The organism is Glycomyces sp. TRM65418 (genome assembly GCF_019710475.1).
GTDB lineage: Bacteria > Actinomycetota > Actinomycetes > Mycobacteriales > Micromonosporaceae > Glycomyces.
This window is the reverse complement of record NZ_JAJFAX010000005.1, coordinates 1-57671: the sequence shown is the minus strand read 5'-3', so window position 1 is coordinate 57671 and position 57671 is coordinate 1. Positions and strand designations below refer to the sequence as shown.

At 70.5% G+C, this 57671-nt stretch carries 46 protein-coding genes and 3 tRNA genes (1 of these 49 running past the window's edge); 31 read left to right on the top strand and 18 right to left on the bottom strand.

Features of this window, described 5'->3' with window-relative positions; genetic code table 11:
* Both K3N28_RS12550 and K3N28_RS12545 read left to right on the top strand, forming a co-directional pair.
* Positions 1 to 118, top strand: partial view of a hypothetical protein gene (locus K3N28_RS12550; protein WP_228092873.1) — the final stretch only. Its footprint begins 248 nt before the window's first position; the window shows 118 of its 366 coding nt (coding positions 249-366); its start codon lies beyond the left edge, outside the window; it ends in the stop codon at positions 116 to 118.
* On the top strand, positions 111 to 521 hold the full coding sequence (locus K3N28_RS12545) for a hypothetical protein (protein WP_228092872.1): 411 nt from the start codon (positions 111 to 113) through the stop codon (positions 519 to 521). Before K3N28_RS12550 ends, K3N28_RS12545 begins: the two co-directional genes overlap by 8 nt.
* 163 nt (positions 522 to 684) lie before the next feature.
* Here K3N28_RS12545 and K3N28_RS12540 read toward each other — a convergent pair whose 3' ends face one another.
* Positions 685 to 1341, bottom strand: a complete 657-nt coding sequence (locus K3N28_RS12540; RefSeq protein ID WP_228092871.1) for a hypothetical protein — start codon at positions 1339 to 1341, stop codon at positions 685 to 687.
* The gene (locus K3N28_RS12535) at positions 1338 to 3758 is read right to left on the bottom strand and encodes an FtsK/SpoIIIE domain-containing protein (RefSeq protein WP_228092870.1); all 2421 of its coding nucleotides are present in this window, start codon (positions 3756 to 3758) and stop codon (positions 1338 to 1340) included. Before K3N28_RS12535 ends, K3N28_RS12540 begins: the two co-directional genes overlap by 4 nt.
* A 343-nt stretch (positions 3759 to 4101) precedes the next feature.
* Here K3N28_RS12535 and K3N28_RS12530 point away from each other — a divergent pair, with 343 nt between their 5' ends.
* The 8 genes from K3N28_RS12530 to K3N28_RS12495 all read left to right on the top strand — a co-directional run bounded on the left by K3N28_RS12530 (position 4102) and on the right by K3N28_RS12495 (position 18841).
* A complete protein-coding gene (locus K3N28_RS12530; protein WP_228092869.1) occupies positions 4102 to 4761 on the top strand; it encodes a YqiJ family protein in 660 nt (219 codons plus the stop codon).
* A 239-nt stretch (positions 4762 to 5000) separates the two neighbouring features.
* Positions 5001 to 7064, top strand: coding sequence for an SPFH domain-containing protein (locus K3N28_RS12525; RefSeq protein WP_228092868.1), 2064 nt, complete (start codon positions 5001 to 5003; stop codon positions 7062 to 7064).
* A gap of 78 nt (positions 7065 to 7142) precedes the next feature.
* Positions 7143 to 12062 (top strand): DNA repair ATPase, encoded by a 4920-nt coding sequence (locus K3N28_RS12520; RefSeq protein WP_228092867.1) that lies wholly within the window; start codon positions 7143 to 7145, stop codon positions 12060 to 12062.
* A 114-nt stretch (positions 12063 to 12176) separates the two neighbouring features.
* Entirely contained in the window at positions 12177 to 12911 is a 735-nt protein-coding gene (locus K3N28_RS12515; RefSeq protein WP_228092866.1) for a hypothetical protein, read from the top strand.
* Between the two features lie 221 nt (positions 12912 to 13132).
* The gene (clpB, locus tag K3N28_RS12510; RefSeq protein ID WP_228092865.1) at positions 13133 to 15736 is read left to right on the top strand and encodes an ATP-dependent chaperone ClpB; all 2604 of its coding nucleotides are present in this window, start codon (positions 13133 to 13135) and stop codon (positions 15734 to 15736) included.
* Between the two features lie 288 nt (positions 15737 to 16024).
* On the top strand, positions 16025 to 16975 hold the full coding sequence (locus K3N28_RS12505) for a hypothetical protein (RefSeq protein WP_228092864.1): 951 nt from the start codon (positions 16025 to 16027) through the stop codon (positions 16973 to 16975).
* Between the two features lie 8 nt (positions 16976 to 16983).
* Positions 16984 to 17799 (top strand): hypothetical protein, encoded by an 816-nt coding sequence (locus K3N28_RS12500; protein WP_228092863.1) that lies wholly within the window; start codon positions 16984 to 16986, stop codon positions 17797 to 17799.
* A 22-nt stretch (positions 17800 to 17821) separates the two neighbouring features.
* A complete protein-coding gene (locus K3N28_RS12495; RefSeq protein WP_228092862.1) occupies positions 17822 to 18841 on the top strand; it encodes a hypothetical protein in 1020 nt (339 codons plus the stop codon).
* On the opposite strand, the gene K3N28_RS12490 is transcribed toward K3N28_RS12495, so the two are convergent.
* Positions 18823 to 19257 (bottom strand): hypothetical protein, encoded by a 435-nt coding sequence (locus tag K3N28_RS12490; RefSeq protein ID WP_228092861.1) that lies wholly within the window; start codon positions 19255 to 19257, stop codon positions 18823 to 18825. The two genes, K3N28_RS12495 and K3N28_RS12490, sit on opposite strands and share 19 nt — an antisense overlap.
* 119 nt (positions 19258 to 19376) lie before the next feature.
* Between K3N28_RS12490 and K3N28_RS12485 the strand changes: the two genes are divergently transcribed.
* Positions 19377 to 20204: an MOSC domain-containing protein gene (locus tag K3N28_RS12485; protein ID WP_228092860.1), complete on the top strand. Its 828-nt coding sequence runs from the start codon at positions 19377 to 19379 to the stop codon at positions 20202 to 20204.
* Here the strand turns inward: K3N28_RS12485 and K3N28_RS12480 are convergent.
* A complete protein-coding gene (locus K3N28_RS12480; RefSeq protein ID WP_228092859.1) occupies positions 20201 to 21139 on the bottom strand; it encodes a DUF6528 family protein in 939 nt (312 codons plus the stop codon). The two genes, K3N28_RS12485 and K3N28_RS12480, sit on opposite strands and share 4 nt — an antisense overlap.
* Before the next feature lie 336 nt (positions 21140 to 21475).
* Here K3N28_RS12480 and K3N28_RS12475 point away from each other — a divergent pair, with 336 nt between their 5' ends.
* Positions 21476 to 21844, top strand: coding sequence for an Rv3235 family protein (locus K3N28_RS12475; protein ID WP_228092858.1), 369 nt, complete (start codon positions 21476 to 21478; stop codon positions 21842 to 21844).
* A 160-nt stretch (positions 21845 to 22004) separates the two neighbouring features.
* Positions 22005 to 22616 (top strand): DUF4291 domain-containing protein, encoded by a 612-nt coding sequence (locus K3N28_RS12470; RefSeq protein WP_228092857.1) that lies wholly within the window; start codon positions 22005 to 22007, stop codon positions 22614 to 22616.
* A 20-nt stretch (positions 22617 to 22636) separates the two neighbouring features.
* On the opposite strand, the gene K3N28_RS12465 is transcribed toward K3N28_RS12470, so the two are convergent.
* Both K3N28_RS12465 and K3N28_RS12460 read right to left on the bottom strand, forming a co-directional pair.
* Positions 22637 to 23257: a hypothetical protein gene (locus tag K3N28_RS12465; RefSeq protein ID WP_228092856.1), complete on the bottom strand. Its 621-nt coding sequence runs from the start codon at positions 23255 to 23257 to the stop codon at positions 22637 to 22639.
* 6 nt (positions 23258 to 23263) lie between these two features.
* Positions 23264 to 24553, bottom strand: a complete 1290-nt coding sequence (locus K3N28_RS12460) for a hypothetical protein (protein WP_228092855.1) — start codon at positions 24551 to 24553, stop codon at positions 23264 to 23266.
* A 562-nt stretch (positions 24554 to 25115) separates the two neighbouring features.
* Between K3N28_RS12460 and K3N28_RS12455 the strand changes: the two genes are divergently transcribed.
* The 3 genes from K3N28_RS12455 (at position 25116) to K3N28_RS12445 (ending at position 30851) form a co-directional block, all read left to right on the top strand.
* Positions 25116 to 26636, top strand: a complete 1521-nt coding sequence (locus K3N28_RS12455) for a hypothetical protein (RefSeq protein WP_228092854.1) — start codon at positions 25116 to 25118, stop codon at positions 26634 to 26636.
* Between the two features lie 183 nt (positions 26637 to 26819).
* On the top strand, positions 26820 to 29618 hold the full coding sequence (locus tag K3N28_RS12450) for a DEAD/DEAH box helicase (RefSeq protein WP_228092853.1): 2799 nt from the start codon (positions 26820 to 26822) through the stop codon (positions 29616 to 29618).
* 12 nt (positions 29619 to 29630) lie between these two features.
* A complete protein-coding gene (locus K3N28_RS12445) occupies positions 29631 to 30851 on the top strand; it encodes a hypothetical protein (protein WP_228092852.1) in 1221 nt (406 codons plus the stop codon).
* A 38-nt stretch (positions 30852 to 30889) separates the two neighbouring features.
* On the opposite strand, the gene K3N28_RS12440 is transcribed toward K3N28_RS12445, so the two are convergent.
* Both K3N28_RS12440 and K3N28_RS12435 read right to left on the bottom strand, forming a co-directional pair.
* Positions 30890 to 30965, bottom strand: a tRNA-Arg gene (locus tag K3N28_RS12440).
* 158 nt (positions 30966 to 31123) lie between these two features.
* On the bottom strand, positions 31124 to 31813 hold the full coding sequence (locus K3N28_RS12435; RefSeq protein ID WP_228092851.1) for a hypothetical protein: 690 nt from the start codon (positions 31811 to 31813) through the stop codon (positions 31124 to 31126).
* A gap of 132 nt (positions 31814 to 31945) precedes the next feature.
* On the opposite strand from K3N28_RS12435, the gene K3N28_RS12430 reads away from it, so the two are divergent.
* A complete protein-coding gene (locus tag K3N28_RS12430; protein WP_228092850.1) occupies positions 31946 to 33088 on the top strand; it encodes a winged helix DNA-binding domain-containing protein in 1143 nt (380 codons plus the stop codon).
* Positions 33089 to 33666: 578 nt separating this feature from the next.
* Here the strand turns inward: K3N28_RS12430 and K3N28_RS12425 are convergent.
* Genes K3N28_RS12425 through K3N28_RS12415 form a run of 3 tightly spaced genes read right to left on the bottom strand, consistent with a single transcriptional unit; the run spans position 33667 to position 36643 of the window.
* Complete coding sequence (locus tag K3N28_RS12425; RefSeq protein WP_228092849.1) at positions 33667 to 35364, bottom strand: DUF885 domain-containing protein; 1698 nt, start codon at positions 35362 to 35364, stop codon at positions 33667 to 33669.
* Positions 35361 to 36305: a prephenate dehydrogenase/arogenate dehydrogenase family protein gene (locus K3N28_RS12420; protein ID WP_228092848.1), complete on the bottom strand. Its 945-nt coding sequence runs from the start codon at positions 36303 to 36305 to the stop codon at positions 35361 to 35363. Before K3N28_RS12420 ends, K3N28_RS12425 begins: the two co-directional genes overlap by 4 nt.
* A complete protein-coding gene (locus tag K3N28_RS12415; RefSeq protein ID WP_228092847.1) occupies positions 36305 to 36643 on the bottom strand; it encodes a co-chaperone GroES in 339 nt (112 codons plus the stop codon). Before K3N28_RS12415 ends, K3N28_RS12420 begins: the two co-directional genes overlap by 1 nt.
* Positions 36644 to 37116: 473 nt before the next feature.
* Between K3N28_RS12415 and K3N28_RS12410 the strand changes: the two genes are divergently transcribed.
* The 5 genes from K3N28_RS12410 (at position 37117) to K3N28_RS12390 (ending at position 43276) form a co-directional block, all read left to right on the top strand.
* Positions 37117 to 38481 (top strand): AI-2E family transporter, encoded by a 1365-nt coding sequence (locus tag K3N28_RS12410; RefSeq protein WP_228092846.1) that lies wholly within the window; start codon positions 37117 to 37119, stop codon positions 38479 to 38481.
* Positions 38478 to 40493, top strand: a complete 2016-nt coding sequence (locus K3N28_RS12405) for an ATP-dependent DNA helicase (protein WP_228092845.1) — start codon at positions 38478 to 38480, stop codon at positions 40491 to 40493. The genes K3N28_RS12410 and K3N28_RS12405 overlap by 4 nt, the downstream gene beginning before the upstream one ends.
* Before the next feature lie 342 nt (positions 40494 to 40835).
* The gene (locus tag K3N28_RS12400; RefSeq protein WP_228092844.1) at positions 40836 to 41465 is read left to right on the top strand and encodes a DUF47 domain-containing protein; all 630 of its coding nucleotides are present in this window, start codon (positions 40836 to 40838) and stop codon (positions 41463 to 41465) included.
* A gap of 1 nt (position 41466) precedes the next feature.
* Positions 41467 to 42480, top strand: a complete 1014-nt coding sequence (locus K3N28_RS12395) for an inorganic phosphate transporter (RefSeq protein WP_228092843.1) — start codon at positions 41467 to 41469, stop codon at positions 42478 to 42480.
* 49 nt (positions 42481 to 42529) lie between these two features.
* Positions 42530 to 43276 (top strand): hypothetical protein, encoded by a 747-nt coding sequence (locus tag K3N28_RS12390; RefSeq protein WP_228092842.1) that lies wholly within the window; start codon positions 42530 to 42532, stop codon positions 43274 to 43276.
* A 28-nt stretch (positions 43277 to 43304) separates the two neighbouring features.
* Here K3N28_RS12390 and mshD read toward each other — a convergent pair whose 3' ends face one another.
* The 3 genes from mshD to K3N28_RS12375 all read right to left on the bottom strand — a co-directional run bounded on the left by mshD (position 43305) and on the right by K3N28_RS12375 (position 45371).
* The gene (gene mshD, locus K3N28_RS12385) at positions 43305 to 44240 is read right to left on the bottom strand and encodes a mycothiol synthase (RefSeq protein ID WP_228092841.1); all 936 of its coding nucleotides are present in this window, start codon (positions 44238 to 44240) and stop codon (positions 43305 to 43307) included.
* A 155-nt stretch (positions 44241 to 44395) separates the two neighbouring features.
* Positions 44396 to 44487 (bottom strand) — tRNA-Ser (locus K3N28_RS12380).
* Between the two features lie 38 nt (positions 44488 to 44525).
* Entirely contained in the window at positions 44526 to 45371 is an 846-nt protein-coding gene (locus K3N28_RS12375; RefSeq protein ID WP_228092840.1) for a ferric iron reductase, read from the bottom strand.
* 257 nt (positions 45372 to 45628) lie between these two features.
* Between K3N28_RS12375 and K3N28_RS12370 the strand changes: the two genes are divergently transcribed.
* Positions 45629 to 46438, top strand: a complete 810-nt coding sequence (locus K3N28_RS12370; protein WP_228092839.1) for a CPBP family intramembrane glutamic endopeptidase — start codon at positions 45629 to 45631, stop codon at positions 46436 to 46438.
* Between the two features lie 76 nt (positions 46439 to 46514).
* Positions 46515 to 46605, top strand: a tRNA-Ser gene (locus K3N28_RS12365).
* A gap of 913 nt (positions 46606 to 47518) precedes the next feature.
* On the opposite strand, the gene K3N28_RS12360 is transcribed toward K3N28_RS12365, so the two are convergent.
* Positions 47519 to 48034: a CGNR zinc finger domain-containing protein gene (locus tag K3N28_RS12360; protein WP_228092838.1), complete on the bottom strand. Its 516-nt coding sequence runs from the start codon at positions 48032 to 48034 to the stop codon at positions 47519 to 47521.
* Between the two features lie 132 nt (positions 48035 to 48166).
* Between K3N28_RS12360 and K3N28_RS12355 the strand changes: the two genes are divergently transcribed.
* Together K3N28_RS12355 and K3N28_RS12350 are read left to right on the top strand one after the other, a co-directional pair.
* On the top strand, positions 48167 to 48625 hold the full coding sequence (locus K3N28_RS12355) for a hypothetical protein (protein ID WP_228092837.1): 459 nt from the start codon (positions 48167 to 48169) through the stop codon (positions 48623 to 48625).
* Entirely contained in the window at positions 48622 to 49167 is a 546-nt protein-coding gene (locus tag K3N28_RS12350; protein WP_228092836.1) for a putative glycolipid-binding domain-containing protein, read from the top strand. The genes K3N28_RS12355 and K3N28_RS12350 overlap by 4 nt, the downstream gene beginning before the upstream one ends.
* Positions 49168 to 49254: 87 nt before the next feature.
* On the opposite strand, the gene K3N28_RS12345 is transcribed toward K3N28_RS12350, so the two are convergent.
* Entirely contained in the window at positions 49255 to 50397 is a 1143-nt protein-coding gene (locus K3N28_RS12345) for a HAMP domain-containing sensor histidine kinase (RefSeq protein ID WP_228092835.1), read from the bottom strand.
* Positions 50394 to 51065, bottom strand: coding sequence for a response regulator transcription factor (locus tag K3N28_RS12340; protein ID WP_228092834.1), 672 nt, complete (start codon positions 51063 to 51065; stop codon positions 50394 to 50396). Before K3N28_RS12340 ends, K3N28_RS12345 begins: the two co-directional genes overlap by 4 nt.
* A gap of 141 nt (positions 51066 to 51206) precedes the next feature.
* On the opposite strand from K3N28_RS12340, the gene K3N28_RS12335 reads away from it, so the two are divergent.
* The 5 genes from K3N28_RS12335 (at position 51207) to K3N28_RS12315 (ending at position 55379) form a co-directional block, all read left to right on the top strand.
* Positions 51207 to 51704: a hypothetical protein gene (locus K3N28_RS12335; protein WP_228092833.1), complete on the top strand. Its 498-nt coding sequence runs from the start codon at positions 51207 to 51209 to the stop codon at positions 51702 to 51704.
* A complete protein-coding gene (locus K3N28_RS12330; RefSeq protein ID WP_228092832.1) occupies positions 51701 to 52759 on the top strand; it encodes a peptidoglycan-binding protein in 1059 nt (352 codons plus the stop codon). Before K3N28_RS12335 ends, K3N28_RS12330 begins: the two co-directional genes overlap by 4 nt.
* Entirely contained in the window at positions 52756 to 53424 is a 669-nt protein-coding gene (locus K3N28_RS12325; protein ID WP_228092831.1) for an ABC transporter ATP-binding protein, read from the top strand. Before K3N28_RS12330 ends, K3N28_RS12325 begins: the two co-directional genes overlap by 4 nt.
* On the top strand, positions 53411 to 54580 hold the full coding sequence (locus tag K3N28_RS12320) for an ABC transporter permease (protein ID WP_228092830.1): 1170 nt from the start codon (positions 53411 to 53413) through the stop codon (positions 54578 to 54580). Before K3N28_RS12325 ends, K3N28_RS12320 begins: the two co-directional genes overlap by 14 nt.
* Before the next feature lie 634 nt (positions 54581 to 55214).
* Positions 55215 to 55379 (top strand): hypothetical protein, encoded by a 165-nt coding sequence (locus K3N28_RS12315; protein WP_228092829.1) that lies wholly within the window; start codon positions 55215 to 55217, stop codon positions 55377 to 55379.
* Between the two features lie 458 nt (positions 55380 to 55837).
* On the opposite strand, the gene K3N28_RS12310 is transcribed toward K3N28_RS12315, so the two are convergent.
* On the bottom strand, positions 55838 to 57157 hold the full coding sequence (locus K3N28_RS12310; protein WP_228092828.1) for a LacI family DNA-binding transcriptional regulator: 1320 nt from the start codon (positions 57155 to 57157) through the stop codon (positions 55838 to 55840).
* Positions 57158 to 57671: the final 514 nt, after the last annotated feature.

Genomic DNA, 57671 nt, shown 5'->3' with positions numbered 1-57671 from the left:
CTGGGGGTCGATCGACCGCAGCCGCTGGGGCATCGGGACGGTGGCGGCCTCGGGCCTCATCGTCGCCGCGCTGCTGCTGCGGGTGCACCAGATCTGGGAGCTCCAGATCCATGTCTGAGACCGGATCCGCCGAGGCCGCGCCGCGCTCGCTCGCGGCGGGCTTCGGCCGCCTGATCGTCCTGGTGTACGTGGTCTTCGCCGTGTCGGCCGGGGCGAGGGCCCTGTTCCAGGTGGCGACGAAGTTCGGCGACGCGCCGGTGAGTTTCGCGTTGAGCGCGATCGCCGCGGTGATCTACCTGGTGGCCGCGGTCGCGATCATCCGCGGTGCGGGACGGCTCGCGATGCTGGCGGTGGGGATCGAGATGGCCGGGGTGCTCGCGGTGGGCGGGTTGAGCTTCGCGGTGCCGCAGTGGTTCCCCGAGCCTTCGGTGTGGTCCCATTTCGGGTCGGGGTACGGCTATGTGCCGCTGGTGCTCCCGGCGGTCGGCCTCGTCTATCTCCTGAAGCGCCGCAGCGGTTAGCGTTCGAGCGCCCCGGCGGCGGCGAGCAGGTCCGGGGCGGCGCAACCGCACCGCCGTGAACCGGTAAGTCGCGTGGCGGCGTCCGCGAAGCAGTGGGCGATCGCTTCCCTCTCGGGCCCCCGTCACCGTGGAAGGGCGTGGCCGTCGACGCTCATCTCGCCGCTCAGCTGAAGACGCCGTACAGGGGCACCAGGAGCGTGGAGACGCAGATGACCAGGCCCATCTGCCAGTGCCGTTCGAGGCGGGTGTCCTCGCGGGCGATCGGAGGACGCGTGACGACCCCGATGGTGAACCAGCCGATCACGAACGCCAGCAACGGGACGAGGAGGCCCAGGCCGATGAACAGGGCGAGGGTGAGCGGGCTCTGGGTCCCCGCGGAGTCGCCCGCGTCCAGGCCGCTCCACACCCGCATGAGGACCAGGTGGGCGACGATCGCGGCGAGGGCGTAGAGGCCGTAGACGAGCCCGTTGCGTTCGTCGGCGCGCCACCGGGGGAGCCACGGCGGGCGGTGCGCGAGGTACCGGGCCTCGTCGAGTTCGACCGCGGCGGCCTCCAGGTCGGCTTCGGCGGCGTCGACGTCCGCGACCGGGTCGCCGCTCAGCGGCGGCGGCGCGGGCAGTCGCTGCGGCGGCGCGGTGCGGGCGGCTCGGGCGAGCTCGTCGACGGCGCCGCGCTGGGCGGCGGCCTGCTCGGCGAGCCGCCGGACGCGTTCGCCGAGCGACTCGGTCGCGGTGGCCGAGCGGGCGGCGGCCTCGTCGGCGGAGCGGCGGGCCTCGTCGAGGCGGCGCAGCTGCGCGAGGTAGTCGTCGAAGGCGGTCACCGGCGGGTCCTCTCGATCACGCTGTCACCACTGCGCTGGTGCCCGGGGCCGTGGTCCTCGGACCGGGAGAACGGGACGACGAGCCTGCCGCCGCCGGTGTCGGCGTGCCGGTCGACGAGGAGCGCCCGCCCGGGCCGGGGGTGCCAGTGCTGGAACTGCTGTCCGAAGTGGCCCATGATCTCGCCGCCGGGCAGGTTGAGGACGAGCGCGCACGCGACGTCCTCGCGTCCGGCGCTGCCGCCGATGTCGTCGGTGAAGCGCCGGAAGTTCCGCCACCAGCCGAGCAGGTGCACGTCCCGGGCGGGGCCGGTGCGCAGCAGGTCCCGCAGGGTCTTCTGCGCCTTCAGGTCCAGGGCCGCCGCGTCGAGGCCCCACGCGGCGAGCACGGTGCCGTCGGGGATCTCGGCGAGTCGTGCGACGAACGCGTCCGGCGCGATCCGGTCGGCGGCGTCCCGCAGGATCGCGTTCCCGGTGAAGTCGACGCCCCAGACGCGGGCGCCGTTCCCGGCGAGGCTCGCCACGGCCGCCTCCAGGGCCTCGCCGCCCGCGGGGTCGGAGCCGAGCACGGCCAGGTGCCGCCCGGGCCGGCGGTCGAGGTCGACGCCGACGGCGTTGAGGTGCAGCGAGACCTCCCGGCCCAGCAGCGCCCGTCCCGGCCGCCGCTCCCCGGGGAGGGTGTCGGCCAGGTGGACCGGCCGGTAGCCGTAGAACACGCGCGGCGCGCCGACGCCGCTGTGGACGGCGTTGAGCTGCTCGCGCAGCCGGAGCATGACGTCGTGGTCGGTGTTCGGGAACCGCGCGACCCGGTCGGCTCCGGCGGTGCCGCCCTCGGTGTTGACCACGACCTGCCCGAGCGAGATCCGCGAGGACGCGTCGTTGTTCGGCTCGAGCACCGTGCGCGCGCCCGGCAGGGCGATGCGCATCGGGAACTGCCCGAAGATCGAGTCCTTCTTCGCCCACAGCGCCTCGATCCCCGAGAGCGTCTGCGACGCGAGCACGAGGTGCACGCCGTAGGAGCGGCCCTTGCGCGCCAGGTTCTCCAGCAGGGCCACGGCCTCGGAGGCGACGCGGTCGTTCCCGGCGAGGAGCACCTGGAACTCGTCGGCGACGCACACGATCCGCGGATACGCCTCGTGGTCGCGCAGGCCCGCGAACGAGGCCACGCCGTGCCGCTTCATCACGGTGGAGCGGCGCGTCATCTCCTCGTTCAGCGTCTTGAGGACGGCGAGCCCGTACTCGCGGTCGGACTCGACGCCGACGGCGCGCGCGTGGGGGATGAACGTGGTGTCCCGCTCGGTCGGGATGAACTCGGTGAACGAGACGCCTTCCTTGAAGTCGAGGAGGAACAGCGCCAGGTCCGAAGGGGCGTACCGGGAGGCGAGCCCGTAGAGGACGTCGAGGAGGAACACGGTCTTGCCGCCGCCGGTGCGCCCGCCGACGAGCCAGTGCGGGGTCGCGTCGTCGAAGCGCAGCCGCACCTCCCCGGCGGCGTCGCGTCCGATGAGGACCTCCAGGCCGCGGGCGGGGTCGTTCGACTCGGGCCGCGGGGGGATGAGGTCGGCGAAGGTGAGCGTCGCGGCGGCCCGGGCGCGCTCGGCGAGCCGCTGCGCCTCTCCGGACACATAGGACGGGTCGGGGGTCTCGGGCCAGTCGACCGGGGCGGCCAGGCGCTCGCCGCGGCCGAACGGCGCGGCGGGCGGGTTCGTGATCGCGACCCGCCCGTCGGCGGCGTGCATGACCGCGGCCTGGGGCAGCCCGGGCAGCCCGCACGCGAGGACGGTCACGCCGTGGGCCAGGCCGCCGCGGGCGAGCGCGTCGATGCGTTCGACGAGCGTGCGCGGGGCCTCCCCGAGGGAGGCGACGACGAAGAGCATCCGGTCGCCGCGCCGCCCCGCGATGTGCTCGGCCACATGGGCTTCGGCCATGGCGACGGCGTCGGCGGCGGCGCGCGCGTCGGTGGCGACCGCTTCGATCACGCCGGCGTCGGCCAGCGGCCGCAGCGGCGCGAACGCGGCCCCGAGGGTCGCGGTGTCGACGCCGACGACGCGCAGCCGGCCGGGTTCGCGGGTGCCGACGGCGTGGAGGATCGCGGTCCGCACCAGCGTCGCGACGCCCTCGACGCGGGCGTCGAGCGAGGTCGCGAGGTGCCCGCGCTCGCCGAAGGGGACCAGGAGCGGCAGGGTGCGTCCTTCGTGGAGGAGGACGCGGCCGGCCGGCAGGAGTTCGGGGTCGGCGCGCAGCTGCTGGGCGGACGCGGTGGCGGCCTCGGCGATCTGGCGTTCGGCGGCGAGGAGCGCGGGGTCCACGGGGGCCCGGTGTGCGGCGTCGCCGAGGCGCTGCGCCGCGTGCCCGAGCCGGGCGGCGGCCGTGTCGCAGCCTGCGGCCGCGTTCGCCAGCGCAGTCTGGAAACCGGGCACCGGACCTCCTTGCGGGTTCGAGGGCCGCGCGGCGCGGGTGCGCCGCGGCTGCTGTTCGACCGGTCACACCATATCGCGGCGGGGCGCGGGGCGGCCCTGCCGCACTCGGCCCGCGGGCCCGCCGCGGGGCTCGAAGCGTCCGCTTTGCGCAGTCTTCCCCGGATGGGGCGCGTGCATTACCCTAGAAGCAGGCCCGATCTCGCTGACCCGGAGCGTGTGCCGCCCGAACGCCATCGCCCGCCCGCGCAGAGCTCCCGCGCGTGCGGCAGACAGAACCGAACAACGCCTGCGGGCATCGCCATGCGGGCCGAACCTCGGATTCGCCAAGAAGGACCCGTGCCCCATGAGTGACTTTCTGGATATTGCCCTATCCTTCCCGCCGGTCGTCTTCTCCTTCGGCCTCATCCTCGTGGTCCTGTACTGGCTCACCGTCGTCGTCGGCGCCCTCGACGTCGACATCGTGGACGTCGGCGGGGACGCCGAGCTGGACGCGGGGGGCGGCTTCTGGTCGGCCTTCGGGTTCGGCGCGGTGCCCTTCACCGTCGTGCTCTCGCTGTGGATCACGTTGGGCTGGATCGTGACCGTGCTCGGCGCCTCCTGGATCCGCGGCTCGGACCTGTTCATCCCGCCCGCCGCCTCGGGGACGGCCGTGCTCGTCGCCGGGATCGGCGTCGGCATGCTCGGGGCGAAGCTGCTCACCGGCCCGCTCGCGAAGCTCTTCGAGGACGCCCCGGCCACCGCGCACGCCGACCTGGTCGGCAAGGTGTGCGTCGTGCGCACCGGCACCGTGACGCTCGACTCGGGGCAGGCGGAGATCACCGACGAGGAGGGCCAGCTGCTGCTCATCAACGTGCGCCGCTCCCCGCACGAGCCCGACGGCATCGACGACGCCCTGTTCGCGCGCCACTCCAAGGTCGTCGTCTTCGACTACGACGAGGCGGACCGGGTGTTCCTGGTCGTGCCGGTGGCCATGCCGCCGGAGGTCGCGGTCGCCGAGTCGTAGCGGCCACCGCGCCTTCACGTCACACCGGTCCGGGCGGGATTCCCACCGGATTCCCGGTTTGGGTCTCCCGGATTCGTGCCGCCGCGGGCCTCGCGTCCCCCGCGGTGAGCAGGTCTTGGTTAGGGTGTGGGCACGCCCGCTTCGGCGGCGCCGCCGTCACTCGACCACGCCGTCGTCCGACGCCGAGCCGCGCCGCCGGCCAGTCCCGTTCCCCCCGAAGTCCCGTTAGGAACCACCGCATGGACACCTCCAACTCGACGGCGCTGATCGGCCTCGTGGTCGGCGCGCTCGTCTTCCTCGGCGTGCTGCTCATGGTCATACGCCTGTATCGGAAGGTCGCGCCAGGCCAGGCCCTGGTCGTCACGAAGCTGCGCACCCGGAAGGTCTCCTTCACCTCCGCCCTGGTGCTGCCGATCATCCACCGCGCCGAGTACATGGACATCTCGGTCAAGACGATCGAGATCAACCGCGCGGGCAAGGACGGCCTGATCTGCCAGGACAACATCCGCGCCGACATCTCCATCACGTTCTTCGTGCGGGTCAACGCCACCGTGGACGACGTCCTCAACGTGGCCGGCGCGATCGGCACCAAGCGCGCCTCCGACCAGGACACGCTGCAGGAGCTGTTCAACGCCAAGTTCGCCGAGGCGCTCAAGACCGTCGGCAAGCAGCTCGACTTCACCGACCTCTACACCAACCGCGACGAGTTCCGCGACCGCATCCTCAACGTCATCGGCACCGACCTCAACGGGTACTCCCTCGAGGACGCGGCGATCGACTACCTCGAGCAGACCCCGATGGACCAGCTCGACCCCAAGAACATCCTCGACGCGCAGGGCATCCGCAAGATCACCCAGCTCACGGCCATCGAAGCGGTGACCACGAACGAGCACCGCCGCACCGAGGAGAAGGAGATCAAGCGCCAGGACGTCGAGGCCCGGGAGGCCGTGCTCGAACTCGAGCGCCGCCAGACCGAGGCCGAGATCCGCCAGCAGCGCGAGATCGAGACCCTCCGCGCCCGCGAGTCCGCCGAGGTCCAGAAGGTCCAGGCCGAGGAGCGCCTCAAGAGCGAGACCGCCCGGATCAGGACCGAAGAGGCCACCGGCATCCAGCACGAGAACCGCCTGCGCGAGATCGCCGTCGCCGAGAAGAACCGCGAGCGCGTCATCGCCGTGGAGACCGAGCGGATCGAGAAGGACCGCATCCTCGAGGTCGTGGGCCGCGAACGCGAGGAGGAGCTCGCCCGCATCGCCGCGCAGAAGGAGCTCGAGGCGCAGAAGCGCGACATCGCCGACGTCGTCCGCGAGCGCATCGCCGTCGAGAAGACCGTCGCCGAGCAGGAAGAGGGCATCAAGCGCCTGCGCGCCACCGAGGAGGCCGAGCGCGAACGCCAGCGCGTCATCATCCTCGCCGAAGCCGAGGCCCAGGAGAGCCTGGTCAAGGACATCAAGGCCGCCGAGGCCGCCGAGGCCGCGTCCAAGCACCTCGCCCGCCAGCGGCTCACCGAGGCCGAAGCGGCCCAGCAGGCCGCCGAGCTCGAAGCGCGCGCCAAGATCCGCCAGGCCGAAGGGGACCAGGCCATCGCGGCCGCCCCGGGCCTGGCGGAGGTCCAGGTCCGCGAGGCCGAGGCCGACGCGATCGAGAAGGGCGGGCTCGCCGAGGCGAAGGCCGCCGAGGCGAAGGGCCTGGCCGAGGCCGAGGCCATGGCCGCCATCGGCAAGGCCGAGGCGACCGCGACCGCCGCGAAGGGCACGTCCGAGGCGAACGCCCTGCGCGAGAAGCTCGTCGCCGAGTCCGCGGGCCTCACCGAGAAGGCCGCCGCCATGGACGCCCTCTCCGAGGCCTCGCGCGGGCACGAGGAGTACCGCCTGCGCCTGGAGATGGAGAAGGAGCTGCGCGGCGCCGAGATCGAGGCCCGTCGCTCGATCGCCGAGCAGCAGGCGAGCGTCATCGCCGCGGGCCTGTCGAAGGCCGACATCTCGCTGGTCGGCGGCGACACCCAGTTCTTCGACCGGGTCGTCGGCGCGATCGGCTACGGCAAGGCCGTGGACGGGTTCGTCGCCCACTCCGAGGTCGCGCAGACCGTCGCCGCGGGCTGGGGCAACGGCGCCACGTCGTTCGCCGAGGACCTCAAGGCGGCGTTCGCGACCGTGGGCAGCGAGGACGTCAAGAACCTGACGGTCTCGGCCGCGCTCGTCAAGCTCATGCAGAGCGGCGGCGACCACGACGTGCTCTCCGGTCTCCTCGGCAAGGCGAAGGAACTCGGCGTCGCCGAGCGGCCCGCCCTGGAGATCGCCAAGTAAACCGCTCCCGGGACCGCGGACCCTGCCCGGGTCTGCGGTCCCACCGCCGTCCGCCTCCCAACGCTCCCAGGGGAACCCATGGCCGAAGAGAAGACCGCCCCAGCCGGGGTCGCGCCCGCCCCCGCCTCGTCGCTCGACGCCGGCACCTACGAGGTCCTGTCGTCCCGGCTCGGCGACTTCGCCGCCGAGCTCGCCGACCGCGCCGAGGCCCTCAACGCCGCCCGCACCGCGGCCTTCGGCTCCACCGGGCTCACGCTCCTGGGCACCACGCGCATCCGCACCGCGAACAACTGCGTGCCCCGCGACATCGCCCGCGTCGGCGACCGCCTCCTCTTCGGTTACAACGTCCACATGGGACTCAAGTCGCACACGGCCGTCGCCGACGTCTTCGCCCTCCACGACTTCGGGCGGGACGGTGACGCCTTCGCCTTCCACGAGGTCGACGAACCCGGGCACCTCCTCGACGAGCCGCGCTTCACCGCCGACTTCACCGAGATGTACCGCTACTACCGCTCCACCGAGCTCCTCCAGGTCCGCGAGACCGACGGCCGCCTCCTCGCCGTCTTCAAGATCGGCGAGCAGCTCGGCGACCAGCGCGTCCTGCGCTGGCAGCTCGCCCCCGACGGCACCGCGACCTACATGGACGCCCGCGGCGACGCCGACGCCGTCTGGCCCGAGCCCTACGACTTCGAGTGGACCCCGACCACCCGCGAGCACCACGTCACCGGCCGCCACCCGCACGTGTCCATCGAGGACGAGATCTTCGTCGAGTGCCTCAACGGCGAGCTCACCGTCAAGATCGAGGACAACACCGAGTCCGGCGAGGGCGTGTACGCCGAGCCCGTCGCCGAGCCGCTCCAGTCCCTCGCCGACGCCGAGATCGCCTACGCGCGCATCGGGCCGCTCATCCTCCTGCGGGTCCTCCCGTACAAGGAGACCGTCACCCGCTACCTGATCTTCAACTCCCGCACCGGGAAGATCGTCCGCGCCGACGCCATCGGCCAGTCCTGCCGCCGCCTCCCCGAAGACCACGGCCTGATCTTCCCCGGCGGCTACTACCTCAACGAAGGCAGACTCAAGACCTTCGACCACGACGTCGCCGACCTGCGCTTCAAGAAGGTCATCCGCTCCCCCAACGGCGAAGACGTCCTCTACGTCTTCTACCACGAAGCCGAGGGCCGCTCGCTCCTGCTGCCGTACAACGTCATCCGCAAGGAAGTGGCCGCGCCCATGAGCGTCCACGGCTACGCGCTCTTCGACGACGGCACCCTCGCGGCCTTCCGCTTCACCGGCGAAGAGGCCACCCGCGTCCACCCCATGCAGATCTGGTCGACCCCGTTCGTGTCCGAGGCCTACGCCGCCGCGGCCGAGACCGGCGACACCCCCGTCCACCGCATCGGCAACGCCGAGGCCGTCCGCGCCGTCTCCGACGCGCTCTCGGTGGCTCGCCTGGTCCGCGAGATGGAACCGGCCCAGGCGGTCTTCGAAGCGCTCATCGCCGCCGCCACCCGCTGCCTCGACGACTACCCGTGGCTCGGCGACGAGGGCCTCCACGGCCTCGACGAGAGCCTCGCCCGCGTCCGCGACACCGCCGAGGCCGTCCTCGACGAGTACGCCACCGTCGCCGAGCTGACCGCCGAGGCCGCGAAGGCCCTGGAGCAGGCCCGCACCGACACCGTGCGGCTCCTGCGCCGCGCCCGCGGCGAGGCCCCCAAGTCCGCCGAGGACTGGGTCGGGCTCCTCGCCGAACTGCGCGGCGCCGGCGGCCACCTCGTGACGCTCCGCGAGACCCGCTACATCGACCTCGCCGGGATCGACGCGCTCGCCGCCGACGTCACCGAGTCGCTCGACGCCACCGGCCGCCGCGCCGTCGCCTTCCTCGAACGCGGGGACGCCTTCGCCGCGTACTTCGAGCAGATCGCCGACCTCGAACGCAAGGCCGAGGCCATCGCCTCGGTCGCCGAGTCGGACCCGCTCCTGGAGGACCTCGACGCCCGCCAGCGGGGCCTGGAGACCCTCACCGAAGTCGTCGCCACCTTGGAGATCGGCGACGCCGTCGTGCGCACCGCCATCCTCGGGCGCGTCTCCGAGGTGCTCGCCGCCGTCAACCGCGCCCGCGCCACCCTCGCGGCCCGCCGCCGCGAGCTCGCCGTCGGCGAGGGCCGCGCCGAGTTCGCCGCCGAGTTCGCCCTCCTCGGCCAGTCGGTCACGGCCGCGATCAGCGCCGCCGACACGCCCGCGGCGTGCGACGAGCAGCTCGGGCGGCTCCTGCTCACCGTCGAGAACCTCGAGACCCGCTTCGCCGACTTCGACGAGTTCCTCCAGCAGCTCGCGGACAAGCGCACCGACGTCTACGAGGCGTTCTCCTCCCGCAAGCAGCACCTGCTCGACGAGGCCGCCCGCCGCGCCGAGCAGCTCGCCCAGTCGGCCGACCGCATCCTCGAAGCCGTCGCCCGCCGCACCGCCGCGCTGTCCTCGCTCGACGAGGTCAACACCTACTTCGCGACCGACCCGATGGTCGAGCGGCTGCGCAAAGTGGTCGCCGAGCTCCGCGGCCTGGACGACACCGTCCGCGCCGAGGAGATCGAAGGCCGCATCGCCGCCGCCCGCGCCGAGGCCGGGCGGGCCCTGAGCGACCGGCTCGACCTGTTCGACGGCGACGCCGTCAAGTTCGGCGAGCACCGCATCCCCGTCAACACCCAGCCGCTCGACCTCACGCTCGTGCCCGCGGGCGAGGACCTCGCGTTCTCCCTCACCGGCACCGACTACCGCCACGTCGTCGACGACCCCGGCTTCGCCGACACCCGGCCGTACTGGCACCAGTTCCTGCCCTCGGAGAACCCGCAGGTCTACCGCGCCGAGCACCTCGCCGCGGCGCTCCTGGCCGAGCACGGCCCCGCGAAGCTGCTGGCCGAGGACCTGCCGAAGTTCGTGTCCGCCGCCGCCGCCGAACGCTACGACGAAGGCTACGAGCGCGGCGTCCACGACGCCGACGCCGCCGCGATCCTCGCCGAGGCCCTGCGCCTCTACGCCGCCTCCGGGCTCCTGCGCTACCGCTCGGCCGAGCGCGCCGCCGCCCAGCTCTACTGGGGACACGGCATCCCGAAGGAGGAGCGGATCGCGATCCGCACCCAGGCCCGGTCGCTCGCGCGCGCCCGCGCCGTCTTCGGCCGCGCCGACGCCCTCGCCGAACTCGGCGCCGACCTCGGCGAAGCCGTCAGCCACTACGTGAACAACACGCTCATCCCGCTCGACGTCGACCCCGACCTCGCCGGGGAGTACCTGGTGGAGGAACTCGCCGACCCCACCGGCGGCTTCGCCGTCTCGCAGCGGGCCCGCGCGCTGCTGACCGCGTTCGAGCGCCAGATCGGGCCCGGCGCCAAGGCCGACTTCGAATCCGACCTGCGCGCCCTCGAAGACGACATGATGTCCAAATGGGAACTGGCAGCGGTCTGGCTGGAGTCCTTCATGCGCCAGACCGAGACCGAGGACTTCGACGAGGCCGACCTCCCCGAGGCCCTCGCGATCCTCCTCGCCGAGGTCGACACCTACGACGTCACCGCGGAGCTCTCCAGCAAGGTCACCGGGCTCCTGGGCACCCACCCGCGCGTGGAGGGCCGGGTGCTCCCGCTGCGCCTCGACGAGTTCCTCGCCCGCACCGGCGCGTTCCGCCGCACCGTCCTGCCCGGCTACCGCGCCTACCAGCGCCGCCGCGCCGAGATCATCGAGACGCACCGCCGGACGCTGCGCGTCGAGGAGTTCAAGCCCAAGACCATGGCCGGCTTCGTCCGCAACCAGCTCATCGACGACGTCTACCTGCCGCTCATCGGCTCCAACCTCGCCAAGCAGATCGGCGCCGGCTCGGGCGAGGGCCGACGCACCGACCAGTCCGGCATGCTCATGCTCATCTCCCCGCCCGGCTACGGCAAGACCACCCTCATGGAGTACGTCGCCGACCGGCTCGGGATGCTCCTGGTCAAGGTGAACGGCCCCGCCCTCGGGCACGAGACGGTCTCCGTCGACCCCGACGACGCGCCGAACGCGACCGCCCGCGCCGAGGTCCAGAAGATCAACTTCGCGCTCGAGGCCGGCAACAACGTGCTGCTCTACCTCGACGACATCCAGCACACCAACCCCGAGCTGCTGCAGAAGTTCATCTCGCTGTGCGACGCCCAGCGCAAGATGGAGGGCGTCTGGAACGGCCGCACCCGCACCTACGACCTGCGCGGCAAGCGGTTCGCCGTCTGCATGGCCGGCAACCCGTACACCGAGGCCGGCCAGAAGTTCCGCATCCCGGACATGCTCGCCAACCGCGCCGACGTGTGGAACCTCGGCGACGTCCTCTCCGGACGCGACGCCGTGTTCGCCCAGTCCTACATCGAGAACGCGCTCACCTCCAACAAGGTCACCGCGCCGCTCGCCGGACGCGACCGCGCCGACACCGCGCTGCTCATCCGCCTCGCCTCCGGCGACCCGACCGCCGCGCCCGAGGCGCTCAAGCACCCCTACAGCGCGGGCGAGCTCGATCAGCTCCTGTCGGTGCTGCGCAAACTCGTGCGCATCCAGAAGACCGTGCTCGCCAACAACCTCGCCTACATCGCCTCGGCCGCCATGGACGACGCCTCGCGCACCGAGCCGCCGTTCCTCCTCCAGGGCTCCTACCGGAACATGAACCGGCTCGCCGAACGGGTGGTTCCGGTGATGAACGACGACGAGCTGGAAGCGGTCATCGACGACCACTACGCGGGCGAGGCGCAGACGCTCGCCTCCGGCGCGGAGGCGAATCTGCTCAAACTCGCCGAGCTGCGGGGGCGGCTCACCGAGGAGCGCGCGGCCCGCTGGGAGGCCGTCAAGGAGGCGTTCCGCAGGGAGCAGACCCTCGGCGGTTCGAGCGACGATCCAATGTCGAGGGCGGTCGGTGCGATCACGCTGCTCGCCGACCGTGTGAAGGGCATCGAGGCGGCGCTGCAGCAAAACCGCAGAGCATTCGGGGAATAAGTCCTCTACGGCGGCTCGGCCCGACCTGACCACCCGGTACGCTTTTCCACAAGAGCTTGGCGCGTAGCCCGTAGTGCCCCTGCAGCCGCAAACCACCGAATAAGGGAGGTCCCCGTGCCGACGAAGACGGGAGATAAGGTCCGGATCATCGTCCTGGGCACCGGCCCCGACGCCGAAACCGCCCGCGCGATCGCCGAGTCCGACGCTGATGTCGCGCTCGCCGCGAAGTTCACCAAGACCGTGACCCACTTGGTCATCGACGACACCGTCAAGCCCACCGAGGCCCGCGTGAAGAAGGCCGAGGAGGCCGGCGTGCCGGTCCTCTCCGTCGCCGAGTTCCGGGCGTTGCTGGTCGCCGGAGCCGAGGACGAGGTGGACCAGGTCGTCGAGGCCGAGCTCGAAGAGGCCCCGGCGCAGACGCCCGCCGCCGTGGTCGAAGCCGAGGTCGTGGACGAGGAAGTGACCGAGGCCGTCGCCGAGGAATACGAGGTCGAGCCCGGCGAGCCCGAGACGGTGAAGGCTCAGCAGCCCGAGCCCGTCGCGGACCCCGAGCCCGAAACCGCCGTCGGTTCCGACTCGGAGAGCACGGCCGGTTCCGACTCGGAGAGCACTGTCGAGCCCGAACCGACGCCGGCGGCCGAGCCTGAGCAGCGGTCCGAAGCGAAGGCGGAGCCGGTCGCCGAGGCGATCGACGAGCCCGAGGAGACCGCCGCCGACCCCGAGAAGGCGGTGCCGTCCCAGGGCGAGGCGCCCGCGATCGAGAACGACGAGAAGTCCGAGGGCAAGGCCAAGCCGGGCCTGATCGCGAAGATCAAGTCGATCTTCGGTGTGACCGGCGCCCGCAAGTAACGAGCGCACACGGAAAGCCCCGGGCCCGTCGGGCCCGGGGCTTTACGCTGTCCGGAGACCTGCCGGTTCGCTCACGGCGAACAGGTAAGTTTCGACGTAAAAACTTGAGCCGTCTAGACTCAACTTAGCGGCCCGGTTCGCGCCGGACCGCGACCGCCACCAGACCCGACACCGAGGGCCGGCTCCGCAGACCGGCGCCACGAGAGGAAGGCTCCACGTCGATGGACGTCAACCGTTTGACCACCAAGAGCCGCGAAGTCATCTCCCAGGCCGCCCGCACCGCGGCGGCGAACGGCAACCCCGCCGTCGAACCCTGGCACCTCCTGGACGCGCTCCTCACCGTCGACGGCTCCACCGCGCCCGGCCTCCTCCAGCTCGTCGGCGTCACCCCCGGCACCGTCTCGGCCGAGACCGAGCGCCGCATCGACGAGCTCCCGTCGGCCTCCGGGCCCTCCGTCTCCGAGCCGTCCATGGCCCGCGAATCCCTGCGCGCCATCAACGCCGCGGACAAGATCGCCACCGACTACGGCGACGAGTACGTCTCCACCGAGCACCTCCTCACCGGGCTCGCCCAGGCCGGCGGCGAGATCGCCGCCTTCCTGACCGGCCAGGGAGCCACGGACAAGAAGCTCATCAGCGCGTTCCCGACCCTGCGCGGCGGCGACCGCAAGATCTCCTCGGCCGATCCCGAGCAGGGCTACAAGGCCCTGGAGAAGTACGCCGTCGACCTCACCGAGACCGCCCGGTCGGGCAAAGTGGACCCCGTGATCGGCCGCGACACCGAGATCCGCCGCGTCATCCAGGTCCTGTCCCGCCGCACCAAGAACAACCCGGTCCTCATCGGCGAGCCCGGCGTCGGCAAGACCGCCATCGTCGAGGGCCTCGCCCAGCGCATCGTCGCCGGAGACGTCCCCGAGTCGCTGCGCGACCGCCGCGTCATGCTCCTCGACCTCGCCAGCATGATCGCCGGAGCCCAGTACCGCGGCCAGTTCGAGGAGCGGTTCAAGTCCGTCCTGGAGGAGATCAAGTCCTCCGACGGCGAGATCATCCCGTTCATCGACGAGCTGCACACCATGGTCGGCGCCGGCAAGTCCGAGGGCTCCCTCGACGCCGGCAACATGCTCAAGCCCGCCCTCGCGCGCGGCGAACTCCACATGATCGGCGCCACCACCCTCAACGAGTACCGCGAGCACATCGAGAAGGACGCCGCCCTCGAACGCCGCTTCCAGCAGGTGTACGTCGGCGAGCCCTCCATCGAGGACACCGTGGCGATCCTCCGCGGCCTCAAGGAGCGCTACGAGGTCCACCACGGCGTGCGCATCACCGATTCGGCGCTCGTGGCCGCCGCGCAGCTCTCGGCCCGCTACCTGCCCGACCGCCGCCTTCCGGACAAGGCCATCGACCTGATCGACGAGGCCGCCAGCCGCCTGCGCATCGAGATCGACTCCCGCCCCGAGGAGATCGACACGATCGAACGCGCCGTGCGCCGCCTCGAGATCGAGGAGACCGCGCTGCAGAACGAGAAGGACGACCCGGCCTCGGCCGAGCGCCTCGCCTTCCTCCAGCGCGAACTCGCCGACGAACGCGAGAAGCTCGCGGCCCTCTCCCGCCAGTGGGAGTCCGAGAAGGACCGCATCGGCAAGGTCTCCGAGCTCAAAGAGCAGCTCGACGACCTCCGCACCCAGGCCGAACGCGCCGAACGCGAATACGACCTCGAGAAGGCCGCGCAACTGCGCTACGGCCGCATCCCGGAACTCGAACAGCAGCTCACGCAGGCCGAGACCGAACTGGCCAGCGCGGACACGGACCCGACCCATCAGCCGATGCTCAAGGAAGAGATCGACGCCGAGGAGATCGCCGACGTCGTCGCCGCGTGGACGGGCATCCCGGCGGGCCGGCTCCAGGAGTCCGAGACCCACAAGCTCCTCCACGCCGAGGACGTTCTGGGCGAACGCGTCGTCGGCCAGATGGAGGCGGTCACGGTCGTCGCCGACGCCCTGCGCCGCGCCCGGGCGGGCCTGTCCGACCCGAACCGGCCGACCGGCTCGTTCATCTTCGCGGGCCCCACGGGCGTCGGCAAGACCGAGCTGGCCAAGGCCCTCGCCGAGTTCATGTTCGACGACGACCGGGCGATGGTCCGGATCGACATGGGGGAGTACACCGAGCAGCACTCCACGGCCCGCCTCATCGGCGCGCCGCCCGGGTACGTCGGCTACGAGGAAGGCGGCCAGCTCACCGAGCCGGTGCGCCGCCGCCCGTACTCCGTGGTCCTGCTCGACGAGGTCGAGAAGGCCCACCCGAGGGTCTTCGACACGCTGCTGCAGGTGCTGGACGACGGCCGCCTGACCGACGGCCAGGGCCGCACGGTCGACTTCCGCAACGTCATCCTGATCATGACCTCGAACCTGGGCTCCCAGGCGCTCGTGGACCCGCTGCTGGAGGAGACGGCCAAACGCGACCAGGTCCTGGCGGCGATCCGCAACCACTTCAAGCCGGAGTTCCTCAACCGCCTGGACGACATCGTCATCTTCCACGCGCTGGAGCACGACCACCTGAAGTCGATCGTGGACGTGCAGCTCCGCCACCTGGAACGCCGCATGGAGGCCCGACGCCTCAAGCTGGACGTGGACGACGCCGCGAAGTCCTGGCTCGCCGACCGCGGCTTCGACCCCGTCTACGGCGCGAGGCCGCTGCGCCGCCTCATCCAGTCCTCCATCGGTGACCCGCTCTCCAGGGAGCTCCTGGAAGGCAAGATCGTCGACGGCGACACGGTCGAGGTCGGCACCACCGAGCAGGGCGACAAGCTCACCGTCGCCAAGGGCTGACCGCCGAACCGCGACGGCCCGTCCCGGCGAACCGGGACGGGCCGTCGCGGTTCGCCCCTGCCTCCTGAAACCCCTGGCCACTGAAGGTCGGCGCCGCCCTCACCGGCCTGCCCGTCGCCGGGTCGTCACGCCCTCGCACGATGGTGAATTCGCGGGACGGCGCCGCGACACACCCGAGCACGTGGACCGGCCGAGCGGGCCTCCCGTGTCCTAAACCTGCAATACCACTTTGGAATGAATCTCACCGGTTCCGCGGCAGAACCCGGCACCGTTGGTCATAGTCCTCATATGGCCATTCCTGAACCACTGGGCCTGACCCGCCGCACCATCCTCACCGGTGCGGCCGCCCTCCTCGCCGCTGGGACCGCGGGGTTCACCGCCCAGCGTCCCTCCCACGCGTCCGGCGGCCCGCAGATCCGCGCCGCCGCCGCGGGCTGGACCGGCCGCGACGGCGAACTGCTCGTCCTCACCGCGGGCGCCGCCACCGAATCCGACTACACGCTTCGGCTCCTCGAACCCGCCGAGCCGGACGCCCCCGCGGAACTCGGCCCGCCGCTCCCGCTGGCCCTGCCCGCCGACTTCCATCCGCATTCGATGGCCGCGCTCGGGCCGGTCCTGTGGGTCACCGGCGCCGTCGAGAGCGGCCCCGACCGGGCCCGGCCCGCGCTCCTCCGCATCGCGGACGGCACCGCGGCCTACGCCGACCTCCCGGTCCCGCGGGAGATCCGCTCGGGGATCGCCACCGCCGTGACGCCGTTCGGTGCCACCGGCCTCGCCGCCGTCATCGAGGGCTCTCCGGACCCGCACTTCGCGGGCGTCACCCGCAGCCATCTCGCCACCAGCGTCGACGCCGGCCGGACGTGGAGGGAACGGCCGCTCGCCGTCGGCCTCGGCGAAGGCTACGGAACCGTCCTGGCCGAGACCGACCACGGGCTCTTCGCCGCCGTCGCCGACAGCACCGGCGCCCTCGCCGCCCACGTCGGCACGCCGGACCTGCAACCCGCCGCCACCGTCCCCGGCTCCGGCCGGCCCATGGCCGCCGTCGCCACCGCCGAGCACGTCAGCGTCTTCTCCGACCGGGACGGCACGGTCGCCGAGACCCGGTTCACCGCCGCGGGCGCGCCGCTCGAAACCGATCCGAACTGCGCCTGCCGCGGCGAAGTGCGCGCCGTCCCCGGAGGGCGCGGCCTCTGGCTGGAGATCGACGGCGACCACGTCCGCGTCCGAGGAGCCCGATAGGAGGACCGATGACATTCCCCAGCAGCAGCAAGGCATTCGCGAGCGCGACCTGCGAGCTTCCCGACATCACCCGCGACTGGCTCCACGACCGGAGCCACAAGACCCGCTACCGCACCGCCTTCAACGGCGAGGGCCTGGGCATCCACCCGAACCCGACGTCCTTCACCATGCACGAGGAGGCGCACGCCCAGGCGGGCAAGGTCGTCCGCGACCTGAAGGCCCTCGGCAAGCACTATTCGCCCGACGGGAAGCCGTGGCCCTACGACTGGACGGGCCTCGCGGGCGCGAAGGTCTGCAAACCCGGCTACCACCGCTACGGCGCGGCGGTCGACTTCAGCAAGTTCCAATGGGGCCGAGGGCAGTACATGGACGCGGCCGTCCACGGCAAGAGCACCAGCCGCACCTTCCGCCGCCGCTATCTCGCGGTGATCGCCGTCTGCCGCAAGCATTTCGGGACCGTCCTGCACTGCCACCACGACCCCGACGGCTCCCACTGGAACCACATCCACGTCGACCGCGGCCGCGCAGCGGTCGCCGCGAACTGGAGCTACCAGACCGACACGACCATCATCCAATGGGCTGCAAGGGATCTCGCCGGAATGAACGACATGGACATCGACGGCGACTTCGGGCCGAAGACCACCGAGGGCTACAAGCTCCTGCGCGAGCGCTTCGCCGCCGAGGACGTCGACCCGACGAAATCGGCGGGGAACTTCCGCGCCTGGCTCGACCTCATCAGCCGACACGCCATGGCCGACAAGGACGCCGGGGCTTTCCGGCTGGACGAGACCGCCCCGGCGGACGCCGCCGCGGACGAGGAGTGAGCGCGGCATGAAGGAGCACCGCATGGTCGAGAGCAAGCGCGTCGCCGGGGCCGCGGCGGCGCTGCTGCTGGCGGCGACGCTGTCCGCCTGCAATCTCGGCACCGCCGAGAGCAGCACCGACACGGACATCGGCGTCTTCTACGGGCTCGGCGACGACCACCGCCTCTACCGCTGGGATCCCGACGGGGACGCGGCCGAGCCCGTGCTCGACCTCAGCGGCGTCTGGGAGGAGTCCGGCGACGTCGGCACGGTCCTCCGCGCGTCCCTGAGCGTCGACCCGCGCCAGCGGTACGCCGCCTGGGTCGCCGGCGGGGACCCCGACGCGAGCTTGAGGTTCGGCGACCTGCGGACCGGCGAGATCACCACGGCCGTCGAGTATCCCGTCGACCACGCGTGCATCGACCCCGCCTGGCTCGCCGACGGCTCCGCGGTCCTCGCCCACCGGGCGCCGGTGTGGGGCGGCGCCGATGAAACCGGCGCCGGTGCGACGCCGCTGCCCGTGGAGACCTGGGGCCCGACCGAGTGGCACTCGCCGGACGCCGAAGCGCTGCCGCCCACCGTGGACCTGGAGGTCGACGGCTGCCGGCTGCGCTGGTACACCGCTGAAGACGGTACGGCGCAGGCGATCTACCACGACCTCGAAGTCACCGAGTTCTACCGCGTCGACACGGCCGGGCAGATCCTGGAGACCATCCCCGTCTCGTCGCTCGAAGGCGCCGAACCGCTCACGATCGGCCTGGTCGACGTGGACCCGACCGGGCGCTACGCCTGCATCGTCGACGACTACGGCGAGCACGGTGCGATCAAGGGCGGCTTCACGATCCGCGCCGAGGCGGGGACCCGCGTGATCGACCTCGACACCGGTGAAGCCGTCGAGGGCGGCGACCGAGGCTGCACTTCGATGCACGCCGAAGGCTTCGTCTCCCAAGACGGCGCCGCGGTCGCCTTCACCGACTACGAGGGCAACGCTCGCTGGGAGACCGAGCTCCCTAGCACGATCGCCGAGTCGCCGATCCTGTTCTACTACCCGGCCGAGTCCTGACCCCCGGTCGACAACTCGGGCAGGCCCGCCTCGCGCCGCGCCTGGACGATGCGCTCACGGACGCGCGCGGGGTTCTCGTAATGGTGCTCGTCGCAGTACGACAATCGCTCCAGCCACCAGTCGATCCAGTCGGACCCGTCGGCGGATTCGTCGGTGGCCCTGCCCGGCGGTCGATGTGAGGGCAGCGGGTTCGGTCCGCGGAAGTCCCGTTCCATCTGCACGTGCCACCCCACCCACTGCTCGAAGTTCGAGTTGTTGTTCTCGGTGTCGAGGAGGACGCGCGTGCCGTCGGGGCCCGGGCCCCAGTCCAAGCCCATCTGGTGGTCCTCGTAGTAGCGGGCGATGCGCGCCATCACCGCGATCCCGGCGGCCAAGAGCCCCAAGCAGGCCAGTCCCGTCCATTGCCACCACGCCATCTGATCAGCGTATCGACCGCGGCTCCGGCAGCGGCTCCCCCGAACGGCCGAGAGGCCACCCGTTAGCCTGGAGAGGTGCGAACCGTGATCGAGGAACGAGACGTCCGAATGGACCGGCGATGACCGTCGTCGGGATCCACCGCTACCCGCTCAAGTCGGCGGCCGCTGAGGCGCCCGCGGCAGTCGTCCTCGGCAAGCACGGCCTGGACGGCGACCGCACCTGGGTCTGCCAGGACGCGGACGACACCATCGGCAGCGCGAAGCAACCGCGCCTCTGGAGCGGCCTGCTCGACGTCACCGCCGTGTACGATCCCGCCGAAGACCGGGTCTTCGTGGCCACGCCCGGAACGGCGGGAGCCCCGGCGGGCAGCCCGGAAGCCGACGCCGCCGTTTCGGCCCGGCTCGGTCGGCCCGTGCGGCTCACCCGCACCGCCCCGCCGCAGATGAAGCGCCACCATTGGTGGCCGGACGAACCGGGCATGATCCCCGAATGGGCCGCCGGTGCCGAACCCGGCGGCGACGCCGTGATCGACGTCGGCACGGCCGGCGGCCGCTTCTTCGACTTCGGCGCCGTCCACATCGTCACCACCGGCGCCCTCGATCGCCTGAGCGCCGAGCACGGCAGTGCGGTGGATCCGATCCGCTTCCGCCCCAACCTCATCCTCGACCTCCCCGCCGATCCCGGGCCGGGGCAGCGGATCGCGATCGGATCCGGCGTGGTCCTGGAGGTCCTGGTCCCGACGCCGCGCTGCGTCATCCCGTCCCTCGCCCACGGCGGGTCGCCGGCCGACCGGGCCCTGCTGAAGACGCTCGCGGGGCACCACCGCGTCGACGTGCCGGGCTTCGGGCGCGCCACCTGCTTCGGCTGTTACGCCGACGTCGTCGCCACCGGGACCGTCGCGACGGGCGACCGCGTCGAAGTGATCACAGAGGAATCGTCGGTCTAGTTGTAGGCGGTCGCGTAGTACCGCGCCTTGTAGAATTCCGCGCCCGACCTGGTCCGGTCGGCCGACTGCGAGAACACCACCGTGGGGCTGCCCCAGGTGCGCGAGCCCGCGTTGTCGCCGCGCACGTAGAAGTACTCACCGGTGCTCATCTTCACGTACGACTTGACGCGCGTCGTCGTGTGCAGTGTGGACTTCGCCAGTGACGACTTGTCGATGGAGTACACGCCGTAGGTGTCCGAGACCAGCAGCCGCCCCGTGTTCGAGTAGTCCGGCTGCAGGTCGTGTCCGAGCCCCGAGAGCGTCACCTTCCTGCTCGACGCCTTGAGCCGGATGTTCCGGTAGGCGCCCGACACCGTGTACGCCTGCACGATCTTGTCGCCGCACGCCCAGAGCAGCTGGTCGTTCGGGTCCCACACGACCCCGTGGGCGCCCGCGAGCGAGACCGTCTGCACTTTGGCGAGCGTCGACGGGTCGGCGATCTTCGTCGGCGCGTACACCGTGAGGAACCCGTCCGAGGAGGCCGCGACGAACGCGCCGAGGTTCGGGATGCGCTCCAGCGCATGCGGGTTCCCGCCGGGGGCGGCGCTCCACAGGACGTCGTTGAGCTCCTGGTCCTTCTCGTTGGTGACGTCCCAGATCCCGACCCGGCCGCCCGACGCGGCGGCCAGGCCGATGACGCCGAACTCGGCCGTGTTGCGGATGCGGCAGTCCGAGAGATTGGACCAGCCGCCGGTGCCGGGGCTCCACGTCTTGTAGGCGTCGGCGTTGCTGAACGACTTGCTCTTGTCGAACACGTACACCTTGTTGGTGACCTGTTCGGTGACCATGACCTTGAAGTTCGCCGTCTCCGCGGAGGCGACGCCGGCGCCGATCACCCCAGCGGTGGCCAGTGGCGCCCCGACGGCGACGGCCCGAAGAAAGTTGCGCCTGTTCATATCCGCTCCTTGGGGGTAGGGAGAACCCGCTCCAGTGTGCGACACCGGAACCAGTCCGACGGCCCGGACGGAGGCATGACTCCCGCTTACTCCAGGCAGAGCGACACGCCGAAGCCAGATCGGTCATTTTTGTAGGAATCGTCAACGGCCCACGACTTACCGCTGGTTCCCTGTCCCTTACGAGGCGGTGGCCGGCCCTGCGCCCGCCAGTACATTCCACAATCGAGGCCCCCTGAACCCGCAACAGCGACAAGCGGTGTGCTTGCAATCACCGACAGTGATGCATAGATTCTCCGTCGTGACGGTCTCCCACCGATCGCTATCACTGGAGGAACCATGCACTGCAGCAACGACTTCGCGCCCGCCTCGCACCGCCTGTCGCGCCGACAGGCCATCAGCTACTCGACCTACTTCCTCAACGTCCTGACCGGCCGCAAGCCCGCGGCCGAGGCCCGCCTGCTCGCCACGGACGCCGGCTGGCTCGCCTTCGCCAGAATCCGCCGCCGCGTCCCGACCCGCTTCAGGCAGGTCCGCGTGATCCGCACGGTCTGCCCCAACCCGAACACCGCCGAGGTCGTCGCCATGGTCGAAGACGGTATCCGCCACCAGGCCATGACGCTCACCTTCCGCGCCACCCGACACGGCTGGCGCCTCGACCACTGCGACCTCATCCACGCCAACAACCGCCCAAGACACCGCCTGTGAACCGCTGAGCCGAACGTAGGCCGCCGAACCCGAGGGCTCGGCGGCCTACACCCGTGTCGACCGAACTGAGCGGCGCCCGTTTCATGGGAGACGCACCGCCCGCTCGCGAAAGACCGAATAGCGTTTGCGTTCGCTCTGGGGTCCTGCCGGCATCCGGTACATGGAGGACCCTCGGAACCCAGTCCCACTCCGGCAGATCCGCGCCCGCCACGACGAGGAGACGATCACCGTCTACCAGGCCTACGACCCAGCGATCGCCGAAGCGGCGCTCGCCGCCCAGACCTTCGTCCCGCCGTTCAAGCGCGAGCGCATGACCTGGATCAAGCCCTCGTTCCTGTGGATGATGTACCGCTGCGGCTGGGCCGCCAAGGCGGGGCAGACCCGCGTCCTCGCCGTTTCGATCGCCCGAGACGGGTTCGAATGGGCCTTGGCCCGCTCCTGCGGCAGCACCCCGGCGCCCGGCGAGACCCACGAAGCCTGGAAGGAGCGCCTGACCGCCTCCCCGGTCCGCGTCCAATGGGACCCCGAGCGCGACCTCCGTCTGAACCGCCTCGACCACCGCTCGATTCAGATCGGCCTCTCCGGCGAAGCGGTCGACCGATACCTCGGCGAGTGGATCACCGGCATCGCCGACGTCACGGAGCTGTCCCGCACGATCGACACGCACCTGGCCAAGGGCGACACCGACGCGGCCCGGATGATGCTCCCCGACGAACGGCCGTACCCCCTGGAGGCAGCGCTGGCCGCCCATCTCGGCGCATCGATTGCTTGAAAGTAAGGCGACCGCCAGCCTCAGCCTTTGCGGACGTCGATACCCGAGCCGTCGGCGAACACGATCCGGGCGTACTCACCGATGCTCTTGGTGCGCTTCAGGAGGCGAGTCGTGCGCGTGCGTTCGACCGTGCCCGCGTATGCCCACTCGTCCGCCGGAAACTCGGCGACGGTCTCGATCGGCGCCGGCCGGTAGCCCTCATGGGACCCTCGGGGAGTCGGCGCGGCGCTGAGCAGGCGCGAGCGCGTACGGCCGCGCACGCCGAGGAACGCCACCCGCCTGTCGGTGAGCGCCCAGATACCGGGTCGGCGCAGCGCGGGAGCGGCGAGGCTCCCGGCCCGGCTGGCGAGGCCGTCACCCCAGACGACGGCGGCGGGACGGCGGGGACTCGACGTCCCGACGTCGCCGCCGGACTCCCCGGCCAGCAGCACGACCCAGGAGACGAACAGGTACACGGGGAGGCGTGCGACGAACCGTCCGGCCGCTGCCCATGCCTGGCCGGCGGTCGGATACGGCTTCGGGATGCCCTCGAACGCCGTGAGGCTCCACGAGGGCGCGCACTCGCGCAGCCACTCGCCTTCCTGCAGCCACTCCCGCTCCAGGAGCGTCTTGCCGTCTCGCCGCAGATCGAACACCGGCACTGCCCGTCAGTTCTCGAACTCGGCGAGCAGACCGTTGAGCGCGGCGGCGGCCTCGTCGTCCGCCGCCCGGTAGTCGACCGCGCAGTCGCGAAGCTTGATCGCGTCCCCGTTGAGGGCGTCCTCGACTCCCGTGATCGCTGCGACCATCTCGTCGCAGCCCTCCGTGTACGCCTGCTCGAAGTAGACGGCGCCCGGAAGTCCCCACGCCATCTCGGTCGCGCTCGCCTCCTCGGCCACGCAGCGAATGGAACCCGCATTCCCTGCGTGCCCCTCGAGGCTTCCCGCCGCGCCTTCGAGCGAGTCGAGGTCCACCGTGACCGGTCCGCCTCCGCCGGACGACGAGTACATCGCACCCGAGACGGCGTTCTGCGCCGCGCCCGCGCCCGTCGCGATCGCGGTTCCCGCCCCTTGCAGCAGGCCGGTGCCGCCCTTGATAGCGGCGGTGACGAGGACGCGTTTCCACAGGTCCTTGCCCGCCAGCTCGAACCCGTTGAGGGGGTTGATGCCGCGGAACGGGTTCCGCTTCAGGCGCTCGATCATGAAGTCGCTGAGCCCGCCGAAGATCTTGACGACCTTCTTGAACCGATCCATGACCCGCGTGAACATGGCGAAGCTCTTCGCCACCGCCGACAGCAGGAACGTGGCGACCGACGCGCCGAAGGACCAGGCGCTGTTGGCCAGCGCGATGAGCCCACGGGTGATGAGCCAGGCCACCAGCTCGGCGAGGATCGACTTGATGCAGCCGTAGACGGCCTCGGCCGCCGCCTGGGCCCAACCGAGCAGCGTCTGGATGGTCAGCGCCTCGTGGGACGTGGCCATGATCGCCGCTTCGACGGCGTACAGCTGCTCGTAGGCCGCGTCGGCGTCCTTCCCCTGCCAGCCCGTCAGCTTGCTCGCGACCGTCTGGCCGGTCTCGCCGCTCAGCGCCTCCAGCGCTGCGGCGACCTGGCCCCAGACCTCGCCTTGGCGGGCCATCTCCTGGGGGTCGCCGGAGACCATCTCGAGCACGTCGTTGAACGGTTCGACCAGTTCGAGGACGATGGTCAACCCGGCCTCCGCGAGCGCGTAGATCGGATCGCGCAGGGCGAAGAGCGCCTCCATCGCCAGGCCTTGCACCTCTCCGGCGACCGCGGTGATGGCGCCGGCGGCGTCGTCGGCCTCGATGGCGCCGTAGACGGCGCGGGCGACGCCGCCGACGACGGGCGTGCCTTCGAGGACGCGCTGCGCCGCACCGGGGGAGTCGGCCTCAGGGTACTGAGATATGTCGGATCCGTACTGCTCGGCCAGATTCGTCATCGCAGCGGGCTCCTTCGAGGGTAGGGGAGCTAATGCTCACGCGGATTGCCCACGAGATTAGCGCACCTGCTCAAGTGAGAGGCCCCATGACCTGGCCTTCGACGAGCGAAGGCCTGCTCAACGGCGGCGACCGTACCGTGCTCCTCGATCAGGATGCAGGAGAGCCCGGACTGGTCGGCCCTGAACATCATCTTCGATGGGGCCGCCTACGCGGATGCCGAGGAGGTCTCTCCGCCGACGGCTTGTCGGTCTTTGTCCTGGTCAAAGCAAATCTTCATACGTTCGCGGCGACTCGAAGGGGACGAGCGCTGCGACCGTCTGCGCGTCTGCGAACGGGTCGATGGCCGCGGCCTGGTCGGTGGGAATGCCGTCGGGGAAGTAGCGGTCGACGTTGTCCTGGTCGCGTACCGGGCGCCCGACTGACAGGCCTGTTGATCGACGGTGCTTCGCCCAGCATGGCCGCCTGCGCCGGTAGGAAAGCCGCGTGTTCGGGGGATGACGGCGACCGTGAGCAACTGTAGGATTCGCGTTACTTTGCGTCGCCTCCTCGGAAGGATCCCTCATGGACGCTGACTCGACCGTCTCGGCTCAGGCTGGGATCGGCCGGGTCGTCAAGCGCTCCCCGAACCTGTTCCGCCGCGCGAGCGCCGGCACCGTGCTCGCGGTCCTCGCCTCCGCGACCCTCGCGCCGGCCGTTGTGGCGGTCGCTGGAGGCGGCGCGGTGGCCGCCGCCCTCGCCGCGATCGCGGGCAGCGTCGGTTCCCCGCAGGTGACGGCCCTCGTGCAGCGATGCGCCCAGCGCATTCGCGGCACCGCCGAGCAGGAGCTGCCGTCGGCGGCCGAGGCCGCACTGACAGCGGACCTGACCGCGACGTTCGAGCACGACGGCGACGCGACGCTCCGTCTCCAAGCCGATCTGGTCCGGCTCATCGACCGCATCGGCGGATTCGAGACCGCCCTCGCCAACACCGCGGGCGATCTGCGCGAACGGCTCGACCAGGTGTTCCAGGAGCTGTCGGACGCCAGCGGCAGGATCCTGGACCGGATCGACGACCTCGGTGCAGCGCAGTACGAGACGGCCGAGCGGATCGAATCGCTGCGAGCCGAGCAGCAGGCCGGATTCGGGCGGCTACTGCAAGCCGGAGCGGGCGCTTCACTCGCGGTTCCAGGCGAGCCCGAGCTGCTGTTCGCCGAAGCCGTACCCGAACCGCCGCGCCGAGACCGCTGGGAACCGGGCCTGGAGATCACGGTCGAACGGAGTCGCTACCTGCTCTACGACCTCTTGGTCGACGAGCGCCGCACACCCGACGGCTCGGCGCTCCTCCGCCGAGGAGTCGCCATGCGCCGCAACTCGACCGGTGGACGCGCCGACCGCTTCGTCTGGTTGCGGCAGGTGCACGGCCCCCGCGGGGGACCGAGCGCCGATGCCGCCCGCGTCGCGCTGCGGCGCGAGCACGACCTGCTCGACACCCTCGGAAACCAATCCGGCTTTCCAAGGCCCGACCAGATCGCCTCCTCAGGCGGCACGCTCAGCTCGGCGCTCATCTGGCCCTCACTGGGACGCGAAGCGGGACCCTGCGAAACGTTGGGTGCGCTCGCCGCCGACGACGGCGAACCGCTCACCGACTGGGCGGCCGTCGGCCTGTACCGGGGGCTTGCCGGACTGTGCAAGACCCTGGCCGTACTGCACCGCCACGGCGCGAGCCACCGCGACCTCACCCTCGACGGCATCCTCATGCCCGGCACCGAGAGCCTGGCCCTGCGCGACCTCGGCCACGCCGGACGCGAACCGCGCCCCGGCGAGACCTCCAGTGTGTACACGGCACCCGAACAGCGAAGGCGCGCACCGCTTTCCCCTGGCTCCGCCACCGACGTGTACCAGGTTGCCGCGGTCGCCTACCATCTCATCGTCGGCCACCCGCCACCCCGCGCCCCCGTCCCGCCGCCGCACACTCCCCGCTCAGCGCCGCTCGAAGCCCTGCACACGACGCTCGCCGCAGCGCTCGCGAACGACCCCGCCGCACGCCCGAGACTCCCGGCGCTCGCCGACGCCTTCCGATCGGCTGCCGACTCGCTCAAGTGAGGAGACCAGTTGCACCCCGTCCTCCTGAACGGCCCGATCATCATGGTGCCGAGCCAGCGACTCGAGTCCGACCTGCGAGACAAGCACCGCCGCGACCCCGGTATGCCGCGAGACCCCGCGGCACTGCAGGATCGGCTCAACGAAATCGGCGGTGCCGTACGCAGCGGTGTCCGAGGTGTCCCCGTGATCGTTGCCGATCCGAAGCCTGGCGACGACCCGAGCCTGTACGTCTACACTCCCGAATGGAAGATCCGGCTCTACCTCATCCCGAACCGCAACGTCTACCGAATCGGCTACGTCGGACCGCTCGAACCGCGGGATCACCAGCGGCTGGCGGACACGAGCCTCATCGTCAAACCCCGGGCCTGGCGGGTCGTCCGGACCTTCGCCGACATTCCGCCGGCATCGAAGTCGTACATCGGCGAGATCGTGAACGCCTGGAAGCGCCTGCGCGCCATGCTCGCCGCCGAACGCGGCAGACGTCCGCTCAGCGAAGCCCAGACCGCGTTCCTCGACCGCCTCGACGCCATGATCGACGCGGCCCAGCGGATCAAGCGCCGCCAGCTCGAGTCCACCGGCGCGACCGACTACACCGCGAAGCGCTCCACCGGCGAACAGCGCCACGGCAAACGCTCGGCCTACGTCTTCGAACTGGCAGGCGACCACGAGTTCACCGAAGGGACGTTCGTCGACGTCGTCGGCCACGACGACATGCGCGGTCGCATCACCCGCATCGCCGGGAACACCGCCACGGTCAAGTTCGACCGGCCGATCGACTGGGATGCGCTGCCGGCAGTGGGCGCGCTCAAGGAAGCGCCGAACGAGACCGTGTTCCGCAGTGAGCGCGAAGCCGTCGAGCTCCTGCGCGCCCGCGAAGCGCACAACCCCCACCTGCTCGACGTCTTCGTCGACCGCAAAGTCCGCAAGATCCCCGAAACCCACGCCCAGCCGCGCGAACCGCTCAACCCCGAGCAGCGCCGCGCCTTCGAGAAGGCAGGGACCGTCGAGGACCTCCTGCTCGTCCACGGGCCGCCCGGAACCGGCAAGACCCGCACGATCAGCGAGATCGCCCGCGCCGCGGTCCTCGACTTCCAGCAGAAGGTGCTGGTCTCGTCGCACTCCAACCGCGCGGTCGACAACGTGCTCGCCAACCTGCCCGCCGACCTGGAGGTCCTGCGCGTCGGCTACCGCGAATCGGTCACGCCCGAAGGCGAGGCGTACCTGCTCGACACCCGCGTGAGCGAACTGCGCGAACGCATCCGAGCCGCGACCGCCGAAGCGATCGGCCCCTACGGAAGTCTCGACACCGCCGAAGCCTGGCTGCGGGAGCTCACCGCTCGCATCGACCACTGCGACGCCCGCATCGCCGACCTGGACGGCGCCGACAGCGTGCTTAGCCGCGCAGCGGCCACCGCTGCCGCGCCGTACGCTTCGCGCTTGACCGACCTGACCGCAGAGGTCGAAAGCGTCTCCGCGATGCACGAACGGCACAGCAAGGCCGAACAGCGCTGGCGCAGATGGTCGGCCGCTTCCCGGTCTCACACCGGCATCCCGATCCTCGGGCTCATCTTCGCGCTCGTCTTCCTGGTCTTGACCCCACTGGGCGACAAGGCAGAACAACGCTGCATCAGCGCCCGCACCGCCCTCGATGCGCTCAAAGCCGAGCACCGCCGGGTCACGGGCGAACGCGACCAGGCGATCGTGGCCGACCCGGAAGTCCGGCGAACGCGCGAGCAGCGCCGCCGGGCCGAGACCGAGGCGCAGACCGCGATCGCCGACGCCACCTCGGCCGCCGCTGATCTCACCAAGTCGCTCCGCGGTCTGGTCGCCGTCGACCCGCCAGGCCGGGAAGACGCCCTCGCCGACCCGCGGGCCGCAACGGCAGTCCTCAAACGCGGGCGGGACCGGCTCGCGCGCGACCTTCCGATATACCGGCGCCGCAAGGACCTACTCACCCGCTGGCTCGGCGCCGTCTCCTCCTCAGCGGACGAACTCCGCAACGAATTCATCAGGTACGCCGACGTCATCGCCGCCACGTGCATCGGCTCGGCGTCCCGGCCCGAGCTCGCCGGAGTCGAATTCGACCTCGCGATCATCGACGAGGCCGGGCAGATCGGCATCAACGACGTCCTCGTGCCGCTCACCCGCGCCCGCAGAGGCGTCCTCGTCGGCGATGCCATGCAGCTGCCACCGTTCCTCGACACCGAAGTCGCCCAATGGGGCGCGGGCGTCGACGACCCGGCGGTCCGCGAACTGCTCGCCAAGAGCGCCCTGGAGGTCCTCAGCTCCGACCTGCCGGACAGCCACCAGGTCGCACTCGCCGAGCAGCGGCGCATGCCCGAAGCCATCGCCGACTTCGTCTCGGCGCAGTTCTACGGATCGGCGCTGCGAACCGTGCACCGAGGATTCCGACGTGACCCGCTCATGCTCACCCCTATGACCTTCATCGACACTTCAGCGCTCCCCGCGAAACGCCGTATGGAGAGCCGAGGGCGGGCCGGTGAGCGCTGGTCGCTTCCCGGTTGCGCGAACCGGGCCGAGGCCGAACTGCTCGCCCGGCTCGCCGCCCACTATGACCATCTTCCCGGCGACGGGGACTGGTGCCTCATCGTGCCCTACCGCGCACAGCTCCAACTGGTCAAGAGCCTGCTGCGGCGCCGGATCGCCAGCGCCGAGACCATCGAGTTGAACGTCGGCACCGTCGACTCTTTTCAAGGGGGCGAACGCGACGTTGTCCTCTACGGATTCACCAGAAGCAACCGGGCGGGGAACGTCGGCTTCCTCGCCGAGTTGCGGAGGCTGAACGTCGCGTTCACCCGCGCCAAGTCCCAGCTGGTGATGGTCGGCGACCTCCCCATGCTGCGGGCGGCCGCAGACGGCGGCTTCCGCGACCTGATGGCCGATCTCGACGTCCACTTGAAGCTCCGCGGGGACGTCCGGTCCTACGGGGAGATCGAGACCTTGCTCCGCGACCTCGACTAGGAAGGCTGACCGTTGAGCCGACCCGACCAACTGTTCTCCTACCCGCGCGAGGCGGCCGTCGAACGCGTCGTGCACGACCTCGGCCTCCGGCCGACTCGGGTGCTCGCGGGCCTGCTGCCGCTGTGGCGGGTCGAAGTCGAAGCGACCACCACTGAAGGTCGCCCGTATGAACTCATCGATCGGTTCCTTGAGGAGTCGATCGCGTACGGCGGCTTCGGGACGGTGAACGAGCTCGCACTGTTCCTGTCGCTCGACGAGACCCTCGTCGACCGCGCCCTGCGCTTCCTCGCCCGGATCGGGCACCTGGTCGAGAGCGGCGGGCACTACCGCCTCACTGAGCTCGGCAAGCGCTCGGTCGAGGACGGTAAGCGCTACGAGGTGCGCAAGGCGGACCGCCGCATCCTCTACTTCGAGGCGTTGAGCTCCCGACCGCTGACCCGCCCCTACTACAACACCAGGGCCGTCACCGTTCTCACCGAGTACGAGGCCACTCGCCTCGTCTCCGGTCCGGGTGGCGTCCGCTTCCAGCGCTTCGGCGGCCCGCCGCTGGGCAGGAGCGCGAACGCACTGCAGGACTTGGTGAACAGCCCCGAACGCGACCGCTACAACCTCCCCGAGGGGATCGAGGACATCAACCCGATAGGTGCGGACACGCCTGCTCGCCTGCCCGTCTACCTGGTCCGCACCGAATCGAGCTATGGAGAGCCGCAATATCTCGCCTACACTCAGGCGTCCCGCGAGGCTGATCCTGAACTCAGTGAGATCTGCGGGCAGCACGCGTACGCCCGCTCCCATCTCGAGGCCCTGGAAGCCCAGGGTCTTGGAGGCGGCGACAAGGCGAACATCACGGACTGGGCCGACCACCGGAAGCTCGGGAAGCGCGCTGCCGTACAGCGGCAGACCGACGGGACCTGGAGGCTGGTCCTGCCCGAGCGGGAGCTCACCCGCGGCAACGGCCTGGACATCGGTCAAGTCGGGCGGTACAAGGTTTCCCGGGACACGGTCTTCCAGCTCTGGTGCGATTCTCCGCACGCCCGGACCAGGGCCTTCCTCGAGCGCGTCGAGGTCTACTTCGACTCGGTCCGCTCACCGAATCGCGACGAGCTCCAAGACCGCTTCGACCAGTTCGCGCGCCAGCTCGAACTCGCGCCGATGAGCCTGGAATCGATTGCGGCGCTTGCCGCCAACGCGGGAAGACGCCATCTGTCCGATCAGCTCAAGGCGTTGCCATAGACGCAGAGAAGCCGGGTCGATGACCCGGCTTCTCTATGTGGCGCGCCCCGAGGGATTCGAACCCCCAACCTTCTGATCCGTAGTCAGATGCTCTATCCGTTGAGCTAGGGGCGCATGCCTGGCTGATCGTTGCGATCAGGACCGGGCATAACCTTACCCGGGTCGAAAAGCGATCTGCAACCGGGTACGCGGATGTGCGCTGGGTCATTCCGCACCGTTTGCGGCGTGTTCGCACCCCCGACCTGCTGATCCGGAGTCGGAACGGCAGGTCGTCAGCAGTTGTCGAGGACTGTTCGGGCCAGGTTGCGCCAGGCCACGGGGAGGCGCTCGGCCCGTTCGGGGAGCGGAGCCTCGGCTGCCGCCCAGACCGCCGCCTCGGCCTCCGGGACCTCCTCGCCCAGCAGGAAGCGCTCGACGAACGCAGCGCGGTGCTCGCGGCCCGGGAAGAAGTACCCGCCCGCCGCGAACAGCGCCACGTACGCGCGGTGCAGCCCCTCGGTGAGCGTCTCGGCCAGCTCCCACGGGTCCGTGGCGTCGCCCAGGCGCTTCGCGAGCGACTCGACCTCCGCGGCCACGGTCTCGCGCGACGCGTCGGCCAGGGCCTGCGGGAACTCCGTGACCTCGGCCCGCGCCCTGGACCCCAGCTCGGAGTCGTCGGCCAGCAGCGTTCCCTCCGCGAAGCGGGCGATGACGTGGAGCGCCTCGTCGGTCGGGAACCGCCAGCCCTCGCCGCGCCCGAGCGCGTCCAGGTGCGCCTGGAAACGCTCGACCGTGAGATGCACCGCCTCGGTGCTGGCGTCCGCGGGCACCGCGTCGATCTCCCAGACGCAGACCAGTTCGGCCTCCTCCCCGAAACCGGACAGGGCGGGGCCGTGCGCGTAGGCGAACGCGAGGCGCTCGTCGTCGTTGATGTCGGCGAGGACGTCCGTGGAGAGCCTCAGGACCGCGGTGGGAAGGGACATGCCGTAATTGTGGCTGTTCTTCGCAACCGCGTCCACCGGTCGTTCGCACACGCGGTCGGTATTTTTTCGCCGCGGCTGAGCGGTGAAGCCGCGGACGATTCACGTGTCGCAAGTGGCGGTTAGCATGAGCGCATGGCAACACCCACCGGCCGTGCCGGCACGGACCTCGAGCCGGGGGCGATCGCCGCCTGGCGTGCCCACTCCCAGCGGCTCTGGGGTGAGCGTTTCGCCACACCGATGGAGGCGTTCGCGCACCTCGGCGCGGTCCAGTCCCAGGAATACCAGCCGTCGAAGCTCACCCCCGCCATGCGCACCGTCCCCGACGCGGAAGGCCTGGCGTACGCCGGGCCCGCCGCGGTGGACGCGCTCATCGACCAGGGCGCGGTGGTCCGCACGCACGTGCTCCGCCCCACCTGGCACACCGTGCCCGTGGGAGACCTCCGGATGATGCTGGCGGCCAGTGCGGACCGCGTGCAGCAGCTCGTCGGCAACAACGGCCGCGGCTTCGGCCTCGACGCCGCGACGCTCGAGCGCGGGGCAGAGACCCTCGCGGCGGCCACCTCGGGCGGACGTCACCTGCTGCGGGAAGAGGCCGCGGAGGTGCTCGCGGGGGCCGGGGTCCCCGACCCGTCCGGGCAGCGGCTCGGCCACCTGCTCGGATACGCGGAGCTGGAGTCGGTGATCTGCTCGGGGGCACCGAAGGACGGTAAGCAGACCTACGCGAACTTCGACGAGCGCGTCCCGGCGGGGCCGATCGCGAAGGACGAGGCGATCCGGGCGCTGGCGCTGCGGTTCTTCACCTCTCGGGGCCCGGCGACGTTGAAGGACTTCACGCGATGGGCGACGTTGAAGGTCGCCGACGCGAAGCTCGCACTGGACGGCCTCGGTCTGGGGGAGATCCGCGTCGGTGACCGCACGCTCTACTACGGGATCGAGCGGCCGGAGACCGGCGATTCGGTCCCGGTGGTGGACTTCGTTCAGGGCTTCGACGAGATGCTGTGCTCGTACACCGACTCGAAGGACTGGGTGCTGCACCATTCCGTGCCGCGCACGCGCTTCCCGGACCGGCCGCGGTTCAACTCGGCGATCCTGCTGGACGGTCAGGTGATCGGCAACTGGAAGGCCACGCCGAAGCGGGACGTCCTGGTCATCGAGACATGGCGGGCGCGCGGGTTCACCGCCGCGGAGATCGCGGCGCTGCGCCGCGGCGCGGACCGCCTGCGGGCCTGGTTCGACAAGCCCGAGATGGAGCTCGTCCTCGATCAGCCCGAATGAGGACTCTCGCCCGGCTCGCCGAGCGGACGCCGCTGACGGCGCGTTCGCGACCCGGTCCGGAGGCGGTCGACCGGCTGCCTTGGTCGCGGTGGCGCTGGTTGAGAGCTCATTGGCGACCTGGTCGGGAGCCGATCGACAAGCCGGCGGGTCACCGAGCGGAGGCCGCTGACGGCGCGTTCGCAACCGACCCGAAGCCGACCGCCGGGCTGCGGGGCGCCGATGCAGTCTCGACCGGCGGCTTGCCCGGTCCCCGACTCCGGGTCGGCGGTGGTCGCTCGGCGAGCGCGAGGGCGCTTCGGGGCGAATCCGGAATGACGGATATGTTCCGTACGCAGCGCCCCCGTTCAACAATCCGTACCTCGCGGGTATGACATCCGAGGCAGGAGTGAAGGTTCCTCGCTCTGGTGCGCGAGAAGGCCTCGCTCGCATGCGTGCGAGCGAGGCCTTCGTTGACCAGTCGCCCTTAGCGGACGGGATCGTGATGACCCGCCCGGCGGCCCAGCACCTGAGGCCGTCCAGGCGGTTCAGCGCCTCGGTGCATCCAGCGGCTCAGGGCCTCCCGTGGGCGGCCTCGATGCCTACAGGCGGCTCAGGGCCTCCGCGAAGGGGGCGAGGCCCATCGAGCCGAGGTTGAGGGCGTCCGTGTGGAACTGCTTGAGGCTGAAGTCCGCGCCCTTGCGCGCCCGGTAGTCCTCGCGGGCCTGCATCCACAGGCGCTCGCCGACCTTGTACGACGGCGCCTGCCCGGCCCAGCCGAGGTAGCGGTTGCGCTCGAACTTGAGCATGTCGTCCTCGATCGTGCGGGTGTGCGCGCGCATGAACTCGTACATCTTCTCGCCGTCCCACGCCTCGCCCGGCCGCCAGCCGAACGGATTGTCCTCGGGGATGTCGAACTCGCAGTGCAGGCCGATGTCGACGATCACCCGCGCGGCCCGGAAGGCCTGCGCGTCGAGCATGCCGAGGCGTCCGGCCGGGTCGTCGTCGTAGTAGCCCAGCTCGTCCATGAGTCGCTCGGAGTAGAGCGCCCAGCCCTCGCCGTGGCCCGAGCACCACATCATCTGGCGCTGGAACCGGTTGAGCAGCTCCACGCGCGCCATCGTCTGGCCCACCTGCAGGTGGTGTCCCGGCACGCCCTCGTGGTACACAGTGGACTTCTCGCGCCACTTGCCGAACAGCTGCTGCCCTTGCGGCACCGACCACCACATCGCGCCCGGGCGGGAGAAGTCCTCGCTCGGCCCGGTGTAGTAGATCGCCCCGTCCTCGGTCGGCGCGATCTTGCAGTCGATCGTGCGGATCTGCTCGGGGATGTCGAAGTGCTTGTCGGCCAGGTCGGCGATCGTCGAGTCGGCGAGCTCCTGCATCCAGTCGCGGAACGCCTCCTTGTCGGTGAGGTTCTGCTCCGGGTCCTGGTCCAGGAACGCCACGACCTCTTCGATCGACGCGCCCGGCTTGATCCGCTCGCAGGTCGCCCGCATGTCGTCCTCGATGCGGGCCAGCTCCTGCCAGCCCCACGCGTAGGTCTCCTCCAGGTCGATCGCCGAGCCGATGAAGTACCGGGACGCCCGCGAGTAGCGGTCGCGGCCCACCGCGTCGGTCTCGGGCGCCTGCGGGGCCAGCTCCTCGCGCAGGAACGCCGCGAACTTCCTCGCCGAGTACCGCGCCCAGGTGGCGCCGTCGCTCAGGGCGATGCGCAGCGGCCCGCTCGCGACCGGCTTGCCGTCCACGGTCACCGAGTTCGCCAGGGCCGCCCAGAAGTCGGTGTCCTTGCCCTTGGCGCCGTTCCAGTTGTCACAGTGCTGCGCGACCTCGAGCACCTGCCGCTTCGAGGCGACGCGACCGGCGGCGGCCTCGGCCCGCAGCGTCTCCGTGTACTGGTCGAACGCGGTCGAGACGACCGCGAGCCGGGCCGCGATGTTCTCGGCGGCCTCCTGGCCGTCCTTCGGCATGAGGTCGAAGATCTGGCGCACGCTGTGCACGGGCGAGGCCAGCACGTTCAGGCTCAAGTAGGTGTCGCCCGCTTCGTGGCGCTCCAGCTGCAGGCGGAGGCGCTCCAGGATGGCCTCCTTGGCGACGCGCTCGCGCTCGTCGACGGGCTCGGCCGCTTCCAGCTCGGCGATCGCCTGCCGGGTCAGTGCGGCCTCGGTTTCGAGCCCGGCGGGCGAGAGGTCGTCGATCTCATGGTCGTGTCCGGGGACGCCCATGCTCGTGGCCGTGAGAGGGCTCAGAGCGATGACGTCTTCGACGTACTTGTCGGCGATCTGATCGATTCTTCTCATGGAGTGGACTGTACGCGAGGTCGCCGGGCGAGCGCGACCTCATCTTCGAGCGCTTCGACCCATCCTCCGGCGGCCCCCAGCTCCACAAGCGCCTCCCGGGTGAGCGGGATGCGTTCGGCCCCACCGGCCTCCGGCGGCCAGGCGGCGCGCCGCGCCCTGGCGTGGTCGAACCACGCCGCGACCGCCTCGGGGCGCTGCGCGTGCTCGCTCAGGCGCAGGCGCGCTGAGCAGAGTTCCTCGATGAGTTCGTCGAGGGCCGAGAGCAGTTGCGTCCCATTGCCTTCGACCATGCCGGCGAACAGGGCGGTCGGACTGGCCGCGACGCGGGTGCCGTCGCGGTACGACCCGGCGGCGAGCGTGCGGGAGAGCGGGTCGTCGGCGACGTTGACGAGCGCGGCGGCGACCAGGTGCTCGAGGTGGGAGATGCGCGCGGCGGCGACGTCGTGGGCTTCGGCGGTCGCGGGGACGACGCGCGCCCCGACGGCGGTCCACAGCCGCGCCAGCGCCGCCCAGTCCTCGAGGTCGGTGTCCGCTTCGAGGCACAGCACCCAGGGGCGGTCGCGGAACAGGCCGGGCTCGGCCGAGGCGAAGCCCGCGGTCTCCTTGCCCGCCATGGGATGTCCGCCGACGAAGCGGCGGTGGGCGGCGAACGCGAGGGCGGCGTCGACCTTGACGGAGGCCACGTCGGTGATCAGGCCGGTGTAGCGGTCGGCGGGCAGGGTCTCGGCCGCGATCGCGGCCAGGTGCCGGTAGGGGGCGGCGACGACGGCGACGTCGGTGTCGAGGAGCGCGGCGGGGTCGGCGGTGACGGGGACGTGCGCGGCGGCGGCTTCGCGGGCGGCCGGGTCGGGGTCGTGGCCGAGCACGGTGTGGCCGGCCTCGTGGAGGGCGAGCGCGACGGAGCCGCCGATGAGGCCCAGCCCCAGGACCGCGACGCGCATTACAGGTAGAGCCCGGTGCCGTCTTCGTCGACGCGTTTGGCGGCGACGGCGTGGACGTCCCGCTCGCGCAAGAGGATGAAGGTGCGGCCCTGCATCTCGACCTCGGCCTTGTCCTCGGGGTCGAAGAGGACGCGGTCGCCGGTCACGACGGAGCGGACGAGGGGGCCGACGCCGACCGCTTCGGCCCAGTGGAGGCGGCGGCCCATCGCGGCGGTGGCGGGGATGACGATGCCGGCGGCGGAACGGCGCTCGGCGTCCGCGTCCTCGCGCACGAGGAGGCGGTCGTGCAGCAGCCGGACCGGCAGGCCGGTCGTGGAGTCCAACGGTGTATCGGTCACAGCGCCCCAGCCTACCGTCCATGCGGGGTGAGGCCGAAGCGCGAGCGGGGAGTCTCACGTCCGGCCGCCGAGGCCGCGTGGGGCGGAACGCGAAGGCCCCGATCACCGCCGTGCGCGGGGTACGGCACTGGTGCGCCCGACCGTCCCCCGGGTCCGGGTGTGTCGGGCTTCGGCGCCCCCGGATCGACGATGGCGCAGGGGTCCGACGGTTCGGGGCTCGACCGGCCCCGCGGTCGGGTGCGCCTGATCGCCGAACCCCCGACACCGAGGTGGCGCACGGGTCCGGCAACGCCGAGGGCGGAAAGGTCGGACACCGCCATGGCGCAAGGGTTCGGCGTCGGCGCGGCATCCGCCCCGAAGCCGCGGTGGCGGAGCGTGATCGCAAGCTCTCGGCACCGCCTGCTGGGTGGGACGAGTCGCACCGAACCGGTACCGTACGTGTTGACGTTGCACCCGCGTCCTTGGGAGAGACCGTGAGCCGATTCCGCCGCACCGCCGCACGCGCGAGACAGCTGTGGGTCGGCATGCGCCTCAACCCGGTCACCGAGCGCGCGCTCGCCAGTCGCGAATCCGATCCCGAGCCCGACATCCCGAAGGTCACCGCCGGCGACATCCCGCCCGAGCTCGACCAGGCCGGCAGCGGCGAGCACCCCGAGCGCCGCTACGTCCCCCTCGGTCTCGCCATCGGCGCGGCCTGGTCCTGGCGGCTGCTCGTCATCGGCGCCATGATCGCCGTGATCCTGTTCCTGCTCAGCCAGGTCACGATGGTGATCATCCCCGTCGCCATCTCCTTCCTCCTCGCCGCCATGCTCCAGCCGCCCGCCGCCTGGCTCATCCGCCACGGCTGGAACAAGTCCCTCGCCTCGCTCCTCATGCTCGTGGCCGGGCTCGCCGCCGTCAGCGCGATCCTCACCTTCGTCGTCCAGCAGTTCATCGCGGGCATCCCCGACTTCTACGACTCGATCCTGACCGGCCTCAGGGACGCGCAGGCCTGGCTCGAAGCGGGCCCGTACGGCCTCGACGGCAAGCAGGTCGCCGTGTTCCTCGCCGACATCCAGGACAACATCACCAGCTGGTACGACGAGAACCAGCAGACCATCGTCCAGACCGGCCTCGACGTCGCCGGATCGACCGCCTCCGGCCTCGGGAACTTCGTCGCGGGCCTGTTCCTGGTCCTGTTCACCACGTACTTCTTCATCCGCGACGGCCGCAGGATCTGGACGTTCCTGACCGGAATGCTCCCGCGCACCGCCGCCGACCCGCTGGCGTACGCGGGCAGCGCCGGCTGGTCGACGCTCGTGCAGTACATGCGCACCATCGTGGTCGTCGCCGCCGTCGACGCGATCTTCATCGGCCTGGGACTGTGGCTCCTCGGCGTCCCGCTGTGGCTGCCGCTGACCACGCTGATCTTCCTGGGCGCGTTCATCCCGATCGTCGGGGCCACGATCTCCGGCGGCGTCGCCGTCGTCGTCGCCCTCGTCGGCACCCCGAACGGCCTCGTCACCGCGCTCATCGTGCTCGGCATCGTCCTCGCCGTCCAGCAGCTCGAGTCGAACCTGCTGCAGCCGTTCCTGATGAGCCGCGCCGTCAAGCTCCATCCACTCGCGATCGTCCTCGCCGTCACCGCGGGCGGCTTCGTGTGGGGCGTCATCGGCGCGCTCGTCGCCGTCCCGCTCCTGGCGATCGTCAACGGCACCGTCCGCGCCCTCAACCGCTACCTGGAGGCCCGCCGCGAGGCGCAGGCCCGCGGCCTCGACGGCGAGGAGGCCACCGCCGAGGCCGTCCGCGCCAGCACCGAAACCGCCGACGGCGACGAGCCCGCGGCCGAGCGCGCATGAGCGCCGACAAGGAAGCCCTCGCGATCCTCGACGCGGCCGTCGCCGCCACCCCCCACGGGCAGGCGCGCGAAGGCCAGCGGGAGATGTGCGCGGCCGTCGCGAACGCCGTCGACTCCGGGAAGCACCTGCTCGTGCAGGCGGGCACCGGCACCGGCAAGTCCCTCGCGTACCTGTGCGCCGCGCTCGCGGCCGGGAAGCCCGTGGTCGTCTCGACCGCGACGCTCGCCCTCCAGCACCAGCTCGTCGCCGTGGACCTGCCGCGGCTCGTCGAGGCCGTCGCGCCGGTGCTGGGCCGCAAGCCGTCCTTCGCGCTGCTCAAGGGCCGCCACAACTACATCTGCAAGCGCAAGATCGCCGGCGAGGAAGAGGACGACGACGGCGCGATCGAGGGCACCGAGCAGCTCAAGTGGGCCGGCCGGCAGGCGTCCTTCGCCAAGCAGGTGCAGCGCCTGTTCGACTGGGCGAACGACACCGACACCGGCGATCGCGACGACCTCGACCCGGGCGTGAGCGACCGCGCCTGGAAGCAGGCCTCCACCTCGTCCTCGGAATGCCCGGGCGCGAAGGACTGCGCGCAGGGCAGCGACTGCTTCGCCGAGTGGGCCCGCGCCCGCGCCCACGAGGCCGACATCGTCGTCACCAACCACGCGCTCCTGTCGATCGACATGATGAACGAGCGCAGCGTCCTGCCCGAGCACGCCGTGCTCATCATCGACGAGGCGCACGAACTGGTCGACCGCGTGACCGCCGCGGCGCGCGCCGAACTGCATCCGGCCCGCCTGCGCTGGCTCGCCCAGCGCGGCCGCCGCCTGATCGACGCCGAGGTCGCCGACGAGCTGCGCGAGGCCGCGGACGCGCTCGAGGGCGCGCTCACCGCCGCCGGGGAGCGCCGCTTCACCGGCGAGCTGCCCGGGCCGCTCGTGGAGGCGCTCAACCTCGTCAACGGCGCGTGCGTCAAGGCCACCACGCACCTCGGTTCGCTCGACTCGGAGACGAAGAAGCAGCTGAGCGCGCAGCAGCTCAAGGCCGGCCTGGTCGAGACGATCGAGACGGCCGGGCGCTGCGTCGGCCCCGCCGGGGACGACGTCATCTGGTCGGAGCCGAACGGGCCGCAGCTCGTCGCCGCGCCGCTGTCCGTCGGCGGTCTGCTCTCGGCGATGCTCTACGAGGACCGCACGGTGATCGCCGCGTCCGCGACGCTCACCCTCGGCGGCCGGTTCGACATCGTCGCCCGCAACCTGGGCCTGCCCGTCGACAAGCCCGACAAGAAAAAGGCCGGGAAGAGCGACGCCGCGTCCGGGGAGGGCGAGCGGTCCGAGGGGGCGTCGGGCGTCGGTTGGTCCTCACTGGACGTCGGGTCGCCGTTCGACTACCGCAAGCAGGGCATCCTCTACGTCGCCGCCTCGCTGCCGCGTCCGACCGCCTCGGGACTGTCCGAGGAGGCCGGCAAGGAGATGCTGCGCCTGGTCGAGGCCAGCCGCGGCGCGACGCTCGGCCTGTTCTCCTCGAAGCGGGCCGCCGAGTCCGCCGCCGAGCTGCTGCGCGCCCAGACCGACTTCGACATCCTCCTGCAGGGGGAGGAGACCCTCGGGAGCCTCGTCAAGCGCTTCAAAGAAGAGGAGTCCACGTGCCTCCTCGGGGTCATGAGCCTGTGGCAGGGCGTGGACGTGCCGGGCATGACCTGCCGCCTGGTCGTGGTCGACCGGATCCCGTTCCCGCGCCCGACCGAGCCGCTCACGGCCGCCCGCTCCGAGGCCGCCGACGCGGCCGGTCGCTCGGGCTTCGCCGAGGTGTCGGTCCCGGCCGCGGCGATCCGGCTCGCCCAGGGGGCGGGGCGGCTCATCCGCCGCACCTCCGACCGCGGCGTGGTCGCGATCCTCGACTCGCGGTTGGAGACCAGTCGCTCCTACGGCCGGTTCCTGCGCGACTCGCTGCCGCCGTTCTGGTACACGACCAAGTCCGACTCGGTCATCGGCGCGCTGGGGCGCCTGGCCGAGACCGGCGTCGAATAGCCCCGCCGCCGAAGCCCGACCGCGCCTGCCGCGCGGCGGCCGTGCCGCGGTGCGCTGATTAACGGGGAGTCGTTCGGGGAACTCGGTTCTCCCGCCCGGCACCGGGCGTCCGCGTGGCGGCCGCAGGGCGCAGCGGCAATTGAAGGTGAACATAAGATGAATTCAAATGAAAGGTTTGTATAACCCCAGCATGGAGCGGTTTCGTGGAGTCACGCACAGGCAACTTCACAAGCTTGTTTCGTGTTCACCTGGATGTTAACTTCACGAAGACGAAATCCAGCCGTCCCCTGAGCCGCTCGGTACAGTGAGGACAGCCCGACGACTGAAAGACTGAGGTGTCCAGTGCGTTTCTCGCTGAAGCCCCAAGAAGGCGCGTTCTACGCCTTCTTCACCGAGGCCGCAGGGAACATCAAACGCGGCGTCACGATCCTCTCCGAACTGGGGGAGGACAAGCCGGATTTCCAATCGATCTCCGAGCGCCTCGTCGATGTCGAGCACGACAACGACCTGCTCACCCACCGGCTGTTCAACAAGATCAACTCCACGTTCGTGACGCCGATGGACCGCAACGACATGCACGAGCTCGCCGGCAAGCTCGACGACGTCCTCGACCACGTCGAGGCCGCGGCCAACCTCGTCTACCTCTACGGGCTCTCCGAACTCCCCGCCATCCCGCGGGAGATGATCGAGCAGATCACCGTCCTGGACAAGCAGGCCGACCTCCTCGCCCAGTACATGCCCAAGCTGAAGGGCCTCAGTCCCTCCATGAAGGAGTACTGGGTCGAGTGCAACCGCCTCGAGAACGACGGCGACCGCGCCTACCGCATGCTGCTCGTGCGCCTCTACTCGGGCGAATACGAGACGCTGACCGTCATGAAGCTCAAAGAGGTCGCCGACGAGCTCGAAGCCGCCTGCGACTCCTTCGAGCACGTGAGCAACGCGATCGAGACCGTGTACGTCAAGGAATCCTGACGTGGACGCCAACCTCATAGCAGTGGTCGTGGCCATCGCCGCGGCCCTTCTGTTCGCCTACACGAACGGCTTCCACGACTCCGCCAACGCCATCGCCACCTCCATCTCGACCCGGGCGCTCAAGCCCCGGACCGCCCTGGCGATGGCCGCGATCGGCAACTTCATCGGCGCCCACCTCGGCGGCGCCGTGGCCAAGACCGTCGCCGACGGCCTGGTGGACCTGCCGGTCTCCATGACCGGCCTCATCATCGTCATCGCCGGCGTCTGCGGCTCCATCGGCTGGAACTACATCGCCTGGTGGTTCGGCTGGCCCATCTCGGCCTCCCACTCCCTCCTCGGCGGCGTCGCCGGCGCGACGCTCGTCGCCAGCTGGCTCGTCGGCGGCGCGGAGGTCCTCTGGATGGGCTTCCTCACGAAGGTCGCCCTCCCCACGGTCGTCTCCCCGCTCGTGGGCTTCGGACTCGGCTTCCTGGTGATGCTCGCGGTCTACTGGATGTTCCGCAAAGGCCGGCCCGACAAGCTCAACCGCGGCTTCCGCCACGCCCAGACCGTCTCGGCCGCCGCCATGGCCGTCGGCCACGGCATGCAGGACGCGGCCAAGACCATGGGCATCATCGTCCTCGCCCTCTACGTCGGCGGCTACCAGGACAGCGCCACCGCCATCCCCGAATGGGTCTACATCGTCTCGGCTCTCGCGCTGGCCCTCGGTACCTACCAGGGCGGCTGGCGGATCATCAAGACCCTCGGCCGCAGGATCATCGACCTGCACCCGCCGCAGGGCTTCGCCGCCGAGACGGTGGCCTCGTCGGTGCTGTTCGCGAACACCCTCATCGGGGCCCCGATCTCGACCACGCACATCATCACGTCCTCGATCATGGGCGTGGGCTCCACGGGCGGCAAGCGCGCCGTCAGGTGGGGCGTGGCCCGCAGCATCGTCACGGCCTGGGTCCTCACGTTCCCCGTGGCGGCCCTGGTGGGGGCGCTGCTGTACTTCCCCGTCAGCTGGATCTTCTAGATTCGCGATTGCGCCGGGAACGCCCCCCGCTTCCGCTAGCGTGGGGGGCATGTCCATCCAGCGCTTCGGGAAATGGGACTTCAGAGCGGTCGACTCGACGTCGGCCGCTCGTGCTCTCACCCGCCTCCGCCGGCAGGGCGCGCCGGCCGAGCCCGAACGGGCCGCGGCCGTCGTCCTGCTCCGCGAGGCGCCGCTGCGCGTGTTCCTGCTGCGGCACGCCGCGAAGGAGCCCTTCGGGCTGCCCCAGATCGTCCGCACCGACCTCGTGTCGGTCAACGTCCGCGAACGCTGGGCGCACCTGGACGACGGCGCCGCGAACCGCCGCAGGGGCCCGCAGTACGGCTTCCCGGGCGGACGCTACAAACCCGACGACCCGGACGTGGCCATGACCGGCCAGCGGGCCGTCGAGGAGGAGACCGGCGCCATGATCGCCCTCCAGCGGGCCTGGTCCCGCTGGGTCACGCCCGAGTACGAGCCCGTGCGGTTCGACTCGTGGGTGTACGTCGCCACCCTCGCCGAGGGCTTCCAGCCGCGCACCCGCGTGCGCGAGCCGGAGTACGCGACGTGGATCGGCCCCGAGCAGGCCGTGTGCCAGTTCGGCGGCCAGATGTCGACGCCCGAGGCCACCACGCTGGCGGAACTCGCCCGGTTCGCCACGGTGGGCGAGGTCTTCGCCGCGGCCGAGCAGCGCGACATGTCGCCGATCCTGCCCCGGCTGGTGGTGAGCGGCGACAGCGCCCGGCTCGTGTGCCCGGACGAGGAGGGCTATCCGAGCCACCCCCTCGCCGGCGCCTGAGCCGCCGAGCGACCGGGGCCGCCGCGCCTCAGCGCAGCCGTTTCGTCCACTGCACGTCGGTGCGTACGATGTCGAAGCCCTGCGAGCGGTACAGCTTGACCGCCTTCGTGTTCGACTCGTCGGCGTACAGGTCGACCTGCCGGATGCCATGCGCCGCAAGATGGGCGAGTCCTGCGAGCGTCAACGTCCGGCCCAGGCCGGTGCCCTGGGCCCGCGGGTCGACGCCCAGGACGTACACCTCGCCGACCCCGTCCTCCACTTTGGTCCAATGGAAGCCGAGCATTCCGTCCTCGTCCTCGGCCACCAGGAGTCCGTCGGGGTCGAACCAGGTCTCGTCCTCGCGTGCGGCCAGATCCGCTGCGGTCCAGCGCCCCTGCTCGGGGTGGCTCGCGAACGCCGCCGCGTTCACCCGCAGCCATTCGGCCTCGTCCCGTCCGACCCGGAAGGGCCGCAACCGCACTCCTTCGGCGACGTGCGCCGGCGGCGCTTCGCCGATCGGCCAGTTCCTGCCGATGCCCTCCGGCCACGCCGAGGGCCACGCGAACCCGTCGAGGTCCCGCGAGAACTGGAACAGGCCGCGGTCGCGCGCGAAGCCGCGGGCGGCCGCGAACGCCTCCGCATGGGGCCGGTCACCGTGCGCCCAGACCCGCAATTGCGTGATCTCCGTCTCCAACCAGTCGGTGACCTCCGCGAGGAGCGCGCTGCCGACCCCCTGCCGCCGATGGGCCGGATCGACCGCCAACTCGGCCTCGGCGCCGTCGCCGACCGTCTCGACGCCCGCATACGCGATCACCGATTCTTCTTGCCGCACAAGGAAATGCATCCGACTCGGCGACGGCTCGCGGGAGAGGCCGAGGGTGGTCTGCTCGTTGAACGGCGCGACCCCGTCGGCCTCCTCGCAGCGGTGCGCCATCGTAACGATTCTGTGAACATCCCGACCCGGAAGTGAAGCATGTTGCGCCATGGGGTTACCCTATTCCTGGACTCAGCACCGTGCCGGGGTGCTGAGTCCTTTTTCATGCCCCGGGTACGGCGGAACCCTTGGCGCACGACCGAAATCGACCGTTGTGAACCCAGGGAAGGCCATTCGTCGGCATTGTCGCGACTTGCGGTGCATGATGGCGGAGAGGGTGGGATTCGAACCCACGGTGAGCTTTGACACCCACGGCGGTTTTCAAGACCGCTGCACTAGTCCACTATGCGACCCCTCCAGGCCCTTTGAGGCAAGCGCCAATCTACCAAACCGCGGTCAGCGCCGCTCGGTGCGGACGCAGCAGGTCGAGCACGTGCGGTCGCCGTCGATGGTGAGCGCCAGACAGCAGGTGCGGCGCCGGTAGACCAGCCGGCCCGCCTCGTCGGCGCCGACATCGACCAGGTCGCCCACCTCCAGCGCGTCCAGGAGCGTCTTCGCGAGCACCTCGTCCGGGTCGGGCACGACCTGCGCGATCGACGCGACCGCGTACGCCACGCCCGAGGCCACCGAGCCCATGAGCGTCCGCCTGCCGACCCGCACCCGCGCCAGGAACGCCTCCAGGACGGGCGCGAGGTGCGCGTCGAACACCGTGGTGCGCAAGCGGTCCAGCAGGACGGCCTCGTCGGCGACGACCTCGACGTCCGGGTGCGGCGCGCTCGGGTCGTGCGGCAGCGCGAGGAAGCGCGGCCGGATCTGGCGCACCGAGAACATCGGGGCGTCGTCGGCGACGCTGAAGACGGTGTTGGCGGCGTCCATGACCGGGACGCGGCGGCCGGCGAGGTAGCCGAGCACGACGGGGGCGAGGGTCCAGTAGCAGTAGGTCTTCCACGCCAGGGCCGCGTGCGCGTGGGGCGAGCCGCCCCACAGCGCGGCGGCGGTGCCCATGAGCTCCTCGATCCGCTCGCCCGCGGCCAGTTCGGCGGCGGGGAAGGCGGTCGCGCGAGCGGACGGGCCGCTGCCGTCGAGCCAACCGCGGAGGCCCGCCAGCGGGTGGGGGCTCACCTCGCGCTCGACCCGGTCGGCGACGGCGCGGAGCGAACCGATCGGGTCCGGAGGCAGGAACGGGCGGCGTCCGAGTGCGGCGGTGCTCAGGACGTGAGCCTCCGCAGTCGCGAGCCGCATGGCGTACCCCTCTCAGGTAAGGACTGGCTAACCTTATCTGACGCTGCGGCCGAAGTGTCAAGAAACCGACAGACACCGGCCTGCGACGGGGGGTAGGAAAGCGAGGTGCCGCGAGGGTGAGCGTCGCCGAGTGGGATGAGCCTCACAGCACCTCGCCTCGTCGATCGAGCATGCGCCCGGTGAGGGCGGGCGCGTCGCACACCGAGTGCGTCGGGCGCGTCGAGGGGCCCGGGAGCGGCCTCTGGCACTCTGGTCCCATGACGAACCGCCCCGATGCCGTGCTCGCCGACGACCCGGAGGCGTCGGCCGCGCGGCTCCTGAGCCCGCGGACGATCCGCCGCGAGATCTGGATCGTCCTCGCCGTCTCCCTGGGGGCCAGCGCGGTCTGGTCGATCGTCAGCATCGTCGGCACGCTCACCGAGCCCGGCGGCCTCGCCGACAGCGTCCAGTCCATGAACTCCGCGCGGGCCGAGCCGGAGCGGCCCTGGTACGACCTCGCGCAGCAGCTCGTCAGCCTCGCGCTCGCGATGGCCCCCGTCGCGCTGGCGCTGCACTTCCTGAGCCTCGACCAGCGGGACCCGTTCCGGCGCATCGGCCTGGACGCCCGCCGCCCCGGTTTCGACCTGCTCGGCGGCGCCGCGTTGGCCGCGTGCATCGGCGTCCCCGGCCTCGGGCTCTACCTCACCGCCCGCGCGCTGGGCCTGAACGCGGCGATCGCCGCGGCCAACCTCAACGACGTGTGGTGGGCCGTGCCGATCCTCGTCCTGGCCGCGTTGAAGGCCGCGATCCTCGAAGAGGTCATCGGCGTCGGCTACCTCGTCACCCGGCTGCGCCAGCTCGCGTGGCGGCCCGCCGCGATCGTCGGCGCGCACGCGCTCCTGCGCGGGACCTACCACCTCTACCAAGGCTTCGGCGGCTTCGTCGGCAACGCCGTCATGGGCGCGGTCTTCGCCCTGTGCTTCCTCCGCTGGAAGCGCACCGGCCCGCTCGTGGTGGCCCACACGCTGCTGGACATCGCCGCCTTCGTCGGCTACCTCGTGGTCGCGCCGCGCGTGAGCTGGCTCTGATTTCCCCCAAACCCGCTTGGAACGGCGACGACCGGCCCGGTATGCTCTGTGCTTGGTACGTGCTCCGGCGCGTCCTGGAGGATTCGCATAGTGGCCTAGTGCGCCCGCCTGCTAAGCGGGTTTCGGGTGATACCCGATCATGGGTTCAAATCCCATATCCTCCGCCATTAAGCCCCGCTGACCTGCGTGAACGCAGGGCCGGCGGGGCTATTCGCATCTAAGACCTTCGAATCTTGGGGCAAGAGTTCGACAGTGGGCGAAATCAGGCCCCTGAACTGTGAAAACTCTCTGTATCCGGTGCGGCGGGTCCAGCTGTCGCCTGCCAGTTCTCTGCCTAAGTTTCGGTATGAAGATGAACGTGGCTCAGCTCCGTTCACCCATTGAGGTGGTACTTCCGGCCTGCTTCCCATATTCTGGAATGATCCAGATTATTGGATGTTCTACCTGCGAAAACATCAGATGCCGATCCTGGAGGAATTTCGGTGCTGCCGATAGGTGTGATCGTCGGGTACTTCGGGCCTGCCCGGCGGCTGTGTGAACGGGTCGACCGTCGCCGTATGAGCGCGCCCATGCCAGCCACGCCCGGGCTGATTCGGTCTGGCCGCTTGGAGACGGTGGCATCGATCTGTGCTTTCGAGCCGGTCGCGGTATGTCGTGAGCAGGCGCCCCCGCTCCCAAGCTTCGGCTTGGCGATCGAGTTCCTTCGCGAAGAGGTCCTCGATGGCGCGATCCCGCTCGAGGGCCGCTTCCGCTTCCCGGGCTGCCTCTCCAGCGGCCCGAGCGAAGGCTGCCTCGTCGGTATGCGCTTGATCGGCCGCGGCTTCCGCGGCGTTGAGCGCGACTATGGGCTTTTGGGGCCCTGCCGGTCGTGGTGCTCACGTCGAGCTAGGAGTGCCGGAGCGAATACTGCAAGAGAACGAATGACCTCGGCTCGATGCTCTGCTGGCGCTCCCCCAAGTGCGCGTCGAACCGCTGCCCGCAGGCGGCCCCGACATCCGGAGCGCCTCTAGGCCGCGAATCGAGACCGATCCGCGCCATTGAGTCGCTCATGGACTTATGCGGACGCCTGCCGAGCGGTGGTTACCTTGTCGCGCGGGTGCGTTCGCGGTGCGCGCGGACCTTGGCGATGCCCCCGCAGGAGCGTCCCCCGGGGCCGCCCGCGGTCATCAGGCACCAGCGCTTGCTGGCGTTACGGCTGTGGTCGTAGAAGACCCAGCGGCAGTCGGGACAGGCCTTGAGCCGGTGCCAGCGGCCGGCCGCGATCGCCTCCAACACGGCCGCAACATGATCCGCGGCGTGCCCGCCGCCGGTGAACGCGATGGCGTCGTCGACGACCCGGGGGCGGATGTCGAGGCGCTCGACCCAGTCGTTGACGATCGCAGCGGTGTCGGCGTGATGCTCAACGGCCTGGCGGAGATCGTCGCGGAGCGACCGGAGCTCTTTTCGCCGTGTGCGCGGCAATCCTGCCTGGTCGGCGTATGCCTCGAAGCGGTCCTCGGCCTGACGGGTGTCGTTGGGAATCAACCAGGTGTTGAGCAGCGTGCGCACCGGTTCGAGGGCGCCGGGCGCCTCCTGGTCGCTGGAAGTGTTAACCACTCAATAAATATATCGGTATACGCTGGCATGTGCGCGTGTTAACCTGCTTTCAGGGTAGATGGTTACAACGAGGCCTCATCGCCGCTCACGGAACTGCTCGCCACCGGACCCCACCCCGGACTCGGACCGGGCTTGGCGCTGTTCGGCCAATTCATCGGCACCTGGGACTTGCGGGTCCGCTTCTTCGACCGGGATGGGGCGGTCGTTTCCGACGAGGCGGGAGTCTGGTCGTTCGGGTGGGTTCTTGACGGCCGCGCGGTCCAGGACGTCCTGATCTATCCACGGGCGGGCGAGGACCACGTCGGAGCGCGGAGCATCGGCACCTCGCTGCGGCGCTACGACCAGGTGACCGACACCTGGAGCGTGATCTGGATCGGGGCGGTCTCGGGCACGCAGATCGCCCTGACCGCCCGCGCCGCAGGTGACGGCATCCTTCTGGAGGGCCCCGACGTGGACGGCAGCCCGCTGCGCTGGACCTTCACCGACATCACCCCTGAATCCTTCCACTGGCAAGGCCGCATCCAGGACACCGACGGCACCTGGCGCCTCGAACAGGACATGCGTGCCCGACGCAGGCCGGAGGTGTCATGAGGCGCCAGATCATGTGGACCGCCCGGCAATGGCCCGGAAGCGAGCACCTCGACCTGCAAGTCGGCCACGATGGCGTCGTCGCCGACGGCCTCATCATCGTCGCGCCTACGGGCGAGCCGATCAGGCTGGCGTATCGGATCGAATGCGACCGGGCCTGGCACACCCGCAAAGTCACCCTCGAACGTCATGGTCATGAACGGACGACCCTCGACCACAACGAGCACGATCACTGGATCGTCAACGGCCGCGAACGCTCCGACCTGACCGGGTGCACCGATGTCGACATCGCCTTGACGCCGTTCACCAACACCCTCCCCATCCGCAGACTGGGTCTCAACCTCGGGGACGCCGCGGACCTGCGCGTCGTCTACATCCGGCCCGAGGCCGACCTGACGATCGAACCGGCTGAGCAGCGCTACACCCGCCTCGACGCCGGGTACCGCTACGAGTCCGGGAGTTTCCGCGCCGACCTGGCCGTTGACCGCGACGGCCTCGTCACCGACTACCCCGGCCTCTGGTCCATGGAGCAACCCAGCGCATAAGGGCTCCTGCCTTGCCGGGGCCCTCAATCCAGGCCGGCAGTCGGTCGGGTTTCCCGACGAAGCTCAGGACCTGGAGCGGGCTCCATGTCAAGGGGTGAACTCGACCGACACGCGCAATCCTCCGCCGCGCCGGGGCAGCGCCTTGACCTCGGCTCCGTGGACGCGGGCGATTGAATCGACGATCGAGAGGCCCAGACCCACGCCTTGGGCCGAGTCGACCCGGTCGCGGCCCTCGCCGCGGCGGAACGGCTCGAACAGGGCGTCGACTTGGTAGGCGGCCACGACCGGCCCGGTGTTGGCGACCGTCACCACGGCCCGGCCCTCGCACGCCGAGGTGACGACCCAGACGTCGCCGCCTTCGTGGTTGTGCCTGATGCCGTTGGCGATCAGGTTCTCGACCAGGCGCTCTAGGAGTATCGCGTCACCGCGTGCGACCGCGATCCCGGTGTCGAGGCGCAGCACCACGTCAGTTCGCTCGGCCTCGGATCGCAGCCGGTCCGCCACATGGATGACGATGTCCGAGAGATCGACTGGGGACCGGTCGAGCGCGGCGTGCTCGGTGCGGGCCAGGGTCAGCAGGCCGTCGATCAAGCGCTCGTGGCGGTCGTTGACGGCCAGCAGGTTCTCGGTGAGCGTCCGCAGTCGCTGGTCGGCCGCAGGGTTGGCGGCCGCGACCTCCAGCAGGGTGCGGTTGATCGCCAGGGGCGTCTTGAGCTCGTGGGAGGCGTTGCCGACGAAGCGCCGCTGTCCCTCGAAGGCGCCGTCGAGGCGGGCGAGCATCTCGTCGAAGGTGTCGGCGAGGCGCTTGAGCTCGTCGTTCGGGCCTTCGAGGTTGATGCGCTCGTGAAGACTGCGATCGGCCACGCGGCGGGCGGTGCTGGTGATCGCGTCGATCGGGCGTAGCGCCCGGCCCGCGATGAGCCATCCCGAGACGACCGCGAGCACCCCGACGACCACCAGTGCGGCCACCGACCACAGCAGGACCTGGTCCAGTGCGGCGTCGTTGTAGGCGGCTTGGCGGTCGAGGAGGTCTTGGAGGACGGCTTCGCGGCCGGGGATGTCGGGGATGGTCGACAAGTCGACCGAGGTCTCGGCCCCTTCGAGCCTCAACGTGATGAGGTTGTTCTGGATCCGGTCGCTCACTACGAGGTAGACGGCGGTGATGACGACCGCCCCGGCCGCGAAGAACACGGCGGCATACCACAGGGTGAGCCTGGTGCGGAGCCTCATCCTCGGGCCTCCTTCCTGACCACGTAGCCGGATCCGGGGACGGTCTCGATCACCGGCGGGTCGCCGAGCTTGCGGCGCAGGTTCATCATCGTCACCCGCACCACGTTCGTGGCCGGGTCGATGTGCTCGTCCCAGACCTTCTCCAGCAGCCGCTCGGTGGAGACGACCCCGCCGTCGGCGCGCAGCAGCTCCAGCAGCACCCCGAACTCCTTCTTGGACAGCGGAACGTACCGTCCGCCGCGGAACACCTGGCGCCTGACGGTGTCGGCGGCGATCCCGGCGCGCTCGATGACCGGCGGCGGGGCCGGGACGGCGCGACGCGCGAGCGCCTTGACGCGGGCGACCAGCTCGGCGAACGCGAACGGCTTGCCCAGGTAGTCGTCGGCGCCCAACGAGAGGCCCTCGACCCGGTCGCGCACCTCGGTGGCGGCCGTCAGCATCAGCACCCGCGTGTGGTGCGGGCCCGTGACGATCTTGCGGCACAGGTCGTCACCGCCCACTCGCGGCAGGTCCCTGTCGAGAATCGCCACGTCGTAGTCGTAGGCGGCCAGGCGCAGCCGCGCCGAGTCCCCGTCGTAGCAGACGTCGACGGCCATCGCCTCGGCACGGAGTCCCTCGGCTATCCCGTCAGCGAGCATCGCCTCGTCCTCGACCACCAGCACACGCATACCCCGTCCTCTCGTCAGGTCCGACCGCAAGTGTGCTCCGGTTCGCGTAAGGCCGACGTAAACGATTGCCTTGACGCGAACCACACGCCTCCGCGGCTTCACTTGGCCCCACGAATCCGAAACCCTTCCAAGGGAGAACTGATGAGAAGGCTGATGTTCGCAGCCGTGGCCGCAGTGGCGCTGCTGGCCGCGGCCTGCACCGACGAAGCGTCCGGCGACGACGTGGCCAGCGTCGAAGGCGGCGGCAGCGAGACGACAGCGGAGGCGGAACAGGACGTTTCCCGCGAGGAGGCAATGGTGAACTACGCCGGCTGCATGCGGGACAACGGCGTCGAGGAGTTCCCCGACCCCGGCGGCAACGGCCTGCAGATCGGCCCCGAGATCGTCGACGATCCGGAGTTCGAGGCGGCGCAGGAGGCTTGCCAGGACGAGCTGCCCGATCAGGGCGCGCAGCCGGGCCCCGAGCAGCAGGAGGCGATGGTCGAGTTCTCCGGCTGCATGCGGGACAACGGTGTCGAGGAGTTCCCCGACCTCACCGGCGGCGGCGGGATCAAGATCGGACCCGAGATCGCCCAGGACCCCGAGTTCGAGGCCGCCATGGAAGCGTGCCAGGAGATCATCGAGGAGATGCACGGATGAAGCCGAAGCGAATCCTGCTGCCGAGCGCAGCGGTCGTCGCGGCCGCGGCGGTCGCGGTCGCATTCACGTCCTACAACGGCGCGGCGACCGCCGAGAACCCCGAATCCCCTCCCGGTGCCACGACTGAGGTGCAGCGCCGGGACCTGGCCCGTTCCGACGAGGTCGACGGGACCCTCTCCTACGGCGAGGCCGACACCCTCACCGGGACGCTCCCCGGCACCATCACGTGGATGCCGGACGTCGGCACCGTGATCGAGGCCGGTCAGGCCCTGTACGACGTCGACAACCGGCCGGTGGTGCTCATGGACGGTACGCTGCCGATGTGGCGACCGCTCGTCCCGGGTGTCGAGGGCCCGGACGTGAAGCAGTTCGAGCAGAACCTCGCCGACCTCGGCTACGACGGATTCACCGTCGACGACGAGTACACCGATGCCACCGCCGACGCGGTCGAACGATGGCAGGACGACCTCGATGCGCCCGAGACCGGCACCGTCGCAGTCGGGGAAGTGGTGTTCCTGCCGAATCCGGCGCGGATCGCCGACCACACCGTGACCGTCGGGTCGGCCGCGAACGGCCCGATCATGGCCTACACCGGCCGCGACCGGCATGTGACGCTCGAACTCCAGGTGAGCGACCAGGACCTGGCCAAAGAGGACCAGGCGGTCACGGTGGCCCTCCCCGACGGCACCGAAGTCGCCGGCACGGTCACCGACGTCAGCTCCTCGATCACCGCCGCGCCGACCCAGGAGGGCCAGCCGGCAGAAGAAGAGGAAGCCGCCATCGAGGTCACCGTCGCCGTCGACGACCCCAACGCCGTGGGCGACCTGGAGTCGGCCCCGGTCAAGGTGGAACTGGTGGCCGAAGTCCACGAAGACGTCTTGGTCGTCCCCGTCGAGGCGCTGCTGGCGCTGCGCGAGGGCGGCTACGGCTTGGAGGTCGCCGAGAGTGAGTCGACCGAGCTGATCCCGGTCGAGACCGGGATCTTCGCCTCAGGACTGGTCGAGGTCTCCGGCGAAGGGCTCGAAGCGGGCACGCAGGTGGTGATCCCCGAGTGAGCGTCGTGACCCTCGACTCGGTCTCCAAGACCTATCCGGGCGTGGTCGCCCTCGACGACGTCTCCCTGGGCATCGACCCCGGGGAACTGGTGGCGATCGTCGGGCCCTCCGGCTCGGGAAAGTCGACGCTGCTCAACCTCGCGGGCACCCTCGACCGGCCCACCTCGGGCCGGGTCCGGGTCGCCGGCGAGGAAGTCGCGGAATTGTCCGATCGGCGGCTGTCGAACCTGCGGGCCGAGGCGCTCGGGTTCGTGTTCCAGTCCTTCCACCTCGCCCCGGGCGTGCCGATCCTCGACAACGTCGCCGACGGCCTCCTATACACCAAGCGGCCGCGCTCGGCGCGGCGCGAACGCGCGGCGGCGGCCCTGGAACGGGTCGGCCTGGGCGACAGGATCCGCAGCAGACCCCATGAGCTGTCCGGCGGCCAGCGCCAACGGGTTGCGATCGCCCGCGCGATCGTCGGCGAGCCGCGACTGCTGCTGGCCGACGAGCCGACCGGGAACCTCGACAGCGCCTCCGGCGAGGCGGTCATGGAGCTGCTGCGCGGGCTCAACGAGGCGGGCACGACGGTCGTGATCATCACGCACGACCGCGAGATAGCGGCGAGCCTGCCGCGGCGCATCGAGATGCGTGACGGCCGGGTGGTGCGCGATGCGGTGGGCTGACATCTGGCGGACCGGCGCCTACGGGCTCCGCGCGAGGCCGATGCGCGTGGTGCTTTCGGCGATCGGCATCGCGATCGGCATCGCCGCGATGGTGGCCGTCGTCGGGATCTCGGCATCCAGTTCGGAGGATCTGAAGCAGAGGCTGGACGCGCTGGGCACCAATCTGCTCACGGTCGCACCGGGCCAGTCGATCTTCGGGGAAGCCTCGCAACTGCCGCTCGAGGCCGAGCCGATGATCGAACGTGTCGGCCCGGTACTCGAGACCTCGGCGACCGGACTGGTCGACGCGGCCGTGTACCGCACCGACCGCATCCCCGAGATCGAGACCGGCGGCATGACCGTGCAGGCCGCCAGGCCGGACCTGCTCGACGTGGTCGCCGGGGAAGTGGCCGACGGCAGCTGGCTGACCGGGGCCACCGAGGACTTCCCGGCGGTCGTGCTCGGCGCCGACGCCGCCGCCAAGCTCGGCGTCTCGGCCGACCCCGACGTACAGGTGTGGCTGGGCGGACAGTGGTTCACCGTCGTCGGCGTCCTCGAACCGGTCGCGCTGGCTCCCGAACTGGACACCGCGGCGCTGGTCGGCTGGGAGTCCGCCGAAGAATATCTGGGCTTCGACTCCCACCCCACGACCGTGTACACGCGGGCCTCCGACGCGGCGGTCGGCGACGTGCAGGCGGTACTGGGCGCGACGGCCAACCCCGAGCACCCCGACGAGGTCGAAGTCTCGCGGCCCTCAGACGCCCTGGTTGCGGCCGAGGCCGCCGAAGAGACCTTCACTGGGCTGCTGCTCGGCCTGGGTGCGGTGGCGCTGCTGGTCGGCGGCGTCGGGGTCGCCAACACGATGGTGATCTCGGTGCTGGAGCGGCGCGGCGAGATCGGTCTGCGCCGGTCCCTGGGGGCGACGAGGGGCGACGTCCGCAGCCAGTTCCTGGCCGAGTCGCTGCTGCTGTCACTGCTCGGCGGCGCCGGCGGGGTCGCGCTCGGTTCGACGATCACGGCGGCGTACGCGGCCTGGCAGGGCTGGCCGCCCACGATCCCGGCCTGGGTGCTGGGCGGCGGCGTGGCCGCCACCGCCATGATCGGGGCGATAGCAGGGCTCTACCCGGCGATCCGGGCCTCGCGCCTGTTCCCGACCGAGGCGCTCACGGCGCCGTGACAGGAATGCGGCGGGCGCCTTCGCGGCGCCCGCCGCTCGGGGCGAGAACTGGCTCCCGGCGTGCCAGGTCTCGTTCGGGGCGAGACAGCCCGAACCGGGGACAGTGGCGGTGCGGTCGATCAGATGCTTGTCCGAACGACTCCAGCGGATCAATTACCTGGTTGCGTAGGACTTCTTCCGGTTTTCCTCTGCCCGATGCGTGCCTCTCGAGGAACTTGGAACCCGCCTCCCTAAGCGGGTTTCGGGTGATACCCGATCATGGGTTCGAATCCCATATCCTCCGCCACTCTCACGTAGAGCGATGTGCACGGCCTGCGGGGACACTGGCACAAAGGACAGTGTCCCCGCAGTCGTCTTCGCACCTTCGCGAGTAGGTGCGAAAATCTGACGTTCGTGGCCTCTGGCCTGCCGAAACGCTGCTTATCCGACTCCTCGTCGCCAGCTGTGGACAGTGCTGTCCGGCGGCCGCCAGCCGGTTTTCCGCCGGGATCATGGTTTTGCGGTCGGCCCGCTCGTGCCGCGACCTCGCCCGGGAGTAGGGCACTTCGATCTTCAAGGTCTCGGCCTTGACCGGGCTCTGGGACCGGGGAACTCCTGGTCGATGGCGACGGTGTAGGCGAAGCCGTCGATTCCGATGCACTTTGCCCTCACGCTGGTGGTGGGCGCGTTGGTGATAGGTCCGATGGTCATGCTGCTCGGCCGGTTGGTCTGCGACGTTCCGGCCTCGCTCGACCGCGGTAGCGGCGACGGCTTGGAGGATCAGCAGGCTGCGCCGGCGCTGCTCTTGGGGCACGGCTAGCCGGTTCTCGTCGTCGCGCAGGCGAGCGATGACCGGGTGGGGTCGGTGCAGACGGTCGGCGACCGGTACCGGCGGCGAGCTTGCGGGCCGCATCGGGGTGGATGGAGGCGACGAGCCGAATGACCGAAGTGCCGTTGGCGGTGATGCTGGTTCGTTCCCTCCACGACTCCTATCGGCCGGTGTCGCGAGTGCCCTCGTTCGGTTCGAGGTCCTCCATGCCGCCAGGGGGAGCAGCAGAACGCTGCGGCCATTCACACGCGGGTCGGCCTCGGGTGCCGCACGGCGTTCCCCCAAGGCTCCCAGGGACAGCCATTATTGGATCCCCGACCTTGTTCGTGCAGCCACTTGAGCCAGAGGACAAGGCGCCGGGCCAGGACCACGCGTCTCGCGGGACACCGAGGGCCCACGCCATCTATCGTTTCCTGTCGATGCGGTTCAGTGTCGGAAACGTTCGTGGATCATGATGACTGGGGTCTTGGAGCAGCGTCACGCGGCGGTGCGGTGCTGGATCGGACCATCAGCGTGGTGGCCAGTTCGATGCGGGTCTGCGCGAGCGGTTCGTCTCCGGTCTGCTCGAGGATCAGCCTGGCGGCGGTCGCGCCGATTGTCGCGAACGGCTGCCGCACGGTCGTCAACTGAGGTCCGCTGAACACCGCGTACGAGATGTCGTCGAAACCGACCACCGCCAGGTCGTGGGGGATGCGCGCGCTGGCCTGCCGAGCCGCCTCATAGACGCCGAGCGCCTGCAGGTCGTTGCCGCACAGCAGCGCCGTCGGCGGGTCCGGCAGCGCCAGCAGATCCCGGCCGTGGTCGACACCGTCATCGAACGAGAACCTCGCCCCCGTGCGCACCAGGCTCTCGTCAAGCGGTGCACCGGCGCCCGCCAGGGCCATGCGTGCTCCTTCCAGCCGATGCTCGGCGCACGACAGGCGTCGCGGCCCGGTGATCACCGCGATCCGCCGATGGCCGAGTTCGAGCAGGTGCCGGGCGGCGGCGATGGCGCCGCGCCGGTTGTCGGAAGCCACCGAGGGCACCGGGTGCACCGTCTCGCCGGGCGGGTCGAGGGCGACCATCGGGATCCCGCTCGCGCTGAGGAGCTCGTGCTGTTCCGGAGTGAAGCCCAGGTGCGCGACGATCACTCCCATGGGGCGACGGGCCAGCAGCTCGCGAACCCAGTCGCGGCCGGCCGCCTCTTCCTGGCGCGCGTCGGTGAAACCGACCGCCAGGCCGTGCTCGACGGCGACTTCCCTGGCGCCGCGCATGATCTCCGCGGCGATGTGGCCGATGAGGCCGCAGAAGACCACCTCGATACACGCGGCCCGCACCACTTTTTCCGGACGGTGATAGCCGTGCTCGCGCAGGAGCCACTCCACCCGGTGCCGGGTCTCGGACGCCACGCCCGGGCGTCCGTTGAGGATCTTCGACACCGTCGGCGGCGACACTCCGGCCAGGCGCGCGATGCTCGCGATCGTCAACCTGCCGCTCCCTCGTTCACCATTCGAGGCGGCTTCGGCCTCCTCGGTCGGACTTGGCGGTCGGGCCGGTTCCGCGGCTTGCCGGCTCTCCTGGGTCCGGCGCTCCGCTACTTCTCCGAGGAGCCGGGCGCGCGTCTGCTCGGCGCGCTGTGGCGCCTCCGGCCCGGCGGGCACGGTCTCCACGAGGTAGCGCCGCTTCTTCGTCTCCGGATCGCGTCCGGCGTAGACCCTGACCCGCAGCGATCCGCTCGGGAGGCGCTCGATCTCTCCGCGGGCTCGCCTCGGCCCGGTACCGGCCGTCATGGAGCCACCCTAACGGGATGCTCCACATGTCCATGCTCCATATGTCTCCATGTATGGCTCCACAGGGCGGATCCCAACGTACAAATTCGACAAACTACGGCACAGGCCACGGTGCAACACGGGTCAAAGGTTCGAGTCATGTCATTTCACCGGCTTTCGTATCTCTGGTCACGCTGTCAACTCGAGCTGCGCGAGGCCAGTGCAGTGCTCTCCGGTACCGGGGCCAGGTCGAACGGCGAATGTTGCCTTCAAGCCTCGACGAAATGCAAACGATTGCCGGATTGTATCGGTCAATGCGCACCTGACCTCCTCTGATGATGACCGGCGAAGCGAAGCCGAGGGTCGGGGGCGCCCTGTTCGAAAATGTTTGCAATCGGTTGCCTAAGAAACCTTGACCCGCGGCAACCCCTTTCCTTAGTCTCATAGATATACATCTATTCCTCGATTGGGAGGTAGATCAATGAGACTAAGACGAACATTCGCACGTCGACTTGGGACGGTGCTCACCGCAGTC

What these genes read in the sequence shown, in the direction of transcription:
- K3N28_RS12545 (WP_228092872.1), top strand. Translation starts at nt 111, where the DNA reads ATGTCTGAGACCGGATCCGCCGAGGCCGCGCCGCGCTCGCTCGCGGCG.
- K3N28_RS12530 (WP_228092869.1), top strand. Translation starts at nt 4,102, where the DNA reads ATGAGTGACTTTCTGGATATTGCCCTATCCTTCCCGCCGGTCGTCTTC.
- K3N28_RS12525 (WP_228092868.1), top strand. Translation starts at nt 5,001, where the DNA reads ATGGACACCTCCAACTCGACGGCGCTGATCGGCCTCGTGGTCGGCGCG.
- K3N28_RS12520 (WP_228092867.1), top strand. Translation starts at nt 7,143, where the DNA reads ATGGCCGAAGAGAAGACCGCCCCAGCCGGGGTCGCGCCCGCCCCCGCC.
- clpB (WP_228092865.1), top strand. Translation starts at nt 13,133, where the DNA reads ATGGACGTCAACCGTTTGACCACCAAGAGCCGCGAAGTCATCTCCCAG.
- K3N28_RS12505 (WP_228092864.1), top strand. Translation starts at nt 16,025, where the DNA reads ATGGCCATTCCTGAACCACTGGGCCTGACCCGCCGCACCATCCTCACC.
- K3N28_RS12500 (WP_228092863.1), top strand. Translation starts at nt 16,984, where the DNA reads ATGACATTCCCCAGCAGCAGCAAGGCATTCGCGAGCGCGACCTGCGAG.
- K3N28_RS12495 (WP_228092862.1), top strand. Translation starts at nt 17,822, where the DNA reads ATGGTCGAGAGCAAGCGCGTCGCCGGGGCCGCGGCGGCGCTGCTGCTG.
- K3N28_RS12490 (WP_228092861.1), bottom strand. Translation starts at nt 19,257, where the DNA reads ATGGCGTGGTGGCAATGGACGGGACTGGCCTGCTTGGGGCTCTTGGCC.
- K3N28_RS12485 (WP_228092860.1), top strand. Translation starts at nt 19,377, where the DNA reads ATGACCGTCGTCGGGATCCACCGCTACCCGCTCAAGTCGGCGGCCGCT.
- K3N28_RS12480 (WP_228092859.1), bottom strand. Translation starts at nt 21,139, where the DNA reads ATGAACAGGCGCAACTTTCTTCGGGCCGTCGCCGTCGGGGCGCCACTG.
- K3N28_RS12475 (WP_228092858.1), top strand. Translation starts at nt 21,476, where the DNA reads ATGCACTGCAGCAACGACTTCGCGCCCGCCTCGCACCGCCTGTCGCGC.
- K3N28_RS12470 (WP_228092857.1), top strand. Translation starts at nt 22,005, where the DNA reads ATGGAGGACCCTCGGAACCCAGTCCCACTCCGGCAGATCCGCGCCCGC.
- K3N28_RS12460 (WP_228092855.1), bottom strand. Translation starts at nt 24,553, where the DNA reads ATGACGAATCTGGCCGAGCAGTACGGATCCGACATATCTCAGTACCCT.
- K3N28_RS12455 (WP_228092854.1), top strand. Translation starts at nt 25,116, where the DNA reads ATGGACGCTGACTCGACCGTCTCGGCTCAGGCTGGGATCGGCCGGGTC.
- K3N28_RS12435 (WP_228092851.1), bottom strand. Translation starts at nt 31,813, where the DNA reads ATGTCCCTTCCCACCGCGGTCCTGAGGCTCTCCACGGACGTCCTCGCC.
- K3N28_RS12430 (WP_228092850.1), top strand. Translation starts at nt 31,946, where the DNA reads ATGGCAACACCCACCGGCCGTGCCGGCACGGACCTCGAGCCGGGGGCG.
- K3N28_RS12425 (WP_228092849.1), bottom strand. Translation starts at nt 35,364, where the DNA reads ATGAGAAGAATCGATCAGATCGCCGACAAGTACGTCGAAGACGTCATC.
- K3N28_RS12420 (WP_228092848.1), bottom strand. Translation starts at nt 36,305, where the DNA reads ATGCGCGTCGCGGTCCTGGGGCTGGGCCTCATCGGCGGCTCCGTCGCG.
- K3N28_RS12405 (WP_228092845.1), top strand. Translation starts at nt 38,478, where the DNA reads ATGAGCGCCGACAAGGAAGCCCTCGCGATCCTCGACGCGGCCGTCGCC.
- K3N28_RS12390 (WP_228092842.1), top strand. Translation starts at nt 42,530, where the DNA reads ATGTCCATCCAGCGCTTCGGGAAATGGGACTTCAGAGCGGTCGACTCG.
- mshD (WP_228092841.1), bottom strand. Translation starts at nt 44,240, where the DNA reads ATGGCGCAACATGCTTCACTTCCGGGTCGGGATGTTCACAGAATCGTT.
- K3N28_RS12375 (WP_228092840.1), bottom strand. Translation starts at nt 45,371, where the DNA reads ATGCGGCTCGCGACTGCGGAGGCTCACGTCCTGAGCACCGCCGCACTC.
- K3N28_RS12370 (WP_228092839.1), top strand. Translation starts at nt 45,629, where the DNA reads ATGACGAACCGCCCCGATGCCGTGCTCGCCGACGACCCGGAGGCGTCG.
- K3N28_RS12350 (WP_228092836.1), top strand. Translation starts at nt 48,622, where the DNA reads ATGAGGCGCCAGATCATGTGGACCGCCCGGCAATGGCCCGGAAGCGAG.
- K3N28_RS12345 (WP_228092835.1), bottom strand. Translation starts at nt 50,397, where the DNA reads ATGAGGCTCCGCACCAGGCTCACCCTGTGGTATGCCGCCGTGTTCTTC.
- K3N28_RS12340 (WP_228092834.1), bottom strand. Translation starts at nt 51,065, where the DNA reads ATGCGTGTGCTGGTGGTCGAGGACGAGGCGATGCTCGCTGACGGGATA.
- K3N28_RS12335 (WP_228092833.1), top strand. Translation starts at nt 51,207, where the DNA reads ATGAGAAGGCTGATGTTCGCAGCCGTGGCCGCAGTGGCGCTGCTGGCC.
- K3N28_RS12330 (WP_228092832.1), top strand. Translation starts at nt 51,701, where the DNA reads ATGAAGCCGAAGCGAATCCTGCTGCCGAGCGCAGCGGTCGTCGCGGCC.
- K3N28_RS12320 (WP_228092830.1), top strand. Translation starts at nt 53,411, where the DNA reads ATGCGGTGGGCTGACATCTGGCGGACCGGCGCCTACGGGCTCCGCGCG.
- K3N28_RS12315 (WP_228092829.1), top strand. Translation starts at nt 55,215, where the DNA reads ATGCACTTTGCCCTCACGCTGGTGGTGGGCGCGTTGGTGATAGGTCCG.
- K3N28_RS12310 (WP_228092828.1), bottom strand. Translation starts at nt 57,157, where the DNA reads ATGACGGCCGGTACCGGGCCGAGGCGAGCCCGCGGAGAGATCGAGCGC.